The sequence below is a fragment of the Rhodococcus sp. F64268 genome (assembly GCF_023015605.1).
Taxonomy (GTDB): Bacteria; Actinomycetota; Actinomycetes; order Mycobacteriales; family Mycobacteriaceae; genus Rhodococcus.
Genome location: NZ_JALKAI010000008.1, coordinates 57,672 through 114,490, shown reverse-complemented (window position 1 = coordinate 114,490; position 56,819 = coordinate 57,672). Strand labels below are relative to the sequence as shown.

Genomic DNA, 56,819 nt, shown 5'->3' with positions numbered 1-56,819 from the left:
TGTACTCGCGCATCGGGACACCGCACGTAGGCGAATCGAATCGCTTCTCGTTCAACGACCCCGCGGGAATGTGCCCCACCTGCTCGGGCCTGGGGGAAGTCGTCGCCACTGCGGTCGAACGCTTCCTCGAGCTCGACAAGTCGCTCGCCGACGGCGCCATCGTGCTCCCGGGTTTCGGCGACGGCGGGTACTGGTACTCGTTGTACGCCGACATCGGAACATTCGACGCCCATACCCCGCTGCGGCAGTGGAGCGAGGCCGAACGCGACGCACTCTTGTACGGCGGTGAGGCCGCGGCGAAACTGGGCCGCAGGACGCCGAAAGAGTACGAAGGCGTCGTCCCGCGATTCGAACGCATCTACCTGCACACCTCCGACAATCTGTCCGAACGCAAGCAGGACACCATCCGCCGCTTCACGAGATCGCAGACCTGTCCCGAGTGCGACGGCGACCGGCTGAACAAGGCCGCCCGCACCGCGGTCGTGCTCGGCCGTACCCCCGGCGAGATGTCCCGTCTCGAGATTGCCGAACTCCTCGACCTCGTCCGCACCATCGATGAAGCCCATGTCGCGCCGGTCGTCGCCGCGCTGACGGAACGGCTCGACGCCATGGTGAAGATCGGACTCGGGTACCTGACACTCGCCCGCCCGACCACAAGCTTGTCCGGCGGCGAATCCCAGCGCATCAAGACGGTCCGACATCTCGGATCGAGCCTGACCGAGATGACCTACGTGGTCGACGAACCGACAGTGGGTCTGCACCCGAGCGATGTCGAGTCGATGGTCGAACTGCTCGAACACCTCTGCAGCAGTGGTAACAGCGTGCTGGTCGTCGAACACGATCCCGCGGTGATGGCCCGGGCGGACGAGGTGATCGAGATCGGACCGGGCGCCGGCGCGGCCGGCGGCCGACTCGTGTTCCAAGGGACATTCGACGACCTGCGCCGCGCCGATACTCCGACCGGGCGTGCCCTGCGTCGACGAGCACTGCCCGAGCGTGCGCCACGGCCCGCGGCCGGCTACCTCACCGTCGCCGACGCACGACGAAACAACCTGCAGCATCTCACCGTGCAGATCCCCAGAGGCGTGATGACCGTGCTCACCGGCGTTGCGGGATCCGGGAAGTCCAGTCTGGCTACGGAACTCGTCGACCAACACGAGGCAATCGTGATCGACCAGAAGCCCGTGAGCACAAACCGGCGCTCTACCCCGATCACCTACACCGGCATCGCACCCTCAATCCGGAGACTGTTCGCGCGCCGCAACGACGTGCCCTCGACTCTGTTCAGTGCCAATTCCGACGGCGGGTGCCCGGATTGCATGGGCACCGGCGTCATCTACACCGATCTCGCGTTCATGGAGGGACAGGAAGTCGTGTGCGAGACGTGCCACGGACGTCGATTCACGCCCGAGGTCCTCGCGCACACCGTTGACGGGCTGTCCATCGCGGACGTGGACGATCTGACCGTCGCGCAGGCCGTCGCCCGCTTGCCCGACAAGGGCATCGCTCGCGCGCTGGAACAGCTCGCGGCGGTCGGCCTGGGCTATCTGCGTCTGGGGCAGTCGTTGAGCACGCTCTCGGGAGGCGAATGCCAACGAGTCAAGATCGCCAAGGAACTGCGGCAGGTGGAACAGACCACCACCTATGTCCTCGACGAACCGACCACCGGGCTGCACATGAGCGACATCGACGCCTTGCTGCACGTCCTCGACACGCTCGTCGAGGCCGGGAACGATGTGGTGGTCGTCGAGCACAACCTCGACGTCATCCGCCGCGCCGACTGGCTGATCGACCTCGGCCCCGGGCCCGGCCGACACGGCGGGACCGTCCTGTTCGAGGGACACGTGGCCGACTACACCGGATACGACACGCCCACGTGTCGTGCACTGGCGGAGGCCCTCGAATGAGCCCCGGCGGGTGCGCGTCGGTGACGCCGGACCGGTGGCGGTCTCCGGTGGCTCGATCCCGCCGAGTCGCTTTCGAGGTTCGAGGAGGCAGGCACTACTGTAGGCCCGGTGAGCCTGGTCCTTTTGCCTGCAGTCGACGTAGCCAACGGTGAAGCAGTTCGCCTCGTCCAGGGAGAGGCGGGCAGCGAAACCGGCTACGGTTCTCCGCGCGACGCCGCCTTCGAATGGCAGAACGCCGGTGCCGAATGGGTGCACATGGTCGACCTCGACGCGGCGTTCGGCCGCGGCGACAACCGTGAACTGATCGCGCAGGTCGTCGGGGAACTCGATGTGAAGGTCGAACTCTCCGGTGGTATCCGCGACGACGCGACCCTCGCAGCGGCCCTTGCGACCGGCTGCGCGCGGGTGAACCTCGGCACCGCCGCCATCGAGAATCCCGAGTGGTGTGCACGGGTCATCGGTGAGCACGGCGACCGCATCGCCGTCGGCCTGGACGTCAAACTCATCGACGGCGAATGGCGTCTTCGCGGGCGCGGCTGGGTGTCCGACGGCGGCGACCTCTGGGAGACACTCGAGCGGCTCAACAGCGAGGGGTGTTCCCGATACGTCGTCACGGACGTGACCAAGGACGGCACCCTCAGCGGCCCCAACCTCGACCTGCTCGGCTCGGTGTGCAACGCCACCGACGCTCCCGTCGTGGCCTCCGGCGGCGTCTCGACCGTCGACGATCTGCGTGCGATCGCCACGCTCGTCGACGAAGGAATCGAAGGCGCGATCATCGGCAAAGCGCTCTACGCCGGCCGCTTCACTCTTCCCGAAGCGCTCGACGCGGTTTCGCGCTGACGTCGATGGCCGCGAACGCAGACCGCGAACGCCTCCTCGCTGTTGCGAGCGAGGTGCTCGACGGTGTGTCCGGGCGGTTCGTCACCGGTCATGGAGCACCGCGGTCGGTGGACAAGGGCCGCAACGACTTCGCGACCGACCTCGATCTCGAACTCGAACGCCGAATCAGCGGTGAGCTCGCCGAGCGTACGGGTATCGCTGTGCACGGCGAGGAGTTCGGGGGGCCATCGGCGAGCAGCGGGACAGTGTGGCTGCTCGATCCCATCGACGGCACCGTCAATTATTCGGCGGGACTCCCCACCGCGGGAATCCTGCTGTCGCTCGTCGAGGACGGCGAACCGGTGCTGGGCTTGACATGGATGCCGCTGATCGGCCACAGGTTCTCCGCGGTGGTCGACGGTCCGCTGCTGTTCAACGGTGAGCCCCGCAAGCCTCTCGAACCTCAGCGGCTCGAGGACCACATGATCGCTGTCGGCAGTTTCGACGTCGACAGTCGCGGTCGTGTTCCCGGACGCACCCGGCTGTCCGTCATCACCGAACTGAGTCGCCGGGTCGCGCGGCTGCGGATGCACGGCTCGACGGGTATCGATCTCGCCTACACGGCGTCGGGGGCGCTCGGCGGAGCGGTCGTCTTCGGTCACCACCCGTGGGACAACGCGGCCGGGGTGGCGCTGGTCCGTGCGGCAGGCGGGATCGCCACCGACTTCGAGGGCATGCCCTGGCGCATCGGGAGCGGATCGGTACTGGCCGCAGCTCCCGGAATCCACGACGAAATATCGGACATTCTGAGATCCGTGAGGACGGAGTCTCGTTCAGAAGGAGAATCCCAATGACGCTCGCCGTGCGAGTGATCCCCTGCCTCGATGTCGACGCCGGACGGGTCGTCAAGGGAGTCAACTTCGAGAATCTGCGCGATGCCGGCGACCCCGTCGAACTTGCCGCCCTCTACGACGCTCAGGGCGCCGACGAACTGACCTTCCTCGATGTCACCGCCTCGAGCGGTGATCGCGGCACGATGCTCGATGTCGTCACCCGTACCGCCGAGCAGGTATTCATTCCGCTCACGGTCGGCGGCGGAGTCCGCACGGTCGACGACGTCGACCGACTGTTGCGGGCGGGTGCCGACAAGGTCTCGGTGAATACTGCGGCGATCGCGCGGCCGGAAGTGCTGCGCGAGATGTCCGAGAGGTTCGGCTCCCAGTGCATCGTGCTGTCCGTCGACGCCCGCACTGTTCCGGACGGTCAGGAACCCACCCCGTCGGGCTGGGAGGTCACCACCCACGGTGGCCGCCGCGGCACCGGTATCGATGCGGTGGAGTGGGCTCGGCGCGGTGAAGAACTGGGGGTGGGGGAGATCCTGCTCAACTCGATGGACGCCGATGGAACCAAGACCGGCTTCGATCTGAAGATCATCGAGTCCGTGCGTGCGGCGGTGCGCGTCCCCGTCATCGCATCGGGCGGCGCCGGTGCGGTAGAGCACTTCGCGCCGGCCGTACAGGCGGGCGCTGACGCGGTGCTCGCGGCGAGCGTGTTCCACTTCCGTGAACTCACGATCGGGCAGGTCAAGGATGCGATGCGCGCGGAAGGAATTGTGGTCCGATGAGCACTATCCTGAACCCGGAGATTGCGGCCAGGCTCAAGCGTAACGAGGCCGGGTTGTTCGCGGCGGTCGTGCAGGAGAAATCCACCGGGGCGGTCCTGATGATGGCGTGGATGGACGACGAGGCGCTCGCGCGCACGCTCGCCACACGCAAGGCCACATATTTCTCGAGATCCCGCAATCAGTATTGGGTCAAGGGTGAGACCTCGGGACACACCCAATACGTGCACGAGGTCCGGCTCGATTGTGATGGTGACACCGTGTTGCTCGTCGTCGACCAGGTCGGTGCGGCATGCCATACCGGTACGCACACGTGTTTCGACACCGACGTCCTGCTCTAACCCGAGAAGCGTAGTTCATCGACGAATGTGCCCGACCGCCCGCGATGCGGGGTCGGGCACGTTCGTCATTGCGCCGTTCGCGGGTGAAACCTTGTCATCGCCCTGTGATGACGCGTCATCGACGAGTGCATTTGATCTGTGTGATGTAACACAAAGCGGTGTTGATCGGGGCCCCCGGATGTCCATGCGGGATCCGGATCCGATGTGGTGGTCCGGACCGGTGCGTGCCAGCATCGCTGTCGGTCGGCGAATGCCGCCCAGTCGTTGACACCCTTCGGTCTGTGGCTGAATTGCCTTGCGGTGCAATCGATGATTCGCGTCGGCCGCTAGGCATGCGTCCGGAGCGGGCGTACCTGGGTGCTGCGAGGTGCGGCATCCGGGCGGCGCATCGAATGTCGCTGATGTGAATGATGTGCTTCGAGTGTGGCATGGAGCATGTTCATGGCGGCGGAGTGGGCTCGGGCACGATCGCTTGAAGGTCTTACTACCTGCAGCGTTACCTGGTTGTGACCTCAAGGCCGCCGAATTGTGACCCTCCGGGATGGACGACTTCCTTCGGTGAACGTGCGCGGCCCCCCATTTCCGGAGGCCGAACCGAACTCGGTCGAATTTTGGAGCACGACCCATGTCCCTTACATGCTCGCGGCACGTCCGTGTCGCGATCGCAGCCGCGGCGTTGATCGGTACGGCAACCTCTGCCGTTCTCGGTTTCGGCGCGGCCGATGCCCAGGCCACTCCGGTGGCTCCGGCGCCCACCCGGTACGACGCGTCGAGCAACCTGCTCGAGGTGCTGGAACTCGCCACTCTTGCCGAGAGCGGGTGGGCTGTCGCCGACGACCCTTCGGCTCCGATTCCGGCCGAGGCCTCGGATGCCTCCGCCGACGCGTCGGAGGCTGCCCCGTCAGAGGCTCCTGCTCCCGCACCACCGGCTGTCACCACCGACGATCTGAGGATGATCGTGCCGCAGATTCCAGCCGAGAGGATCGACCAGTACATCGCTCCGTTGAACGAGGCGATGACACGCAACGGTATCGACACGCCGGTCCGCCAGGCGGCGTTCATCGCACAACTCGCGGTCGAGTCCGACTCCTTCCGGACGTTCGAGGAGTATGCGTCCGGTCGTGCCTATGAAGGCAGGGCCGATCTCGGCAACACCCAGCCCGGAGACGGTGAGCGATACAAGGGCAGGGGAGCGATCCAGGTCACCGGTCGTCACAACTACGAGGAACTGAGCCGGCACACGGGGGTGGACTTCGTCGCGAACCCCGAGTTGCTCGCCGCGCCGGAGAACGCTTTCGCCAGTGCAGCCTGGTATTGGACGTCGCGTGATCTCAACCAGGTTGCGGACACGGCGGGGATCGTCCGGGTATCCGAACTCGTCAACGGCGGTCACCATGCCCTCACTCGTCGGATCGCCGACTTCGAGCGGGGCCTCGACGTGCTGCTCGCGCCGTAGGGCGCGAGCGTAGGGTTCGAGCGACGGCGAACCCGATGCAGCGATCGCCGATGCGACGTCACAGCTTCGCCCTCCCTGTGATTACAGTGCGTCCATGCCTCTTATCCAGATCAGCCAGACGCCCGGACTCACGAGCGAGCAGAAGGCCGAGGTGATTGCCGCGGTCACCCGCGCCTACGCCGAGGCCGCAGGCAAGAGCGAGTCGTCGGTGTGGGTGACGCTTACCGAGGTGCCGCGCGAGAACTGGGGCGTCGGCGGGACGCCGCTGGGGTGACTGTGGGACGCCGCTGGGTGAGTGCAGCCAGTGGTCAGAATGATCGGACCATGGTGAGTTGGTGTACGCGGGCGCCCTCGTAGCGAAGTCCGGGAACCGGTGGGGTGCTGCCGTGTGCTGCGAATCCCATCCGTTCGAAGAACCTTGCTGCCCTGGTATTTTCGACCAGTGTCTGGAGGTGGCAACCCGGCACTTGTTCCGAGCGTAGGCGATCGAACCAGGCGTCCATCAGTCCGGAAGCTGCGCCCGTGCCGCGCGCCTCCGGCGCAACGTTGATGTGCAGGTGCGCAGGCCACCGTGGATCGTGGATCTCGCCTGCCGTCGGGGTCCGGCGGATTGCTGCTGCGGCCGCGTCGAGCATGCTGCGCCCGAAGAACATGACGGCCTGCCTGCTGCGAAACGGCCGGTGTCGACGGAGGGAGTCGGTGATGAGTGTGTCCTCGCTCGGGAATGCCGCGGTGTCGACGCACCCGGCGAGGTAGCCGACGAGTGCTCCGTCGTGCTCGGCGACGAACAGGGAAGCGGGTTCGAGGTCCATGTACGGATCGAGATAGACCGCTGCTTCGGAATCAGTGTGACCCCACAGTGATTCGGTGGGGGATCCTTGTCCCGCGCGTGCGAACAAGGTGCGTAGGTCGGGGCGATCGTTCTCGGTGAATGTCCGAATCCGCATTCGGACAAGCTACCGCAACGTTCAGGCCTTGCCGGTGCCTTCGGCGATGCCCTTGTCGAGTTGGGTCAGCAGGGCGGTTCCGATGGTCTCGAGGGTGCTCACCTGTTCGTCGTCGAGACCGTCGAAGACGAGTCGTTGGACCGTATCGACATGTGCGGGTGCGGTCTCGACGACCTTGGTGTAGCCGGTGTCGGTGAGGACGGCATACGACCCTCGGCTGTGTGGGATCGCTTCACGGCAGACCCAGCCGCGTTTGGCGAGCCGGGTGACGACGTGGGAGAGCCGGGACAGCGACGCGTTGGCCTCCTCGGCGAGCGCAGATAGTTGCAGGCGACGGTCCGGGGCCTCCGAGAGGACGGCGAGGACGAAGTACTCGAAGTGGGTGAGGTCGGCGTCGCGCTGCATCTGGGTGTCCAGTGCTGCGGGCAACCGGGTGATCACTGCCACGAGCGAACGCCAGGCTTTCTGTTGGCGGTTGTCGAGCCACCGGGGTTCGTCGCTGCTCATGGTCGAACAAGCCTCTTTTCGAGTCGTCGTGATCTGTCCAGACTGCCAAACCGGAATGCTGTGCCCTGCGGTGGGGAATGAAATCCGTTCAGGGGAGTGTTCTCCGATATGATGCTTGAAGCTTCAATATAAGGAGATGTTGTGAACGCGATGCCCGCCCTGTTCGTCAGTCATGGCGCCCCACCGCTCGTCGACAGCGAACTGTGGGTGTCCCAGCTGGAGAAATGGTCGTCGGACCTGCCGCGCCCCACCGCGATCCTGATCGTGTCCGCACACTGGGAATCGGCGCCGCTCACCATCGGCGCGACCACCACGGGCACTCCGTTGGTGTACGACTTCGGCGGTTTCCCGCGCCGCTTCTACGAAGTCACCTATGAGTCACCGGGCGCACCCGAACTGGCCCGCAAGGTGGCGGCGCTCATGCCCGACGACGAACCGGTGGTGCAGCAACCCCACCGCGGACTCGACCACGGCGCATACGTCCCCCTCACCGTGATGTATCCGGCCGCCGATATCCCCGTCCTGCAGATCTCGCTGCCCAGCCTCGATCCGAAACGGCTGCTGGCACTGGGGGAGCGGCTACGGCCCCTGCGCGACGAGGGGGTCTTGATCATCGGGTCGGGTTTTACCACCCACGGGCTGCCGTTCCTGAGGGATATGCGTCCGGAGGCGCCCGCGCCGGGCTGGTCCGCCGAATTCGACCACTGGACTGCCGAAAGTCTTGCCGCCGGAGACATCGATTCACTACTCGACTTCCAGCGCCGGGCACCGGGGATGCCGTATGCCCACCCGTCCACCGAGCATTTCGCGCCACTGTTCGTGACCCTCGGCGCGTCCAGTGACCCCGGTCAGCGGCCGGACCAGGTCATCGACGGTTTCTGGCTCGGTCTGGCGAAACGCTCGTTCCAGGTCGTATAGGCCTGTCGACGCGCCGCAGCCACCCGCGGCGCAGACCCTCTGCTCGGTGCCTGGGATGATGGGCGCATGTCCGGCGAGCCCACCACCATTCCCTCAGCCACCACGACCGCGTCCGCCGGGGGGCGGTCCGATACGACGACCTCCCGTGCGCAGTTCAGGGCCCTCGCAGCCGAGCATCGCGTGGTCCCGGTGACCCGCAAGGTGCTCGCCGACGCGGAGACTCCGCTGTCGGCCTATCGGAAGCTCGCGGCCGACCGGCCCGGCACCTTCCTGCTCGAGTCCGCGGAGAACGGCCGGTCCTGGTCTCGCTGGTCGTTCATCGGCGCGGGGAGTCCGGCTGCGCTGACCGTCGTCGACGGTCAGGCGGCATGGTTCGGTCACGTACCCAGTGGTGCGCCATCGGGTGGGAATCCGATCGAGGTGCTCCAGGAGACCCTCTCGTTGCTGCATACGGACCGCATGCACGGCCTGCCGCCGCTCACTGGCGGCATGGTCGGTTATCTCGGCTACGACATCGTCCGTCATCTCGAGAAGCTGCCCTCGCTCGCGGTCGACGATCTTCGAATCCCCGAGATGGTCATGCTGCTGGCGACCGATCTCGCGGCGGTCGACCACCACGAGGGCACGATCTGGCTGATTGCGAACGCGGTCAACTGGGACGGCTCCGATGAGCGTGTGGACGAAGCCTACGACGATGCGCTCGCGCGACTCGACCGCATGACCGCCGACCTGGCGGCACCCGCGCGCTCGACCGTCGCCACCTTCTCGAAGCCGGAACCCGACTATCGGCGTCAGCGCACCACCGAGTCGTTCTGTGCCGACGTGCGCAAGCTCATCGGAGATATCGAAGCGGGTGAGGCATTTCAAGTCGTGCTCTCGCAGAGATTCGAAATCGATTGTGAAGCAGAGCCGTTCGACGTGTACAGAATGTTACGTGCCTCGAACCCGAGTCCGTATATGTTCCTGATGCACATCCCCGACGCCGACGGCCGAAGGGCGTTCTCTATCGTCGGATCGAGCCCCGAGGCGCTCGTGACCGTTACCGACGGCGTTGCCACCACCCATCCCATCGCAGGCACTCGCTGGCGCGGCAAGGACGAAGAGGAGGACATCCTTCTCGAGAAGGACCTCATCGCCGACGAGAAGGAGAACGCCGAGCACCTCATGCTCGTCGATCTCGGCCGCAACGACCTGGGGCGCGTGTGTGAGCCCGGCACCGTGAAAGTGCACGACTACCGGCACATCGAGCGTTACAGCCATGTCATGCATCTCGTGTCGACCGTGACGGGACATCTTGCCGAGGGCAGAGACGCCCTGGACGCGGTGACCGCGTGTTTCCCCGCCGGAACGCTGTCGGGTGCACCCAAGGTCCGCGCCATGGAACTGATCGAGGAACTCGAACAGACCCGCCGCGGCATCTACGGCGGGATCGTCGGATACCTCGACTTCGCAGGTGATGCCGACACCGCCATCGCTATCCGCTCGGCCCTCGTCAAGAACGGGGTCGCCTATGTGCAAGCCGGCGCCGGTGTGGTTGCCGATTCCGTGCCGGAGGCGGAGGACACCGAAGCGCGGAACAAGGCGATGTCCGCGCTCGCTGCGGTGGCCGCAGCGGCCACAGTGACCCCGTTCGGAGGCGACGTCGAGTGATGGACCGGGAACCTACGGAGCCGGCACCCGGCGCAGGCGTCGACCGGCCGGTGAGGCGCCGTTCACCCACGTTGGCGGCGCTACTCCTCGTCGTAGCGGCCACGGCCTTGTGGGCGTCGAGTCGTATGACCTGGGTGCAGGTGGACTCGGCCGATGGTCTCGGAGCCGACCGGGTCACCGACCTGGACGGCGGCACCTGGGCGGCTGCGACCACGCCGCTGGCCTTGGCGTTGCTCGCCGCGGTGGCCGCGGCATTCGCGGTGCGCGGTCGCGCGGTTCGTATCGTGGCGGGCGCAGTGGCGCTGGTGGCCGTGGCGGCGGCGATTCCGGTGGTGCAGTTGTTCGGCTCGGGCGTGGATCCGGACGCTGCCGCGCGGGTTGCCGACCTCCCCGACCGGGCCACGGTGGTCGCCACCGAGATCTTCCCGCTGCCCGCAATCCTCGCGGGCCTCGGTGCGTGCGTGGCACTGGCAGCGGCTGTCGCACTGTGGCGCACCCCGAGCGCTCAGGCCGGCCTGTCCTCGAAATACGACGCTCCGGCCGCACGCCGTGAAGCCGCCGCGCGCGGCGCCGGGACGGACGAGCCGTTGACCGAGCGAACCCTGTGGGACAGCATCGATGCGGGGCACGATCCGACTGTCGGTGACGAGGACGACGATGCCGATAACGGCGCCGATGAGGATTCGGGCGAATCGGGGACCCGCCGCTGAGTCCTGTCTCGAGACGGACTAGGCTGGACCGTACTTCCGATGAAGTTGATCACATCGGGATTGACATGGGGCGAAAGGACTCGAGCCACGATGACAGTTCTCGACTCGATTCTCGAAGGAGTGCGCACAGACGTCGCAGCTCGGGAGGCGGCCGTCGATTTCGCTTCCGTCAAAGCCGCCGCGGCCGCCGCGCCCTCGCCGATCGACGCCAAGGCAGCGTTGCTCGAACCGGGCATCGCGGTAATTGCCGAGGTGAAACGTGCGAGCCCGTCGAAGGGTGCGCTCGCCGATATCGGCGATCCAGCAGAGCTGGCGATGGCGTACGAGGCCGGTGGTGCACGCGCGATCAGCGTGCTGACGGAGGAGCGTCGCTTCCGCGGTAGTCTCGCCGATCTCGACGCGGTGCGTCGCGCTGTGCGTATTCCGGTGCTGCGCAAGGATTTCGTGGTTGGTCCGTACCAGATTCACGAGGCCCGCGCCCACGGCGCCGACATCGTGTTGCTGATTGTCGCCGCACTCGAACAGACCGTGCTGCACTCGCTCATCGAGCGCGTCGAATCGCTCGGGATGACCGCCCTCGTCGAAGCGCACACCGAGGAGGAGGCCGACCGCGCGCTCGAAGCCGGTGCCAGCGTCATCGGAATCAACGCGCGGAACCTGAAGACCCTCGAGGTCGACAAGAACACCTTCGGTCGCATCGCGCCCGGGCTGCCCTCCGACGTCCTCAAGATCGCCGAGTCCGGCGTTCGGGGACCGGCGGACCTGCTCGCGTACGCGGGTGCGGGGGCGGACGCAGTGCTCGTAGGTGAAGGCCTCGTCACCAGCGGCGATCCTCGTCAGGCCGTTGCGGAGCTCGTCACCGTGGGTACGCACCCGTCGTGCCCGAAGCCTGCGCGCTGAGCGTCGCCTCCGCGCGCGGTCCACACCGGCGCCGGATCCGCGCAACCCGGCGGTGAACATACGCCGGCGGTGGGGCAGACTGGTCGGGTGACTGCAGACGATCCCGCACTGTCCGCCAAGGGGCGCGGACTTCCCCTCATGAGCGAAGCTGTCTCGACTTCGACCGCGCATGAACCCGATTCCGGAGGGCATTTCGGCGTATTCGGCGGGCGCTATGTTCCCGAGGCGCTCATGGCGGTCATCGAGGAGGTCACCGCGGCGTTCGAGAAGGAGCGCACCGATCCGGGTTTTCTTACCGAACTCGACCGGCTTCAGCGCGATTACACCGGGCGTCCGTCGCCCGTCTACGAAGCCGCTCGCCTGAGTGAGCATGCCGGGGGCGCCCGCATCCTGCTCAAGCGCGAAGACCTCAACCACACCGGCTCGCACAAGATCAACAACGTGCTGGGTCAGGCGTTGCTCGCCAAGCGTATGGGCAAGACCCGCGTCATCGCCGAGACCGGAGCGGGCCAGCACGGCGTCGCGACTGCCACCGCGTGCGCCCTGCTCGGGCTCGAATGCCGCGTGTACATGGGTGAGGTCGACACCGAACGCCAGGCACTCAACGTCGCCCGTATGCGCTTGCTCGGCGCCGAGGTGATTCCCGCGAAGACCGGCTCGCGCACCCTCAAGGATGCGATCAACGAGGCGATGCGCGACTGGGTCACCAACGCCGACAACACCTACTACTGCTTCGGCACCGCTGCCGGACCGCACCCGTTCCCCGCGATGGTCCGCGATTTCCAGCGCATCATCGGGCTCGAGGCGCGCGCGCAGGTCCGCGAGCTGACCGGCCGTCTGCCCGACGCTGTCGTCGCGTGCGTCGGCGGCGGATCCAACGCGATCGGAATCTTCCACCCCTTCATCGACGACGCGTCGGTCAAGCTCGTCGGCTTCGAAGCCGGCGGCGACGGCGTCGAGACCGGCCGTCACGCCGCGACCATCGGGGGCGGTACCCACGGTGCGCTGCACGGCGCGTACTCGTACCTGTTGCAGGACGAGGACGGCCAGACCATCGAATCGCACTCGATCTCGGCGGGGCTCGACTATCCCGGCGTCGGGCCCGAGCATTCGTGGCTCAACGACAGCGGTCGTGCGGAATACCGAGCGATCACCGACGCGGAAGCGATGAACGCTTTCGGGCTGCTGTGCCGCACCGAGGGGATCATTCCTGCGATCGAGTCCGCACACGCCGTCGCGGGCGCACTGAAGCTCGGACCCGAGCTCGGAGACGGCGCGATCATCCTCGTGAACCTGTCGGGACGCGGCGACAAGGACGTCGACACCGCGGCCAAATGGTTCGGGTACCTCCCGGCCGACAACGACACCAGCACCGAAGGAGCAGCGCAGTGAGCGCCCCGCACGAACGCCTCAGCGAGATCTTCGCGACCTGCCGCGCCGAGAAGCGTGCTGCACTCGTCGGATATCTCCCCGTCGGATACCCCACGGTCGGCAAGTCGATCGAGGCCATGGGCACCCTCGTCGAGGGCGGGTGCGACCTCATCGAGGTCGGCATCCCCTACAGCGATCCGGTGATGGACGGCACCACCATTCAGGACGCCGCGTTCGAGGCGATCGCGAACGGCGTGCGAGTGCGCGACGTGTTCACGGCCGTCGAGGCCATCACCGCGGCCGGCGGTGCGGCCGTCGTCATGACCTACTGGAATCTCGTGATGAAGTACGGCGTCGAGAACTTCGCCCGCGACCTCGCGGCCGCTGGCGGACTCGGCATCATCACCCCGGACCTGATCCCGGACGAGGCCGCCGACTGGATCGCCGCGTCCGACAAATACGGACTCGGGCGCACCTTCCTCGTGGCGCCGTCGTCGACGAACGAGCGCCTGGTGAACACCCTCGAGCAGTGCCGCGGATTCGTCTACGCCACATCCACGATGGGTGTGACCGGTGCGCGCGACGCCGTCGACAATCGTGCACCCGAACTCGTCGCCCGGGTTCGTGCGCACTCCGACATCCCGGTCGGTGTCGGACTCGGTGTCCGCAACGGTGCTCAGGCCGTCGAGATCGCCGCTTATGCAGACGGTGTCATCGTCGGATCGGCGCTTGTCAGCGCTGTTGCTCAGGGGCCCGACGCGCTGCTGGCCCTGACACAGGATCTCGCGAAGGGCGTGCGCTCCGCTACCGTGGCGTCGTGACTTCGACCGCAACCGTCCTGGCCTACCTGCCCAGCCCACCACAAGGCGTCTGGTACGTGGGGCCGTTGGCCCTCCGTGCCTACGCGCTCTGCATCATCGTCGGCATCATCGTCGCGATCTGGTGGGGCGATCGCCGTTGGGTCGCCCGCGGAGGCCGGGCCGGCACGGTCCTCGACATCGCGGTGTGGGCGGTGCCCTTCGGTCTTATCGGCGGTCGCCTCTACCACGTCGCGACCGACTGGCAGAAGTACTTCGGTGAGGGCGCCGATCCCATCGATGCCTTGAAGATCTGGGAGGGTGGCCTCGGCATCTGGGGGGCGGTGGCCTTCGGCGCGGTCGGCGCCTGGATCGGCTGCCGCCGGAGGGGGATCCCGTTGCCGGCGTTCGGTGACGCCCTCGCGCCCGCGATTCTGCTCGCGCAGGCCATCGGCCGGCTCGGAAACTGGTTCAACCAGGAACTCTACGGCCGCGAGACCACGGTGCCGTGGGGCCTCGAGATCTACGAGCGCACCGACGACGCCGGCCGGAGCGCACCGGGTCTGATCGACGGCGTCTCGACCGGTGAGGTCGCGTTCGTCGTCCACCCGACGTTTCTCTACGAACTGTTGTGGAACGTGGCGATCGTCGTTCTGCTGGTGCTCGTCGATCGTAAGTTCGCGATCGGTCACGGCCGTCTCTTCGCGCTCTACGTGGCAGGGTACTGCGCCGGCCGATTCTGGATCGAACTCATGCGCGCCGACACCGCGACCGAGATCGCCGGTATCCGCGTCAACACCTTCACCTCCGGCATCGTGTTCGTGCTCGCCGTCGCGTACGTGATCTTCGCGCGCAAGGGCAGGGAAGCACCCGAGACTCTCGACCCCTCTGCATCGAAGTCCGACGATGCCGCAGTGAGCAGCGCGGCCGCCGGGGAAGGGCCGGCCGGTAAGGACGGGGACGCCGGTAAGGACGACACCGATACCGAGAGGACCGATCGTGGTGAGCAGCACTCGAACACGAGGGGCGAGACACCGGATCCGGACAAGTCCGATTCCGCCGGTAAGGTCGGGAACGGCACGCCCGGCACCAGCAAGGGGGAGACTCAGTGACCACACCCGATTCCGGTAACTCGGACAAGCGTGGCGACGCGTCGGAGCGCGATTCTGTCGACGGGCCGGATCTGCGTAAGAAGAGCGACTCCGCATCACAGTCGCCTCCTGAGAACTCTGCCGAGGTCACCCACGAGTTCGGCAGGACCTTCGACTACGACGCGACTGCGCAGGCGTCACTGTCCGAGCAGCCGCCCACCGCGGAATCGCTCGGTGGATCCGTCGGTACGCCGGGGCCGGGGTGGGATACCTACTCGGGAATGGGCAACGGCCCGGGGTGGGGCACTACGCCGAGCTACCCGCCGCCGTCGGAGAACCCGCAGTCCGACTATCCTGCGCCCGGAAGCGCCGAGTTCGGTGCAGCTGCACCACACTCGTACCCGAACGGTCCGCAGCAGGGGTTCCCGCCGCAGTACGGCACGCCGGGTCCGGTCTACGGCACTCCCGATCCGCAGTACCCGATCGGCGGCGCCCCCGGGTATTTGCCGCCGAACCCGCCCGGTGTCCCGCATGATCCCTACGGAAACCCGCAACCGTACGGTGCGTACGGACCACCGCCCGCCTACCCCGGCGGACCGGCCGGATTCGTCGATCCATCTGCACCCTACGGCCGGGATCCCTACACAGGTGAGCCGTTCTCCGACAAATCCAAGGTCACAGCGGGTCTTCTCGAGATTCTGCTCGGCGCATTCGGTGCCGGCCGCTTCTACCTCGACCAGCCCGGGATGGCGATCGCCCAGATCGCTGTCACGTGGCTGACCTGCGGTATCGGCGGCATTTGGCCGCTGATCGACGGCATCATGATGCTCACCGGCAAGGTGCGCGACAACCATGGACGTCCGCTGCAACCTTAGTGAAGCGGCTACCAGCCGGTAACCGATGCGAAATGGTGGCGCAGGATAGAGGGGACTAGGCTCGTCTCGTGACCCGACGCACCAAGATTGTTTGCACCATGGGGCCCGCGACTGCCGATCCCGATGTTCTCCGAGAACTCGTAGATGCCGGCATGAACGTGGCCCGACTCAACTTCAGCCACGGAGAACATTCAGAACACGAGGGCCACTTCAACCGTGTCCGCGCGGCCGCCGAGGCCACCGGGAACGCAGTGGGTGTCCTCGCCGACCTGCAGGGCCCGAAGATCCGTCTCGGACGCTTCGCCGAGGGGCGCACCGTGTGGGAGAACGGCGAGATCGTGCGCATCACCGTCGACGATGTCGAGGGCACGCACGATCGGGTGTCGACCACCTACAAGCAACTCGCGGCGGACGCTGTCGCGGGCGACCGGCTCCTCGTCGACGACGGCAAGGTCGGTCTCGTCGTCGAGTCCGTCGAGGGCAACGACGTGATCTGCCGCGTCACCGAGGGCGGACCGGTCAGCAACAACAAGGGCGTGTCCCTTCCCGGCATGAACGTGTCCGTTCCGGCGTTGTCGGAGAAGGACATTGCCGATCTCGAGTTCGCGCTCCGGCTCGGAGTCGATTTCATTGCCCTCTCGTTCGTCCGCTCCCCGGCGGACATCGAACTCGTGCACGAGGTCATGGACCGGGTCGGGCTTCGCCTCCCGGTCATCGCCAAGCTCGAGAAGCCCGAAGCGATCGAGAACCTCGAGGCCGTGGTTCTTGCCTTCGACGCGGTGATGGTGGCGCGCGGCGACCTCGGTGTGGAGCTTCCCCTCGAGGAGGTGCCGCTGGTGCAGAAGCGCGCCATCCAGATCGCGCGCGAGAACGCCAAGCCGGTCATCGTCGCGACACAGATGCTCGAGTCGATGATCGAGAACTCTCGGCCGACCCGCGCCGAGGCCTCGGATGTCGCCAACGCGGTGCTCGACGGTGCCGACGCGGTGATGCTTTCCGGTGAGACATCTGTCGGCAAGTTCCCGATCGAGACGGTCAAGACCATGGCGCGGATCGTCTCCGCGGTCGAGTCGGACTCGACGGACGTGCCTGCGCTGACCCACGTGCCGCGCACCAAGCGCGGCGTGATCTCCTACGCGGCGCGCGACATCGGTGAGCGCCTCGACGCGAAGGCTCTGGTGGCGTTCACCCAGTCGGGCGACACCGTTCGCCGCCTCGCGCGCCTGCACACCCGGCTGCCTCTGCTTGCGTTCACGCCCGTACCGCACATCCGCAACCAGCTCGCGCTGACATGGGGCACCGAGACGTTCTCGGTCGAACCGGTGGACACCACCGATCAGATGGTCGAACAGGTCGACCTCGCGTTGCTGTCGCTGGGCCGGTACCAGCGCGGCGACCTCGTCGTCATCGTCGCTGGCGCGCCTCCGGGACGCTCCGGGTCGACGAACCTCATCCACGTGCACCGACTGGGGGAGAAGGACACTCGGTGACAGACCATGAGTCCGCGGGGGATACTTCCCGCGACCTCGACGTGCTCCTCGGTCTGCTCGATCTCGAGCAGACCGAGGAGCACGTCTTCGTGGGGCAGCACCCGAAGCAGACCGGGTCTCGTACGTTCGGGGGTCAACTCGTCGCACAAGGGCTCATCGCCGCCGGGCGCACAGTCGGTGATCGGCCGGTGCATGCGCTCAACGCCCATTTCATCCGGGGTGGCGACGTCAAAGCACCGATCGAATATCACGTCACCTCGCATCGTGACGGCCGCGATTTCGCCAACCGCATGGTCACCGCCGTGCAGGACGACCGTGAGCTGTGCGTGATGCTCGTGGCATTCCAGCGCTGGGGTAAAGGCCTCGAGCATTCGGTCGAGGTGCCCGAAGTGCCTATGCCGGAAGCTCTTCCGCCGATCGGTGACCGGCTTCGCGGCTTCGAAGAGCAGTTGCCGCACTTCGTCGGTGCACTCAAGCCCATCGACATGCGTTACGCGAACGACCCGGCGTGGGTGCTTCGGGGTACCGGCGAACGCCTGAACCACAACCGGGTGTGGATGCGCTCCGACGGAGACCTCCCTGACGATCCGATGCTCCATGTGGCAACGCTCGCCTACGGGTCCGACACCACGGTGCTCGATTCGATTCTGACGACGCACGGACTGTCGTGGGGCTTGGACCGCATCGTCGCCGCCACGGTCAATCACTCGATCTGGTTCCACCGCCCGCTGCGCTTCGATGATTGGCACCTGTACGCCACGGAATCTCCGGTGGCCGCGGGATCGCGGGGCATGGCGCTGGGTCGCTACTTCACCCTCGAAGGTGAATTGGTGGCGACGGTAGTGCAGGAAGGGCTCGTGCGGCACTTCCCACGTCGTTCCTGAGTGCGATCGCTGATGCGGATCAGCCCTCGGCGATCGAGTCGAGGGCCGTGGTGAGTCGGCGCATCGCGTCGAGTGCCGCGCCGAGTTCGTCCCTTCCCATCGCCTCGATGAGCCGTGCGGCAGCGGCCGCGTGGGTGGGGTCCAGCGCGGTCACGGCGTCGAGTCCGGTCTGGGTCGGTGCCACGAGTTTTGCGCGTCGGTGCGCGGGATTCGGCCGATACTCGGCCATGCCACGCTCGACGAGCAGATCGGCGATGCGTTGTACGCTCTGCCGGGTGATTCCCATCTCGCGGGCTATCGCGGCGACGGGCAACGGCTCACGCAGCACGGCTCCGAGCACCTGCCACCACGCGGCGGTCAGGCCGACTGGTCGCGCCAGAGTCTCGGCGAGCGCCAGGAACTGACCGTTGAGGCGGAAGGTGGTGAGCGCGACTCCGCTGAGCAGGTCTTGATCGGTGCGGGGCGGCGTGGTCACTGCTGCTGTTCCATCAGCGCGTAGAAGCCCGCGGGGTTGCGGTCTGCGTACAACGCGAACCATGCGTCGAGGACCTCCGGCTCGTAGATGTCGAGCCGCTCGAATATGGCGCGCGCGAAGTGGACGGGAGCAACACCGGAGGCGGTGATCAGGCCCCGATCGGCCACCGCGGGTTCGTCACGGTAGAGGGCGCTGCCTCCATAGCCGACTTCTTCGAGGAACTCGGCGGCGTTGCTGGTGTGGGTGCGATCGTCGAGGAGTCCGGCGGAGGCCAGGGCGCCGGTGGCGCCACAGATCGCAGCGACCGGGACATCTGCGTCGAGGAACTCGCGGGCCTTGCCGGTGAACGGGGCGTACGCGTCGGTATTCCAGATGTCGTTGCCCGGAAGGATCAGCATGGCGCTGTCGTGCGGCCGGAGTTCGTCGAGGGTCAGATCCGGAATGATCCGCAACCCTCCTCTCGTCGTGATCGGATCGCGAGTTGCGCCGACCGTGGTGACGGCGAGGCTTCCGGGGTTCTTCTGGAACTCGGGATCGTTGATTCCCGCGACGGCGTATCCGTATTCCCAGTCGGCGAGTGTGTCGTACAGGGCAAGGTGAACTGTTCGCATCATGACAGTATGTTGTCATTAAGGCAGTGTACTGTCAATAGTTGTTGATCATCTCGGGTGCGACGTGACTCGCGCCGCAAAACGAAGCGCCCCGCGTGACGTGCTCGGCGGGACGCTCCGTTCGGAAGGAAGAAGTGGTCAGCCGTAGTGGCAGACATAGCTGACGGTTTCGGTGACCTCGATGTCGAATGATGAGTTGCCGGGCACGGAGAACGTGTCGCCGGCGCGGTAGGACGTCCAGTCCTCACTGCCCGCCAACCGGATTCGGCAAGTGCCGCTGTGCAGTTCCATGGCTTCGGGAGCGTCGGTGCCGAAGTTCAGTGTGGCGGGGAGGATCACGCCGGCCGTCTTACGGGTGCCGTCGGCAAGGTGGAACGTGTGGCTTACACACGCGCCATCGAAGTAGACGTTGGCGCGCGGGTCGAGCGTGACGTTGGTGTAGGTCGGGGTCGGATCAGTCATGCGCTGGAGCGTAGCGAGGTGGGTGTGGGTCGTCGGTTGGAGGGGTCTGTCGTGGCCCCGCGCTGTCTAACCGACTGGTGGGTTCGAGATCCTCCGGTGTCGACGACTAATTCTGGAGTGTCCTCACGGTCGTTGGGCTCGGCCGATCGTGTCGAGTTCGGGCACCGTCTCTTCAGGTCTTGGTGGCAAGGAACTCCGGCGCGAGATGCGGTTCGCTGCGGATGTGAAGTATCAGATGCGGATGTGAAGCATCGAGACCGCTGTCACGGCGATACACCGCAAGTCGGTAGTGCGGGTCTGTGGCCGGTCGCACGGGCGCGGATTTGCCTGGCGGATTACCTTGCCGCCCCGCAGGATTCGGCGAACAGTCTCACGACTGATTGCCTGCACCACCTTGCGGACGGTCGGATGTTCCGGGTCGGGCTACTGGCCTCAATCTTTATCGAGTCCCGCCTCGCGGACTTGCATGTGTACCTCGTGCGGTGTGGCACATGGCTTGGATTCGGTGGCTACAACACGCACGCCCATTCTGCCGTGTCGCTCTCGAGGGATCGCATGATTGCGGACTATGGCACGAGGATGTCGAACCACGCGCAGCTGATCCAGCACTGGCTCACATAGTTGAGTCGGCTGGGGCGCCGGTTCGGGCGGGAGGACCCCGAGCCGAGAGAGGGTTCCCCGGCATGTACGGCGAGTACGATTGTAGAAACGTACTTCACGTGTCGGAGGTGTGAGATGGCCGAGAATCGAACACGGCGGAAGGTGATCAAGACGCCGACCTCGAAAAGCGGGGGTACGTCGCGCGTGGTCGCGGGACGGCGTTACCGGTTGAGTGGCGCGCGTGCGGGCGAGAGCCGTGGCGTGGAAGTGGCCGGCGGGTTCGTGGAGTACGTGACCCGGAATGCGCCGCGACAGGAGTGGGCGCTGATCGCGAAGCTGCTTCTCGATGAGGCGTTCGCTGACCCGGCGGGGGCCCGGGCCGGGTACCGGGCGGGGGCGGCGGCAGAGCGGCGGCAGTCGTTGCTCGACAAGGTGGCCACCCTCAAAGCAGGGGAGGTAGGCCGGGTGCTGGCACCGCGGGCGGGAGAATCGCGGACTTTGGTGAAGAAGTTGCGTGACGAGGGTGTGTTGCTCGGACTGCCGCTGGGGCGCCGCCCCGACTACCACTATCCGGCGTTCCAGTTCGACACGGTGCACCACCGGGTGTGGCCGATCGTGGCGTACGCCAACAGCAGGCTGGGGGCTGCCGAGGACCCGTGGGGGGTCACATCCTGGTGGCGCACCCCGTCCGACATCCTCGATGGCCGCACCCCGTTGCAGGAACTCGAGGACGGCGATCTGACCGAGATCGCCGTCGACAACATGATCAGCATGGCCGAGCGGGGAATGTAGGGGAGTGGGGGCCTACAACGGCAATCCGGCGAACATCGACACCATCGCGGAGGGAACACCGGTGTGGCGGGTGCGCTGGACGTCCTCGGCGTATCCTCCGAACGCTTTCAATCGCAGCAACATCGCGCCCTGGGTTGATGCACGCACCCTCGACGTCCGCGCGACGGTCCTCCCGACGCAGGGGCGTTTCGAGCCGGTTCACGACCCGGCGGTGTGCTCGGGTGGGGCCGCGCTGGGCGGTTATTTGTATCTCGGGTTGTCTGTGGGTGCGGTGGTCGCCGAAGGCGTTCTTCGTGGTCAGGACATCCCACCGGACTTGATCATCCGAAAGCGGCTCATGGCCGGCAAGTCCTTGACGCAACTCGTGCTGGACGACGACGTCGACATCGCAGTTGTGGACGGGCAGCGGAACCTGATCCGGCTCGGCCAGGATGCTTCCCTGGCGGCATGCACCTCCGCGGCCAGGCTCGAAGCCGGCTGCATCGTCGAAACCGGTCGCATCTCCGATCTCGTTGCAGATCCTCGCTCAGCGCTCGGCGCCGCGATCGTACCGGTGGGCGACGATCCGTCGGCCGGGGCGATCAGCGACACTGCGCTCGTCACCGCGATCGGCGACGACGCACACGGGCCGTGGCTGTCGGAGATGATCCGCGAACTCGACACCGGCGTCGCCGTGGTCGGCGGTCGCGTCGAGAAGGTCGGCGACAGTACCGTCGGCAGGCTGCGCCTGCGTTTCGACGTCGGCGTCGATCGCGCTCGGATCGCCCGATTCGTCGACGAACGTGAGCACCTGACGCTGTCGTGGGGGACCGACACCGACCTCGAGGGGTTGTCCGAATGAACAAGACCGCCTGGTACGAGGTATTTCCCGAAGTCTGGGTCGCGACACTCGAGACGCTCTACATGGTCGGGGTCTCGTTTGTGCTCACCGTGATCGGCGGAATACTCGTCGGGATCATCCTCCAGATCACCGGTCCGACGGGGCTGTGGCCACAGCCGCTGATCAACAGTGTGCTCGGGGTGGTCGTCAACCTGTTCCGCTCGCTGCCGTTCCTGATCCTGCTCATCGCCCTGATCGGCGTGACCCGGTTCATCGTCGGCACCGCGATCGGACCCACCGCCGCGATTGTGCCGCTGACGATCGGCGCAATCCCGTTCTTCGCGCGCATCGTCGAATCCGCGTTGCGCGAAGTGCCCCGCGGACGCGTTGAGGCGGCGGAGGTGATGGGTGCGACGAACACGCAGATCGTGCGCAAGGTGTTGCTTCCGGAGGCGACGACCGCGCTCGTGTCCGGCGCGACACTCACCCTGGTCCTACTCGTCGGATACTCGGCGATGGCCGGTGTGATCGGGGCAGGCGGTCTCGGCGACTTCGCGCTCGTCTACGGCTACCAGCGCTTCAACACCCCGGTGCTGCTCGTCGCCGTGGTCGTGCTGATCGTGATGGTGCAGATCATGCAGTCGATCGGCGACACGATCATCAGACGAATGGCACACCGACGTTGATGCTCGGATGAACACCACACATAGGCAGTTCGATTCGCGGATCCGATTCGACTGGGGTGCGACGGGCGCCGCTGCGATCGCGGACACAGCGGATGTCGCGGTCGTGGTGGATGTCCTGTCGTTCACCACGACGCTGTCCGTCGCGCTCGACGCAGGCATCGAGGTTCTGCCGTACCGCTGGAGGGACGAGACCGCGGCGGACTACGCGGCCGCACACGACGCCGCGCTCGCGGTGCGGCGCAGTGAAGGCACCGAAGGCACGGTGAGTCTGTCGCCCGGCACGATCCGCGCGGCCCGCGGAATCGAGCGGCTGGTGTTGCCGTCGCCGAACGGATCGTCGATCGCCTACACACTGCAGTCGGCGACGTCGATATGTCTCGGTGCGTCGCTGCGGAACTTCCATGCCGTGGCCGAGTGGATCACGCGGCAGCATCCGACCGCTGTGGTCGCTGTCGTCGCGGCGGGGGAGAAGTGGCCTGACGGCTCTTTGCGGCCGGCAGTGGAAGATCTGTGGGGCGCGGGCGCGGTGATCGCCGAATTGGTGGAGACATGCGGACCGCAGTCGTTGTCACCCGAAGCCGATCAAGCGCGCTGCGCATGGGCCGCAATCGCCGATCGAGTCACCGGTGCCCTCCGCGACTGTGCTTCGGGTCGAGAACTCGCCTCGATCGGATTCGCTGACGACGTTGCGATCGCCTCGGAGGTGCGAGGCAGCACGTGCGTTCCGACACTTCACGATCACCGGTTCGTCGATGCCTCGAGTACCGGGTGTGCACGATGAGGATCTCCGTCACCAGGCGATGATGGTCCGGTCGGCAAGCTCGGTTCGAGTGGGCGGAGTGATAGGGCAGGAGCCCACGCGTATGTCAGCGTCAGCTGAGTCCGCCGGAACCTGTGGTCGCGTCCGCGGCACCGCTGGAACCCGCGGTCGCGTCTGCGCCGCCGTCGATTGCTCCGGTGGTCGACCAGCGACGTAGTCGGTTCGCTCGGAGCTGGAAGTTGTTGGCGACCATGGGAGTTCTGGTCGTATTGGTCGCGACTGTTCTCGTGGCAACCCAGTTCTCGCCGTTCGATTCGAATGAGTCGTCCGCGTCGGCGACCTATTCCACAACGATGCTGGGTGCCGACGGAGTCGAGTACACGGTGTCGGGAAGCCTTCTGGAGAAATATTCCGCAGCGACCGCGCCTCAGAAGGCGGACCTCGGACAGCCGTTGGGTGCCGAGAAGACCAACCCTGACGGAAAATACCAGTGGTTCGTCGGTGGTGTGATCATTCAAAAGGACGGTAACCCGCCGTATATCGTCTGGGGCGAGATACGCAACAAGTGGAACGTGCTCGGTGGAAGTCAGGGGGCACTGGGCTACCCGACGAGCGATGAGATCGATATCGATGGAGTGAAGGTCAGTACCTTCGAGAACGGCACGATCACTTTCGACGACGGCATCGTCACCGTCCGCTGATCACCACACCAGGGTTTCACCGCCCACGCGAACTCGGCCGAAGAAGCGTTTACCGATATCCGCGCCGTCGCGGTTGTATCGGTTCATGAGGTCGGCGAGTTCGTCGACGAGCGCTCGTAGTGCTGGGCCGACGGTCGCGATGCCGTATTCCGGAACCCATCCCCATTCCTGCGGGACGTTGTCGAGAGCGATGACGATCTCGGAATCATGGGGAGCCGAGACCGTGTAGATGATCTCGGCGGGGGCATCGGCGATCGGGTCGGACATGGCGGGTTGTCCTGATTGCGTCGACGTTGTGAAGGCCACGCGCGTGAGTGCGATGTCCTCACGGATCATCTCGGCTATGCGCGACACGCTCGCGTGTCGGCCGGCACGGTGGTGCCTCGTGCCGTATGTCCGGTCGCCGGATCCCTGCGGGATGCGCGTGGTGGTCAGGATCCGGTCGAGCATGCGCTGCGCCGCGGCGCGTTCACCGTCGCCGGTACGAGGATGGTCGATCAGTGCTCGCAGACGCACTATTCGCATGCTCACGTTCCCGGCCATGCACGAAGACTATCGCGAGACCGTACCGAGGTCCGCGGACGCACCGCCCCCGCAGGGGACGAGAAGCGGGTTGCGACAATATCTGTCATGAGCAGTTCCCGCGGGGTGGAGGACGCCGACGACGTTCGGTCGTGGTTCGTCGAACGATTCGCCGACTACTGGCAGACGGGTGGAGCATCGAGAATCGAGGGGCGCATCGCGGGATACCTCCTCGTCGACGAATCCGGTGGGGTCAGTGCCGACGAACTCGCCCGCGCTCTGGGAGCCAGTCGAGGCTCGGTATCGACGTACACACGGCGTCTCGTCGCGCGCGGGTTCGTGCAGCGGGTCCGCCGCACGGGCGAGCGCGCTCACTTCTTCGTGATGGCCGACGACGTCTGGGGCGGCTTCCTCGACATCGAGGAAGAGTATCTGCGTAGCCAACGGGCCCTCGCCGAGGAAGCGCTCGCGCGGGTGAACCCGGAATCGGCAGCGCATGTCCGGGTCGAGAACATGCGCGACTACATGGGCTGGCTGCTGGACAACCGCAAACTCGGTGCCGAGTGGAAGCGGTTCAAGGCGGCACGCGACGACAAAAGAGGGTGAGGCGGAGCAAAGTCCGCCTCACCCTCTCGGTGTGCCGGCCGGCTACCGGTCGAGCTTCGCAATAGCCTCGTCGATCAGCGGAACGTAACGGTCGAGGGCCCACGGCACCGTGAGCGGGTTGATGATCGACGACCCGGTGACGAACGGCTGCTCTTCGGGAGCCACGATCGAACCCCGCGAGATTGCCGGGATCTGCTGGTAGACCGGCTGTGCCTCGATCTCGGCGCGATTGCCGGGATCGCTGTAGAAGGTGAAGATCAGGTCGGAGTCGGCGAGCAGATGCGCGTTCTCGAGTCCGATGACCGACGAGTCGGTGCCCTCGGTCTCCTCGAGGGTGTCCACGACCGGGTCGACGGTGAGCCCGAGTCCACGGACCATTGCGACACGCTGCTCGTCTGCGAGGAACACGCCGAGCGTCGCGGGGCCGGTGTTGTAGATGTAGGAGAAGCTCACGTCCTGGTATTCGGGATGCTCGGCGGCTGCATCTGCGAACGTGTCGTCGATCTCGGTGATGAGGTCGAGGGCCTCGTCGTGCTTACCCATCGCGGTGCCGATCGTCTCGATCTGCTCCTGCCAGGTGATGGTCCAGGGCAGTTCCGGGTAGGCGACGGTCGGTGCGATGCCCTCGAGCATGTCGTACTGATCCTGGGTGACTCCGGACCACGGAGCGAGGATCAGATCGGGTTCCAGCGCTGCGATCGCTTCGATATCGACTTCCGTTCCGCCGGTGAACTGGGCGGGTAGTTCTTCGCCGCGCTCGGTCAGTTCTTCGTGGATCCACGGCAGATAACCGGTCTCGTCGCTGCCCCACGGGTACTCTTCGATACCCACCGGGACCGTGCCGAGTGCGATCACTGTCTCCGCGGATCCCATTCCGAGCGTGACGATGCGTTCGGGGGCCTCGGTGATCTCGGCAGTGCCGAGAGCGTGTTCGATGGTCACCGGTTCGAAGTCGCCGGACGCGGCAGTGTCGGATCCGCTGTCACCGCTCGAGCATGCCCCGAGCACGAGTGCACCGGCTGCGACCATCGCGATGAGCTGGGGCCGGCGCAGGGCACGGCCGAGTCTGTTGTGCATGGATACCTTTCGACGGGGCGGGGCGAGGGGACGTCCCACCGAACTGTCGGGTCAGCCTAGCCTTACCTAGCTATGACTTTCAAAAATTCTGAAACTTCAGGCGGCGGACGAGTCCTCGGCACCTTCCTCACCTAGGGTGAACCCGGCACAGACAGGAGATTCGGTGGACAAGCTGCACCAGGCGGTGCGCGGAAACGCGCTGATGTGGCAGATCCTGCGTCGACACCGCGCACGCATGACCGTTGCCGTGGTGCTGTGCGGACTGCACCAGTTGTTCGAGGCGCTCGTCCCGGTCGCCATCGGCGCGATCGTCGCGAACGCAATCGCCCCAGGCGACCGGACCGCGATGGTGGGCTGGTTGATCGCACTCGCATTGCTGTTCACTGCCCTCACCTACTCCTGGCGTCTCGGCGCGCGCCTCGTCGTTGCAGCGATGGAAGGCGAAGGCCACCGGCTCCGCGTCGAGGTCACCGACACCCTCCTGCGCCCGCGCGGTGTCCGCACCGAGATGCGCGCGGGAGAACTGCTCTCCGTTGCCACCTCGGATGCCGATCGCACAACATGGATCCTCGACCTCGTCGCCCGGGCTGTTGCGAGCGCGGTCGCGGTGATCGCGACGGCAGTGATCCTGTTCGTGATCGATGTGCCGCTCGGGCTCGGCGTTCTCGTCGGCACCGCCGCGCTCCTGGCGGCACTGCACTTCGCCGCACCTGTCATCGCACACCGCACGGCCGAGCAGCAGGCCCGCATCGGAACCGCGTCGGCCGTCGCGACAGACCTCGTCACCGGACTGCGTCCGCTGCGCGGCATCGGCGGTGAGACCGAAGCAGGGCAGCGATTCCGTGCTGTCAGCGCCGACGCGCTGACCGCCACGCTCAGCGCGGCGAAGGTCCGCTCGCTGTTCGCGGGTGTCTCCACCGCCTCGAGCGCATTGCTTGCCGTAGCGGTCGCAGGCTGGGCGGGGTGGCTGGCACTCAGCGGCCGGATCAGCCTCGCCGAGGTGATCACGGTCGTGGGCCTTGCTCAATTCCTGATAGAGCCGCTCACTACGTTGGCTCGGGTCCCAGCGATCGTCGCAGCGTCACGCGGGTCGGCCGACCGCGTGGCGCGCGTGCTCGACAGCGCGCCGCTGCTGCACCCCGGCAACAACGACGTGACCCACAGTGAGCGGGGGCCGGTACTCGAACTCGCCGATCTCCGGTACCGGACGCTCGAGGGTCTCGACCTCACCGTCGAACGCGGTGAGTTCGTCGGAATCGTGGCGTACCGGCCGGAGGACGCCGACGCACTGTTCGCGCTGCTGTCCTCGCAGGTCCCTGCTGACGACTACAGCGGCACGTTCACTGTCGGATCGGTGCTCGCCCGCGATCTTCCGATCGAGCTGGCCCGCACCCTGATCCTTGCCGAACCGCACGATACGTTCCTGTTCGCGGGCACCCTGGGATCCAACATCACCGCGGGGCGCGGTCCTTCCGCGTCTATCGACCTCGAACGCGCGCTCGACGCATCCGCTGCCCGCGACGTCGTGGACCTGCATGCCGCCGGACTCGATCACCCGGTCGGCGACGACGGCACGACGCTGTCCGGCGGTCAGCGGCAGCGCATCGCACTGGCACGGGCGCTCGTCGCCGACCCGCCGGTGCTTGTCCTGCACGACCCCACCACCGCGGTGGACTCGGTCACCGAATCGAACATCGCGGCGGGCCTCCTCGAACTCCGGCACGGAACCGACCCACGTACCACGATCGTCCTCACCTCGAGCCCCGCGCTTCTCGCCGCCGCCGACCGTGTCGTCGTGATCGACGACGGTCGCGCCGTCGTCACCGAGACTCATCACCGACTCGCCGAGACCGACGCGGTGTACCAGGCGGCGGTGATTCGATGACCGAGATGATCCCCGACGCCGACCGCCGCCTACTTCCGGTCGCTACCGCGCGCGAATCGTGGGCCTGGCTGGGCCGGGCGGTTCGCCGGAAATCATCGGTCGCTGCAGCAGCAGTCGTCACGGCCGCGCTGGGCGCCGCAGCCACCGTGCTACCCGTCTACATGTTCGGGGTGCTCGTCGACCGTGTTCGAGAGTCGGCGCCGATGTCCGCACTCGGCGGGATCGTCGCGATCATCGCGATTGCGGCGATCGCAGCGGGCGTGTTCACCGGCCTTGCCGGGTATTTTGTTGCGGTGCTGGGGTCCACTGTGCTTGCGCGCCTGCGCGAAGCGGTGGTGATACGCGCACTGGGACTACCGATGCGCACAGTCGAGCAGGCAGGCAAGGGTGACGTACTCGCCCGTGTCGGCGACGACGTCGCCGTCATCGACAAGGCGGTCTCCGAGGCCGTTCCGCCGGTGATCTCCGCGCTGTTCCTCGTCGCGGTGAGCCTGACGACGATGGTCGGAATCGACTGGCGCCTGGGACTGGCCGGCGCGATCGCCGTCCCGATGTACACGTTGGCGCTGCGGTGGTACCTGCCCCGGTCCGCTCCTCGATACGCCGCGCAGCGTGTGGCGATGGGAGCGCGATCCCAGGCTCTGATCAGCAGCATCCAGGGGCAGCGCACCGTTCGGGCCTACGGCGCCGAAGCTGTACATCGAGACCTCGTGGACCAGGCATCCGACCGCGCGCGGCTGCTCGGCATCGATGTGTTCTCGATCTTCGCGCGCTTCGCGAGCCGCGGAAATCGCGCCGAGTACGTGAGCCTGGCATGCATCCTGGCTGCGGGCTTCGTACTCGTCGACGACGGGTCGGTCTCGGTCGGCCAGGTCACCGCCGCGGCGCTGCTGTTCCACCAGTTGTTCAATCCGCTCGGTGCGATCCTGTTCACCTTCGACGAAGTGCAGTCGGCCGGTGCAAGTCTGGCGCGGCTGGTCGGCGTCGTCTCCATCCAGGACACGCCACCGGTGGCCGACCCTCGCGTACCTTCCGATTCGGGCCTACGGCTGAGCGGCATCCGTCACGGTTACGACGGGCACGAGGTACTCCACGGCATCGACCTGACGATTGCCCCTGGCGAGCGGATCGCACTGGTCGGCCCGACCGGGTCGGGCAAGAGCACACTCGCGGCGATTGCAGCAGGCAGCATCACCCCGGACTCGGGTGAGGTGTTGCTGGGCGGAGTGCTGCTCGCCGAGTTCGCAGCAACACTCCGCGATCGTCTCGTGATCGTGACCCAGGAGGTACACACCTTCGCAGGTACACTGCGCGACGACCTGCGACTTGCCGTGCCGCACGCTGACGACCGGATGGTCGATGCTGCGCTCGCCGAGGTGGGTGCGTCCGGCTGGGTTCGTGCGCTGCCCGGCGGCATCGACACGGTGGTGGGCGAGGGCGGTCATCGGCTCACTGCCGCACAAGCGCAGCAACTCGCGCTCGCCCGCGTCCTTCTTGCCGACCCCGCGATCGTGATCCTCGACGAGGCGACTGCCGAAGCCGGAAGTGCTGGGGCCAGGGATCTCGAGAGTTCGGCGGCCGTCACGGTGCTCGGCCGGACCTCGCTGGTGGTAGCGCACCGGCTCACCCAGGCGGTCACCGCGGACCGGATCGTCGTGCTCGAGCACGGACTCGTCTGCGAATCGGGAACCCACGAAGAATTGATTGCTGCAGGAGGGCAGTATGCGCGGCTGTGGGCCACCTGGTCGGGCAACGACGCGCCGGAGGGCAGGACGCCCGAGGGCGCGACGAATGACGAATGACGAATAAGGCCGGTCTTCCCCTCGTTACAACAGCTTGGTGACGCACCACAGGGTAGTTGCGAGATTTTCATCACATTTGGTAGTGTTTTGTTATCCGCTACGATGCCGGCCCGGCCGTGGCGGATGAAGAGCGGAACTTTCGGTCCATTCGGATACCGCGGTCGCGTCGGTCAGGCTCGGCTCTGTCGACGAGATGCGATCGAGTCCGCTCCGGGGTGGGAAACGGGAGGGAATCATGGGCGAACATCACGCCGAGTCGGGGGACCGGTCGTCACAGGGCAGAGCGTTGGCCATCCTCGTTCTGTCCGCAGCACTCATCGTCGGAACGACGGTGGTCATGGTCACCGGATCCGTTGTGGCAGGTGTTCTCTACGGTGCGCTCACGGGTGTGGGCGTCGTCGTGGCGTACCTGATGATCACGCCGGGGCCGGCAGCAGGTCGGCTGCACACCGCTGGTGAACGAGTCCGGAACCTGCGCCGAACGCATCCGCGGGGAGCAGTCGCAGTACGGGGGCGTGGTAAACACTCCGTCGCCTAGACGCAGCGCAGCTGTAGGTTCGTGCCGAGCGTGTCAGTAGGGCGGCGAACTGACTCGCGGTTCAGCCGCACAGCGCACCGATTTCGGCGATCACGTGATCAGAACTGCGCACCACCCACACAGCGTGTCCGTCGCGGCACGTCGGCATCAACATTCGTTGTTCGTTGATTGGCCACTGTACGAACGGCATCCCGCTGGCCAGCTGATCTTGCACCTCACCGGCGATGAGGACGGTCAGCTCCTGCACCGATTGCTCGACGTGTAGACCGCCAAATCCGAAACCCTTCAGCGCCACGGTACCCGTCGTTTTGCGCCGTGGCCGCGGCCCGGCTTCGAGCATGAGGTGACAGTAGTCGGTGTCGAGAAGCGACACCGTCCACAGGCAGTTCTGCACGTAGGTGTCGGGGCCGTGCCAGCGGCACTGCAGATCTCGCCCCACGGCGTGGCACGCACCGACGATATTCATCGGAGCGTCGTCCGGTGCATCCGGTCCGGTGATCGGAAACGTCCAAACATTCAGGTAGTTCGTCTCAGGTGAGAACACACTCTCAGCTTCGCATGGCGACGGCCGAAGAAGGTGGTGCCGGATCCGATGAGGACGCCATCCGGTGGTCCTCTCGGGCAGTACCGAGTGGACTACCTGGAATAGAACCTACCCGTGCGGGCCCGCGGCGTCGGCCGTTGCGGCAAGGCGCCGGAGTCCTGCACGTACCCGACCTCAACCTCGCTGGTCCAGGCAGTCTTTTCAGGGTCCCGCTACTGACACGAAATCGAGAAAGCGACACGCCACTTACAGGCAACTGACACGAGATCGAGAAACTGACATCGAGAACGGGAACCTACAGCAGCGGCCCGGGGAAGTCTCCGTCACGCAGCAACGCTCGATCGGTGTTCCGCGCGCCGGAGGCGCCACGGGGTCTGTATGGTCGCGTGCCGTCGCCTACTCTCGTGAGCCATGAGCATCGGAGAATGGTCGCTGGCGGTCGATTTCGGTACGTCCAACACAGCTGCCGCCGTGACCGATGCACGAACGGGCATCCATACGCTCTCGTTGACACATCAAAGCAATCTCATGGCGTCGTCCGTCTTCGTCCGGTCGGTGCCGGTGCGGTCGCTCGGCGACATCCTCGTCGGCGATGCCGCGGTCAATGCTGCTGATTCTGACCCGGGCGCGTTCGTTCCGTCACCGAAGCGACTCGTGAGTCTGCCTGCCGTCTCGGTCCGCGGCACGCCCGTTCCCCGCACAGCCCTGTTCGCAGCAGTGATCGGCACCGTCTACCACCGCGCACTGCGTCACAACAACAGCATCCCCCCCTCCCGCGTCGCACTCACGCACCCCGAAGGATGGTCGGCGGACGTGGTTGCTGTGCTCACCGATGCAGCCGCCCAGGGAGGCATCGATCCATCGACTGTGGTGACGGTGTCCGAACCGCGCGCCGCCGCGCATTTCTACTCCCGCAGCACTCCCGTCCCGGCAGGATCCGCGATCGCCGTGTTCGACTTCGGCGGCGGCACTGTCGACGTAGCGATCCTGCGTAGTACCCCGGATGCCGAATTCGAGGTCGTCACCGCCGTCGGCGACAACGGACTCGGCGGTAAGAACTTCGACGCTCTCGTCCGCAACTGGGCCGAGTCCCAGCTCGCTGACCTCAACCCTGAACTCGCCGAGTACCTGCGCGGATCCGGTCCCGACCAGTTGCAGGCGCGACGGGCCCTGGAGGAGTCCGCGCGTCGCGCCAAGGAAGTGCTCTCGGATGCGCCGTCCGCGACGGTATCCGCCGCAGGCGGCCCGTGGCGCGAGAATCTGCTCCTGACTCGTGGGGAGTTCGAAGACCTGATCGCCCCCCAGGTCGAGCAGGCTGCCGCCCTCGTCCGCACCGCGCTGACCCAGGGGCGAGTCCCGCATGATCGCTTGCAGGCCATCTATCTTACCGGTGGTTCCTCACGGATCCCCTTGGTGCACAGCATGCTTGGGCAGGTCGGCCCTGTCGCGACCCTCGACGACCCGAAAACCGTCGTCGCGCGGGGCGCGCTCGTCGCCACTGGCCGCTCCGGCAGGCCCGCGGCTGCCCCCACCGTGCCGGTGCGTGCGCCTCGGCCGGAGCCGGACCGTATCCGCACGTCCGCCCGAACTCTCACGGTGCTCGGTGCGGTAGTGGCGGTGATCGCTGCCGCCATCGGTGTGGCGGTCTACTGGCCTGATTCGGGCGCCGGTGACGGCGGTACGGCCAGCGGAGGGCCTGCGCCGTCGCTTGCGGAGAACGACGTGTTCACCGTCTCCGCAGGAGGATGGTTCACCTGCGCAGATTCTCGGGGTGATGTCAGCTGCTGGGGCCTCAACGCCTCCGGTCAACTCGGCGACGGAACCACCGATTCCCGATACTCACCTGTCTCGGTCGAACTCCCCGGACCCGTTTCCGCACTCGGCACGGGTCGCGAACACACCTGCGCGTCACTCGACAATGGCGAAACCTACTGCTGGGGATACAACACGTTCGGTCAGCTCGGCACGGGCACCACCGACCCGAGTTCAGAACCGGTGCGGATCGACATGCCTGCCGCAGTCTCCGCACTGAGCGCAGGGGAAGACCACACTTGTGCCCTCACCGACGGCGGCGAAGGCTACTGCTGGGGCCGCAACACCAACGGCCAGATCGGCGAGGAGGGGACGGACCTGATCGAATCGCCCCACCGCATCGACCTGCCCACCATGACGTCGCTGGCAGCAGGTGGCAACCACACGTGCGCGTCCACCGTCGTCGGCGACGTCTTCTGCTGGGGCGCGAATACGTCCGGCCAACTCGGCCGCGGATACACCAACGACTCCGACGTCGCGATCGCCGACCCGCTGCAAGTGGAACTCCCCGGGCCCGCCGCGTTCGTCGCGGCGGGGCGGGGACACACCTGCGCCGCACTCGAAGACACCCGGACATACTGCTGGGGTGAGAACGGCTGGGGCCAGCTCGGGGACGGCACCACCGACTCGCGATCCGAACCCGTGCAGGCTTCGCTGTCCGGGGCCGCTGCGCTCGCGGCGTCCCTGCGGCACACCTGCGCGCTGACCGAAGACAGCGCCGTCTCTTGTTGGGGCACGACGGACTGGGGTCAGCACACCAGCGCGCCCGGCACCCACTCGACCGAAGCGACTCGCGTGACACTGCCTGCAGCAGCCACGGCCATCACGACCGGTGCCGTGCACACCTGCGCGACCACGGTTGACGAGCAGGTGTTCTGCTGGGGCGAGAACGGAAACGGGGAACTGGGCAACGAATCGACGACGGCGAGTGCGGTACCGGTGCGAGTTCCCGTCTGACCACGTGAAGTACCGGGTCACTGCACCGACGCTTCGAGGCCTTCCCCCGATCGCGCGGGTCACCGTTGCCTCGCGACCCACGGCAACCCGGGCACGGGCCAGAAGTTTCGTGCGGAGCGTAGTACTAGTCTCCTGAATCATGAGTGATGAACGATGGTGGCTCGCGATCGATTTCGGGACGTCGAACACAGCGGCCGCACACACCCGTACAGGCGACGGCTCGATCCATCCGGTATCGCTCACCCATCGCTCGAACCTATTGCCCTCGGCGGTGTTCGTACGCGCGGACAGCGAGATTCTCACCGGCGCCGCCGCCCAGAATGCGGCAGCCGGCCACCCGGAGGGTTTCGTGCCCGCGCCCAAACGCCTGATCTCGCAGCCGTTCATCCGGACCGGCCATGTGGACCTGACACCGCCACAGATGATCGCGGCAGTGTTGCGCAGCGTGATGCGTCGAGCGGCGGTACTGCACAACGGCGTGCCGCCCGAGCGCGTCGTACTCACCCACCCCGAAGCGTGGTCGCATGCCACTGTCGCGGTGCTGGTGGACGCGGCCTCGCGAGCGGGAATCGAACCGTCCACGATCACCACCGTGTCGGAACCCCGCGCGGCCGCCTACTACTACACCCGCACCGCTCGGCTGCCGCCCGGTACGGCGATCGCCGTGTTCGACTTCGGCGGGGGAACCGCTGACGTCGCGGTACTGCGGATCGCAGACTCCGGGGCGTTCGACGTCGTGGCCGCACGGGGCGACAATGCTCTAGGAGGCAAGAACTTCGACGCACTCATCCGACGCTGGGCCCTCGACCATGTGGCCGACCGCGACGCCACAGCACGCGCCGAATTCGCCGACGGGGCGCCCGGAAGCATCGAGGCGATCCGCGCCCTCGATGAGGCTGCCCGCGGCGCCAAGGAAGTGCTCTCCGAGACACCCTCGGCAACGATCACGGTCGTCGGATCCAGATCCCGGACGACCCTGTCGCTGACCCGGCCGGAGTTCGATTCGCTGATCCGCCCGCAGGTGGAGTCGGCGGTGGACCTCGTCCGAGACACGCTCGCTGATGCCGGTATCACGCCCGGTTCCCTGCACGCCCTCTACCTGACCGGCGGATCGTCGCGGATTCCGCTTGTGCACCAGGAATTGTCGCGGATCGCTCGGGTCGCGACACTCGACGATCCCAAGACCGTGGTGGCGCAGGGTGCGCTGATCGCTGCACGGCACATGTTCGCGTCGGACCGCGACCCTGTAACGGATCAGAACCCGGGTGCAGCCCCGAGCCGTGTCGCCGCCCGACCGTCCACGACCCCTGTGGCGGGTCCGAACCTTCCCGAGCCGTCGTCCAGTACTTCCACGCGCAACAGTCGTCGGGGACTGATCGGGGGCGCGGTCGCCGCGCTCGTCGCCGTCGGTGTCGTGATCGCGTGGGCCGCTACGCGCAGCGATTCGGTGGATCCGCAGACGGTTGCCGGTCCATCGACGGGCGTCAGCACAGTGACGGTCGCCCAGGAACCCACGACAACGCGCGCCCCGACGACGGCACCTGTGTCGACCACCCACGCCCCGCTCACGACCGCATACGTCACCACGGCACGGACCACCAGCGCGAACTCGCCGCGGGGAGTTGTCACGGTGGCCGACGCGGACGCACAGGGTTTCGTCGACGAGGTGGGTCCGCGGTGCAACGCGGACAACGAGGCCCTCGGTATCGCACGCACCACGGCCTCGCTCATCGTCGTATGCAGGACCGGCGCCGACCGCCTGTACTACAAGGGGATCAGGGTCGAGGACGGATCCGGCATAGAGATAGACGACCCGATCGTGGTCGCGGACGGATTCGAAGTCACCAACGCCGGAGTGACCTACCGGTTCGACGACAGGGCCCTGCTCATCACCGAAGGGGGAACGGAACTGGCGCGAGAACCCATGCTCGAATTCTGGTCGGTCTACGACTGAGCAGGCCGGCCGGTTCGGCGCGACACGCCGTACGGGTCCGACCGAACGGTCCGGTGGCGTCGGTGACGATCTAGCATCGGGCCCGTGAGTGATGCCGAGAGCCGTCCCGCAACTCTGAAGATCCTCGTGTACAGCGACGACGCCACTGTGCGCAGCCGCGTACAGGCTGCCTTGGGCACGACCCTGCACCCCGACCTTCCACCCCTCGAGTACACCGAGGTCGCAACCGCCCCCGTCGTCCTCTCGCACCTCGACGCGGGCGGGATCGATCTGGTGATCCTGGACGGTGAGACTGCGCCCGCCGGTGGCCTGGGGATTGCGAAGCAACTCAAGGACGAGATCGACCCGTGCCCGCCGGTCGTTGTGATCATCGGGCGTCCCGACGACACCTGGCTCGCATCGTGGTCGCGGGCCGAGTCCGTCGTAGCGCACCCGATCGACGCGATGAAGCTCGGTCGCGAGGTCGTCCGCCTCCTGCTGCCCGGCGCCGATCCGGCACCCGCACGCTGATCCGATCCGCCTCTGCCGGGGCGCAGAGACTACTCCTCCTGAGGAGCCCGAACGGGCGGACACGCCGCGCCGAAGAATGCGTGTCGAATCCTGGACAAGTCCCGCGTCATCGGCACTAGTGTGTGTGCCGTGGCTCACAGGATGTCCGAATGTCCGACGGCCACACGACCGGGGTTCGACGTTCGGAACCGGAGGTGCCGATGAACGTCTACGTGCCGATTCTGGTGCTCGGCGCAATTGCGCTCGCGTTCGCGCTCTTCTCCGTCGTGGTGGCGAGCATCGCCGGTCCGAGTCGCTACAACCGGGCGAAGCTCGATGCCTACGAATGCGGCATCGATCCGACACCGCAGCCCACCGGAGGCGGCCGATTTCCGGTCAAGTACTACCTGACGGCCATGCTGTTCATCATCTTCGACATCGAAATCGTCTTCCTGTACCCCTGGGCGATCCATTTCGATGCGCTCGGGATGTTCGGTCTGCTCGCCATGGCCCTGTTCATGTTCAACGTGTTCGTTGCATATGCCTACGAGTGGAGACGCGGTGGCCTGACATGGGATTGACGGAAGTCCTCCGAAGAATCACTCCGTAAATCGATTGCACCCGAATAAGATCCACAATCTTGTCGAAGGTGGTAAGAGTCGGATATGGGTCTCGAAGAGAAGGTCCCGAGCGGATTTCTGCTCAGCACGGTCGAAGTCCTCGCCGGCTTCGCCCGTAAAGGGTCGTTGTGGCCCGCCTCGTTCGGTCTGGCCTGCTGCGCAATCGAGATGATGTCGACCGCGGGGGGACGTTTCGACATCGCCCGATTCGGTATGGAGGCCTTCCGAGCATCACCGCGACAGGCCGACGTAATGATCGTCGCCGGACGTGTAAGCCAGAAGATGGCACCTGCACTCCGTCAGGTCTACGACCAGATGGTCGAACCGAAATGGGTTCTGTCGATGGGCGTGTGCGCATCATCAGGGGGCATGTTCAACAACTACGCGATCGTGCAGGGGGTCGACCATGTGGTGCCGGTCGACATCTACCTGCCGGGATGTCCACCGCGCCCGGAGATGCTGATCAACGCGATTCTGGCGTTGCACGACAAGATCCAGCACATGCCGCTCGGAGCCAACCGTGAAGAAGCGGTGCGCGCGGCAGAACAGGCCGCGCTCGCTCAGCGTCCGCTCATCGAGCTGAAGGTGCCGCGCCGATGACCGACCCCAACTCACCGGATTCGGCTGCGCCGGAAGTCATCGCGCAGCGCCGCGGGATGTTCGGTATCCACGGGAGCGGGGACACCAGTGGATACGGCCGGCTCGTGCGCCGTGTCGCTCTGCCGGACAGCAGCCCGAGACCGTTCGGTGGTTACCTCGACGATCTCGCCGACACCGTCGAAGATGCCCTCAACGACGCGGGCGTCGAAGATGCCCCCAACGACGCGGGCGTCGAAGATGCCCTCTACGACGCGGGGCCCGCCGGATTCGAGGCCGCCGTGGAGAAGATCGTCGTGTTCCGGGGAGAGATGTCGGTGCACGTGCGCCGCGAACATCTCGTATCGGTCGCCCGCGCTTTGCGCGACCATCCCGCCCTACGCTTCGAACTGTGCCTCGGCGTCAGCGGCGTGCACTACCCCGAGGACACCGGCCGCGAACTGCACGCGGTATATCCGCTGATGTCGATCACCCACAACCGTCGCATCCTCGTCGAGGTCGCCGCGCCCGACGCAGATCCGCACATTCCGTCGCTACACGCCGTCTACCCGACAACGGACTGGCACGAACGTGAGGCATACGACTTCTTCGGTCTGGTCTTCGACGGTCATCCGTCGCTCACCCGGATCCAGATGCCCGACGACTGGAACGGACACCCGCAACGCAAGGACTATCCGCTCGGTGGAATCCCCGTCGAGTACAAGGGTGCACAGATCCCGCCACCGGACGAGCGGAGGGCCTACAGTTGACGAACGACGCTGCGATGGAGTCGGACACGGGAACAACCGTCTACGACGCGGTGGGCCAGGACTGGGACGAGATCAGTGCTGCAGCACGCGCCGCAGGAGAAGACCACATCGTGGTCAACATGGGCCCGCAGCACCCGTCCACCCACGGCGTACTGCGTCTGATACTCGAGATCGACGGCGAGATGGTGACCGACGCCAGATGCGGAATCGGTTATCTCCACACCGGAATCGAGAAGAATCTCGAGTTCCGCAACTGGACGCAAGGCGTCACGTTCGTGACCCGCATGGATTACCTGTCGCCGTTCTTCAACGAGGGCGCCTACTGCCTCGGTGTCGAGAAGCTCCTCGGCATCACCGATCTGATCCCCGAACGCGCGTCGATCATCCGTGTGATGCTCATGGAACTCAACCGCATCTCGTCTCACCTCGTGGCCCTCGCCACCGGTGGCATGGAACTCGGCGCCACCACACCGATGTTGTTCGGGTTCCGTGAACGCGAACTCGTCCTCGAAGTGTTCGAAATCGTCACCGGTCTGCGCATGAACCATGCCTACATCAGGCCCGGTGGTCTCGTGCAGGACCTCCCCTCCGAGGCCGTGCCCAAAATCCGCGACCTGCTGAAACTCATGCCGAGCCGATTGCGCGACATGGAGTTACTGCTCAACGACAATCCGATCTGGAAGGCGCGGACCGAGGGGATCGGATACCTCGACCTCACCGGGTGCATGGCGCTCGGCGTCACCGGCCCCGTACTGCGCGCCACGGGACTCCCGCACGATCTTCGCCGGGCACAACCGTACTGCGGATACGAGAATTACGAATTCGACGTCGTCACCCACACCGGAAACGATTGCTACGGCCGCTACCTGATCCGGGTAGAGGAGATGTGGGAGTCCCTCAAGATCGTCGAACAGTGTCTCGATCGGCTGCGGCCGGGGCCGGTGATGGTGCAGGACAGGAAGATCGCGTGGCCGGCGCAACTGGCGCTCGGCGCCGATGGACTCGGCAACTCGCTCGAACACATCCGCACGATCATGGGCACCTCGATGGAAGATCTCATCCATCATTTCAAACTCGTCACCGAAGGTATCCGGGTGCCCGCCGGTCAGGTGTACGTCGCGGTCGAGTCGCCCCGTGGAGAACTCGGAGTGCACATGGTCAGCGACGGCGGTACCCGCCCCTATCGAGTGCACTACCGCGACCCGTCGTTCACGAATCTGCAGGCAGTCGCCGCGATGTGCGAGGGCGGCATGATCTCCGACGTGATCGCCGCGGTCGCCAGCATCGACCCGGTGATGGGGGGAGTGGACAGATGAGCAGTACCGAGCACATCGTGCCGGCCGAACCGGTGTTGATTCCGTTCGGCCCGCGCCCGGAGGAAGACGTCCTGCTCGTACGGCCGGGCGATCGTCGTAGCTATCCCGACGATGTCCGCGTCCGCCTCGACGTCGACGCCCTGGAGATCATCGCCCGGTATCCGCAGAGCAGGTCGGCGCTGTTGCCGCTGCTGCACCTCGTGCAGTCCGAAGACGGTTACGTCTCCCCGGCGGGTATCGAGTTCTGTGCCGGGCATCTCGGGTTGACCGGGGCCGAGGTAGCCGCCGTCGCCACGTTCTACACGATGTACCGCAGATCTCCGACCGGCACCTACCACGTCGGTGTGTGCACCAACGCGTTGTGCGCGACCATGGGCGGCGACGACATCTTCGCCACGCTCTGCGACCGCCTCGGTGTGGACAACGGCGAGACCACGACCGACGGCGCGATCACGCTCGAACACATCGAATGCAATGCCGCATGCGACTACGCGCCGGTGATGACCGTCAACTGGGAACTGTTCGACAATCGCACCGTCGACTCGGCAACGGCGCTCGTCGACGATCTGCTGGCCGGGACGCCCCCCGAACCCACACGCGGCGCGCCGTTGCGGACTTTCCGCGACACCGCGCGTCTCCTTGCGGGGTTTCCGGATACTCGTCCAGGGGCACTCGAAGCCGGAGGCAGCGCTGGTGAGCCGTCGGTCGTCGGTCTGCGCGTCGCTCGAGACAAGAAGATGAAGGCGCCTCCCGTCACCGACGACCCCGTCGTGCACGATGAGCCACTCGACTCCACCCTGACTCCCGTGCTCACCGAATACTGGGACGAGGACCGGTCCTGGACTCTCGAGACATACCGGCGCCACCGCGGGTACGAGGCACTGCAGGTCGCGCTGCACAAGGATCCCGACGAGGTCATCGACGACGTCAAACAATCCGGTCTGCGTGGACGCGGTGGGGCCGGATTCTCGACCGGCACCAAGTGGTCGTTCATTCCTCAGGGCGACGGAAAGCCGCACTACCTCGTCGTCAACGCCGACGAATCGGAACCGGGCACCTGCAAAGACATCCCCCTGATGCTCGCGACCCCGCACGCGCTCATCGAAGGTGTCATCATCTCGGCGTACGCGATCCGCGCAGCGCGCGCCTTCATCTATCTACGCGGTGAAGCGGTACCGGTACTGCGACGGCTGCAGGCCGCCGTCGCCGAAGCCTACGACGCCGGATATGTCGGCCGCGACATTCTCGGCTCCGGCTTCGACCTCGAACTGGTTGTGCATGCGGGCGCCGGTGCATACATCTGCGGGGAGGAAACCGCCCTGCTCGACTCCCTCGAGGGCCGTCGCGGACAGCCACGTCTGCGACCGCCGTTCCCCGCGGTCGCGGGTCTGTACGCATGCCCGACCGTGGTCAACAATGTCGAATCCATCGCGAACGTGCCACCGATCATCCGCAACGGTGTCGAGTGGTACCGCTCGATGGGTACCGAGAAATCCCCTGGCTTCGCCATGTTCTCGCTGTCGGGCCACGTCAACAACCCAGGTCAGTACGAGGCCCCGCTCGGTATCACCCTGCGCGAACTACTCGACCTCGCCGGTGGCGTGCGTCGCGGGCACCGTCTCAAGTTCTGGACACCGGGGGGCTCGTCCACTCCGATCTTCACCGACGAACACCTCGACGTTCCACTCGATTACGAGAGTGTGGGGGCAGCCGGGTCGATGCTCGGCACCCGCGCACTGCAGATCTTCGACGACACCACGTGTGTCGTCCGCACCGTGCTGCGGTGGACGGAGTTCTACGCGCACGAGTCGTGTGGGAAGTGCACCCCGTGCCGCGAGGGGACGTACTGGCTCGAACAGATCCTGCACCGGCTCGAACACGGACGCGGCACCGAAGCCGACCTCGAGAAACTACTCGACATCGCCGACAACATCCTCGGCCGCGCCTTCTGTGCGCTCGGTGACGGCGCCACCAGCCCGATCACGTCCTCACTCGCCTACTTCCGCGATGAATACATCGCACATTTCGAGCACGGAGGATGCCCGTTCGAGCACCGCCTGGCAACGCTGCCCGGTGTGCACGCGATCGGAGGAGAAAGCCGATGACCGCCGCAGCCGAGACGGGAGCCGACGGCACGACCCCCGTCGACCTCGTCACCGCCACAATCGACGGAAGCGAGATCACAGTCCCCAAGGGGACTCTGGTGATCAGGGCCGCCGAACTCATCGGTATTCAGATCCCCCGGTTCTGCGACCATCCGCTCCTCGACCCGGTCGGAGCGTGCCGACAATGCCTCGTCGAGGTCGAAGGACAGCGCAAGCCGCTTGCCTCCTGCACCACCGTCGTCACCGACGGGATGATCGTGCGTACGCAGGCCACATCGCCCGTGGCCGACAAAGCGCAGCAGGGCGTGATGGAACTGCTGCTCATCAATCACCCTCTCGACTGCCCGGTGTGCGACAAGGGCGGTGAATGCCCGCTGCAGAACCAGGCGATGTCCAACGGCCGACCGCAGACCCGCTTCGAGGACGTCAAACGTACCTATCCCAAACCGATCGCCATCTCGTCGCAGGTTCTTCTCGACAGGGAACGATGTGTGCTCTGCGCCCGGTGCACCCGGTTCTCCGATCAGATCGCCGGCGACCGGTTCATCGACATGCTCGAACGAGGTGCCCTGCAACAGGTCGGTATCTACACCGAGGAACCATTCGAATCGTATTTCTCCGGCAACACCGTGCAGGTCTGCCCGGTCGGTGCGCTCACCGGCAGTTCCTACCGATTCCGGGCCCGGCCGTTCGACCTGGTCTCGACCCCGAGTGTGTGCGAGCACTGCGCCGGAGGCTGCGCGCAACGCACCGACCACCGTCGCGGATCCGTGATGCGCCGTCTCGCCGGCGACGATCCCGAGGTGAACGAGGAATGGAACTGCGACAAGGGACGATGGGCGTTCACCTATGCCGGTGAACCCGACCGGCTCACCGGACCGATGATCCGAGACTCTGCAGGAGTCCTGGTCCCGGCGTCGTGGCCTGCCGCGCTCACCGTTGCGGCCAGGGGGCTCACTGCCGCCCGCGGCAACGCGGGTGTGCTGACCGGCGGACGCCTCACCTGGGAAGAGTCCTACGCATACGCCAAATTCGCACGCATTGCGCTCGGGACCAACGACATCGACTTCCGGGCACGCGTACACACCGGAGAGGAGACCGGATTCCTCGGGAGCCGGATCGCAGGTACACGGATGTCCGTGACATACGGCGACCTCGAGAAGGCCCCTGCCGTGCTCCTGGCCGGTCTCGAACCGGAAGAGGAGTCACCCCTGATCTTCCTGCGGTTGCGCAAGGCCGTCCGAAAGCGGGGGACGGCGGTGTGGTCGGTGGCGTCGCATGCGAGCCGAGGGTTGGAGAAGATGTCCGGGGCCCTTCTCGAATGCGTCCCCGGTGATGAGGCCCGAGTGTTCGACGACCTGTGCTCCGGGGGGTGTCCGGAACTCGCTGGGCAGCTGCGGGGGGACGGCGCGATCATTCTGGTAGGGGAGCGGCTCGCTGCAGCGCCCGGCGCACTGAGCGCGATCGTGCGCGTCGCCGACGTGACCGGTGCACGGCTCGCGTGGGTGCCTCGCCGCGCGGGCGACCGAGGTGCGCTCGAAGCAGGCGCTTTCCCGACCCTCCTTCCAGGTGGACGGGCAGTCACCGATGCCGAGGCGCGACGCGAAGTCGAATCGGTTTGGGGCACAGGCCCCGACATACAACCGATACCCGAGGGTCCCGGTCGCGACACTGCGGGCATCCTCGCTGCCGCGGCAGCCGGCGACCTCGCCGCGTTGGTGGTCGCGGGCGTCGACGTCGCCGACCTACCCGATCCGCACGCTGTCCGCGCCGCACTCGACTCCGCGGCGTTCCTCGTCGGCCTCGACATCCGCCGCAGCGACATCACCGACCGGGCCGACGTCGTTTTCCCGGTCGCCCCCGTCGTCGAAAAGGCCGGAACCTTCCTGGACTGGGAAGGACGTGAGCGGCCGTTCCCGGTCGCACTACGCGACACCGGGGCATTGTCCGACCTCCGCATCCTCGACGCACTTGCCGAGACGATGGGCATCCCGTTCGGCATCCGCGATGCGGCAGCCGCCCGAGCCGAACTCGTCGAATTGGGGCAACGGCGCAGTTCCCACGTCGAGTTTTCTCCAGCAAGGCCGGTAGCGACACCGAAACCTGTTCTGGGTGAGGCGGTTCTGTCGACGTGGCGAATGCTCCTCGACGCCGGACGCATGCAGGACGGCGAACCACACCTTGCCGGGACCGCGCGGGCACCCGTCGCGCGCATGTCCGCCGCGACCGCTGACGAGGTGGGTGTGCGTGAGGGCGACCCACTGACGGTATCGACGGAGCGTGGCGAGATCACCCTCCCCGCGGTGATCGATACCCTCCCTGATCGCGTCGTGTGGATTCCCATGAACACTGCCGGGTCGGAAGTGCACGAACGACTCGCCGTCGACGCAGGAGCGATCGTGCGGATCCGCGCCGCAGCAGCCGCCGGTGAGGAGGCACGACAATGACCGTCGGAGCATCCCCGAGCGTCAGCGCGCACGAAGTCGACCTGTCGATGTTCGGCATCGATCCGTGGTGGCTGGTGATAGCCAAGGCAATCGTGATCTTCGCGTTCCTCGTTCTCACCACGCTCGTGCTGATCCTGGCCGAACGTAAAGTCATGGCCTGGATGCAGATGAGGGTGGGGCCCGACCGGGTGGGCCCGAAAGGCCTGCTCCAAACCGTCGCGGACGGTATCAAACTCGGCCTCAAGGAAGGCATCACACCCACTGGCGTCGACAAACCGATCTACTTGCTGGCACCGGTCATCGCGACCGCACCCGCGTTCATGGCCTTCGCAGTGATCCCGTTCGGTCCTTCGGTGTCGGTGTTCGGACACATCACACCGTTGCAGTTGACCGATCTTCCGGTCGCCGTCCTCTACATCCTAGCTGTCACCTCGGTGGGGGTCTACGGCATCGTCCTTGCAGGCTGGGCGTCCGGGTCCACCTACCCACTCCTCGGCGGGCTGCGTTCGACGGCACAGGTGATCTCGTACGAGATCGCCATGGGCCTGACCTTCGCGGCGGTGTTCCTGCTGTCCGGCACGATGTCGACGTCGGGGGTCGTCGCCGCGCAGGACGGTCTGTGGTACATCGTGCTGCTGATTCCGTCGTTCCTGATCTATTCGGTGTCGATGGTCGGCGAAACCAACCGTGCACCGTTCGATCTCCCCGAGGCCGAAGGCGAACTCGTCGGAGGTTTCCACACCGAATACTCGTCGCTGCGCTTTGCCATGTTCATGCTGGCCGAATACGTGAACATGACCACCGTCTCGGCGCTGTCGACCACGATGTTCCTCGGCGGCTGGCACGCACCCTGGCCCTTCAACATGGGTAGCTGGGCGAACTCCGGATGGTGGCCGGTGCTGTGGTTCATCCTCAAGGTGTGGGCTGTGCTGTTCGTCTTCGTATGGCTGCGCAGCACGCTTCCGCGACTCCGATACGACCAGTTCATGGCATTGGGATGGAAACTGCTCATCCCGATCGCCGTGATCTGGGTGATGGTCGTCGCTGTCGTACGACAGCTCGCAGACGACGACATCCTCCCTCGCTCGGCGACCCTGATCGTCGCCGGCGCACTCCTCACCGCAGTGGTGTTCGCCTACCTGACGTTCCGTTCCCGCCGAGGCGATCGACAACGGCGCGCGCCGAGCCCGCCGAGTAGGTCCGACTTCGACCCGATGGCCGGAGGATTCCCGGTTCCGCCGATCCCGGCTCCGTCCGCGCAAGCCACATCCAAGGAGGCGAGCGATGCCCGAAAAATCGATGTCTGAACTGTTGGGTCCGCTGGCGGGTTTCGGTGTGACCCTCTCGACGATGTTCAAGAAGCCGAACACCGAGTTCTACCCCGAGGTGAAAACGCCGACCGCGCCGCGCTATCACGGCAGGCATCAACTCAACCGTTATCCGGACGGGCTGGAGAAATGCATCGGCTGCGAGTTGTGTGCATGGGCGTGCCCGGCCGACGCGATCTTCGTCGAGGGTGCCGACAACACCGAGACCGAGCGTTACTCGCCGGGCGAACGGTACGGCCGGGACTACCAGATCAACTACCTGCGCTGCATCGGCTGCGGCCTGTGCATCGAAGCGTGCCCCACGCGTGCGCTGACCATGACCAACGATTACGAGATGGTCGATGACAACCGCACCGACCTCATCTACACGAAGGACCGGTTGCTCGCTCCCCTCGAACCCGGAATGGCTGCCCCGCCGCATCCGATGGCGCCGGGAGCAACCGACGACGACTACTACCGCGGTACCGTGGCCGCGCCCGACGCCTCCTCGAACAGAGCTGACGGTGACGCGGAGCAGGCATCGTGACCGCCGCTGCGCTCGCGGCCGACGCGACGTCGACCGGGGAGGCGGTGCAGTTCTGGATCCTCGGCACGGTCGCTGTGGTCGGGGCGCTCGGTGTGGTCGGCGCAGCGAAAGCGGTCTACTCCGCGCTCTTCCTCGCCATGACCATGATCGTGCTCGCGATCTTCTACATCGCGCAGGGCGCATTGTTCCTCGGTGTAGTCCAGGTGGTCGTCTACACCGGGGCCGTCATGATGCTGTTCCTGTTCGTACTCATGCTGGTCGGTATCGACTCGTCCGACTCGCTCGTGGAAACCCTTCGAGCGCAACGACTTCTCGCCATCGTGGTCGGACTCGGATTCGGGATCCTGCTTGTCGGCGGCCTCGGGAACGCAGCGACCACGGCGTTCGTCGGTCTCGACGACGCGAACGAGGCGGGCAACGTCGAAGCGCTCGCCGAACTGCTCTTCCTCGACTACGTATGGGCCTTCGAACTCACCGGAGCGCTCCTGATCACCGCAACTGTCGGCGCGATGGTGCTCGCACACCGCGAACGCGTCCGGCCGCGGGAAACGCAACGGGAGTTGGCCGAACGCCGGTTCAGAGAGGGTGGTCGGGTCACCCCACTGCCCCCGCCCGGTGTGTATGCACGGCACAACGCAGCCGACGTCCCGGCACTGCTGCCCGACGGCTCGTTCTCCGACGAGTCCGTCGGGCCACTCCTCCGTCGGATCGGCCGCGGCTGGGAACCAACCGACCTGGGAGTGCCCGGTCCGGCGACCCTTCGGGAGAGGGGACGCCCCCCGGAGGAAGACCCGGTCCGGCAGACCACCAAGAAGGGGGATCAGGTGTGAATCCGGAGAACTACCTTTATCTGTCCGCGCTGCTGTTCACGATCGGCGCATCCGGAGTGCTGCTGCGACGCAACGCGATCGTCGTGTTCATGAGCATCGAACTGATGCTCAACGCTGCCAATCTGGCGTTCGTCACGTTCGCCCGGATGCATGGCAATCTGCACGGCCAGGTGTTCGCGTTCTTCACGATGGTCGTGGCGGCCGCGGAAGTGGTGGTGGGACTCGCGATCATCGTCACGATCTTCCGGAGCCGCCGTTCGGCGTCGGTCGACAACGCCAATCTCCTCAAGTACTGACCGTCAGGACGGTGAGTGTGACCGCACAGGAAGCGACGAGAGGACGTGTGTCATGAGCTCGTCGATCGCCACGATCATCTGGCTGATTCCGGTTCTGCCGCTCGTGGGCGCCGCCGTACTGCTGCTGGCCGGGCGCCGCAGTGACCCGTGGGGGCATCTGCTCGGATGCGCCACCGCGCTCGCCTCGTTCGTGCTCGGACTCGTCGCCTTCGCCGACATGCTCGGCGCCGCGACCGCGGAACGCACAGCACAGAAGACCCTGTTCGTGTGGGTTCCCGTCGAGAGCCTGCAGGTCGACTTCGGTCTGCAGCTCGATCAGCTGTCGATGTGCTTCGTCCTCCTCATCACCGGGGTGGGTTCGCTGATCCACCTGTACTCGATCGGCTACATGGCACACGACCCCGCCCGACGCCGTTTCTTCGCGTACCTGAACCTGTTCCTCGCCACGATGTTGCTGCTCGTGCTCGCCGACAACTTTCTCGGCCTCTATCTCGGCTGGGAGGGCGTCGGATTGGCGTCGTACCTTCTCATCGGGTTCTGGCAGCACAAACCCACCGCGGCTACCGCGGCGAAGAAGGCATTCGTGGTCAACCGTGTCGGCGACATCGGTCTGCTCATTGCCCTCATGGTCATGTTCGCGACTTTCGGCACGCTGTCGTACGACGAGGTCTTCGCTGCAGTTCCCTTCGCGGACCAGGGCACGATCACCGCACTCGGCTTGGCGTTACTACTCGCCGCATGCGCGAAATCCGCGCAGCTGCCGCTCCAGTCGTGGCTCGGCGACGCGATGGAAGGTCCCACACCCGTGTCGGCGCTGATCCACGCCGCGACCATGGTCACCGCAGGTGTCTATCTCATCACCCGTGCCCACGCGATCTTCGATGCAGCACCCGCGGCGCAACTCGCGGTTGTCGTCGTGGGCACCGCGACACTCCTGTTCGGTGCGATCATCGGTTGCGCGAAGGACGACATCAAGAAGGCGCTCGCTGCGTCGACGATGAGCCAGATCGGGTACATGGTGCTTGCGGCGGGGCTCGGCCCTGCGGGCTATGCCTTTGCGATCCTGCATCTGCTCACTCACGGATTCTTCAAGGCCGGCCTGTTTCTCGGCGCCGGATCGGTGATGCACGGGATGAACGACGAGACCGACATGCGACGCTACGGAGGTCTGCGCACGCTCATGCCACTGACGTTCGTCACATTCGGACTCGGGTATCTCGCGATCATCGGCGTCCCTCCCTTCGCAGGCTTCTTCTCCAAGGACAAGATCATCGAAGTGGCGTTCGCCGAGCCCGGCGCGAAGGGCGTGATTCTGGGTGCCGCTGCTCTGCTCGGCGCAGGCCTGACCGCCTTCTACATGAGCCGCGTGATGATCATGACGTTCTTCGGGGAACGTCGTTGGAATGACGATGCCGATCCTCACGAATCCCCGGGCATCATGGTGTGGCCGATGATTCTGCTCGCCGTGGGCTCGGTCGCAGCCGGTGGCTTGCTCGTTCTCGGTGGGTCACTGCAACATTGGCTCGAACCGGTCGTCGGGTCCGCGCATCACGAGGGTGGTCTGCCGGTGTGGCTGGTCACGCTCATGACACTCGCGGTGGTCCTCGTCGGTGTCGGAGTCGCGTACCGGGAGTATGCGACCCGCCGGATCCCCGACACGGCCCCCGACGATGTGTCGGCGCTGACCGTGGCAGCGCGCAACGACCTCTACGGCGATGCGTTCGACGAAGCGGTGTTCATGCGACCAGGCCAGGGCATGGTGCGCACGCTGGTCGCAGTCGAGAACACCGGTGTGAACGGCGTCGTCTCCGGAATTTCGGGTGTTGTCGGCGCCCTGTCCAGTTCGTTGCGACGCCTGCAGACCGGCTTCGTCCGGTCCTATGCCCTGTACATGTTCGCCGGTGCGGCCGTTGTGGCCGCAGCGATGATGTTGGTGCGGTTGTGAGGGGGTGAGCCGAGCATGAACGAAGTTCCGTGGTTGACGATTCTGTGGGTGCTCCCGGTTGCCGGTGCCGTCGTCGTTCTCGCGTTGCCCGCTCGGATGCGGACCTTCGCCAAGAGCGTCGCCGTTGTTGCCGGTCTGCTGACCCTCGCGGTCGCGGTGGTGCTCGCGGCGTTGTTCGAACCCGGCGGCGAGCAGTTCCAGTTCGTCGAATCGCACACGTGGATCCCCGCGTTCGGCGCCGGCTACACGCTCGGCGTCGACGGCATCGCGCTGGTACTCGTGCTGTTGACCGCGGTGCTGGTACCGCTGCTCCTCGTCGCCGGATGGGACGACGATCGCCATGCCAGCGTGGAGGCCGCCCCCGCTTCCCGCCCCCGGGCCGCGCACACCTACACAGCGTTGATCCTGCTCGTCGAGGCGATGGTGCTCGTCTCCTTCGTCTCCCTGGACATCCTGCTGTTCTACATCTTCTTCGAAGCGATGCTCATCCCGATGTATTTCCTCATCGGCGGCTTCGGCGGTCGCGGCAGTGAACGGGCCCAACGCTCCAGAGCGGCGGTGAAGTTCCTGATCTACAACCTGTTCGGCGGTCTGATCATGCTGGCCGCGGTCATCGGGCTGTATGTGGTCACCGCGCAGGCCGGGCTGGGGGAGTCGGGCACCGTCGGTACGTTCGACTTCCGACGCATCGTCGACGCAGCATCGTCGGGTGAGCTCGGCGCGACTCCCGCCGTCCTCAATGCGCTGTTCCTCGGATTCATGTTCGCGTTCGCTGTCAAGGCGCCGCTGTGGCCGCTGCACAGCTGGCTACCCGACGCCGCGGTGCAGACCACCCCGGTGTCCGCGGTGCTGATGATGGCGGTGGTCGACAAGGTCGGCACATTCGGGATGCTCCGGTACTGCCTGCAACTGTTCCCCGACGCCTCGGTCTACTTCGCACCGCTGGTCGTGACCCTGTCGGTGATCGGCATCGTCTACGGCGCGATGCTCGCAATCGGGCAGACCGACGTGATGCGACTGATCGCGTACACCTCCATCTCGCACTTCGGGTTCATCATTCTCGGGATCTTCGCGATGACCAGTCAGGGCCAGGCCGGGTCGACGCTGTACATGGTCAACCACGGCATCTCCACCGCTGCGCTGTTCCTGATTGCAGGGTTCCTCGTCTCGCGGCGCGGATCTCGTGCGATCGCGGCGTACGGAGGAGTCCAGAAGATCGCCCCGATTCTCGCAGGAACGTTCCTCGTCGCGGGTCTCGCGACGTTGTCATTGCCGGGTCTCGCACCGTTCGTCAGCGAATTCCTCGTCTTCGTCGGCACCTATCCGCGGTATCAGGTCGCGGCGATCATCGCGACCATCGCGCTGGTCTTGTCTGCGATGTACGTCCTCTGGCTCTACCAGCGCATGATGGGCGGACCGGTGCGCCTCTATCCCGGATCAGCACCGGAGGCGCCGCAGGACCAGGATGCGGTCGAGACGCACGGAACCTCGATCACCGATCTCGTCCCCCGCGAGATCCTCGTCGTGGCCCCTTTGATCGCCCTGCTGATCGTCCTCGGGATCTACCCGAGACCGGTGCTGGACGTGATCACTCCCGCGGTGGACCACACGCTCGTGACGGTCGGCGAGCAGGATCCCGCACCGATTGTTCCACCCGAGACACCAGTGGCCGAAGGTGAGACCGTCGTCGGCTCCGGAGGAGGTACGCACAAGTGAGATCCTTCGACAGTCTCGACCGTACTGCCGTTCTCGCGCAGGCACTTCCCGCGCCCGATATCGACTACGGCGTGCTCAGCCCGATGCTCATCGTGTTCGGGGTCGCGGTGATGGGTGTCGTGGTCGAGGCGTTCGTACCCGTTCGCGGACGTTACGCGAGCCATCTCGCGCTCACGTTCGGGGGACTCGTTGCAGCGCTCGTCGCGGTTGTCCTGCTTGCGGGGACCGAGAGCACGACGGCGGCCGGTGCGGTCGCGATCGACGGCCCGGCTCTGTACCTGCAGGGCGTGATTCTGGTGGTGTCTGTCCTCGCGGCCCTGCTCATTGCCGAACGGGGTATCGAGGGTGCCCGGACCGCGGTGGATGCCGTGGTCGCTTCGGATGCCATGGTCGCCTCGGACGCCGCAGGCGCATCGGTCGGTGCCGGATCGGACCGGGCCCCGACCGACGCGTTCGCTCCGCAGGCCGCGGCGGTACCCGGTAGCGCCGCCGAACGCGAAGCCATCGAGGCGGGCATCACACGTACCGAGGTGTTCCCGCTGGCGTTGTTCGCAGTCGGTGGCATGATGCTCTTCCCCGCCGCGGATGACCTGTTGACGATGTTCATCGCACTCGAGGTGCTTTCCCTGCCGCTGTATCTGCTGTGTGGGCTGTCGCGGCGACGTCGACTGCTGTCGCAGGAGGCGGCACTCAAGTATTTCCTCCTCGGCGCGTTCTCGTCGGCGTTCTTCCTCTACGGTGTCGCGTTGCTCTACGGCTACGCGGGAACGATCTCGCTGACGGGAATTGCCGACACCGTGGAGTCCGGTGGTGGCAGTGACAACATCGCCCTGATCGGTGTGGGTCTGCTGTCGGTGGGCCTGCTGTTCAAAATCGGTGCGGTGCCGTTCCATTCGTGGACACCCGACGTCTACCAAGGCGCGCCCACCGCAGTGACCGCATTCATGGCCGCAGCGACGAAGATCGCGGCGTTCGGGGCGCTGCTCCGCGTGCTCTATGTCGCGGTGCCGGGGCTGAGCGAGGAGTGGCGCCCGGTCCTGTGGGCCGTGGCCATCGCCACGATGCTTGTCGGGGCTGTTCTGGCAGTGACGCAGACCGATGTCAAACGGATGCTGGCGTATTCGGCGATCAGCCATACCGGCTTCGTGCTCACCGGTGTCGTCGCCGCCAATGAGCAGGGCATCTCGTCGACGCTGTTCTATCTGGCCGTCTACGGGATCGGCACCATCGGTGTGTTCGCGGTGGTCACCCTGATCCGCGACCCCGACGGCGAAGCCTGGGACCTGTCGCGCTGGGAGGGAATGGGACGTCGTTCACCGGTGCTCGGCGGCGCGTTCGCACTGTTCTTGTTGTCGATGGCAGGGATCCCGCTCACCGGCGGCTTCATCGCAAAGCTGAGCGTGTTCAGCGCTGCGATCTCGGGTGGCGCGGTGCCGCTGGTGATCGTCGGCGTGGTCGCGAGCGCGATTGCCGCCTACTTCTATGTGCGGGTGATAGTGCTCATGTTCTTCCGCGATCCACCGTCGGATGCCCCCGCGATCGTGATGCCGAGCGTGCTCACGACGGTCACCATCGCAGTGACCGCCGTGATCACGCTGCTGCTCGGTATCGTGCCGCAGCCGCTGCTCGATCTTGCCGGGCAGGCAACCGTCTTCCTGGCGTGAGCGGTCCGGCCACGTGATCGGTTCGAGGAGTCCTCGCGGTGCTGCGTCAGCCGCTCGACACCCGGGAGATCGGGGCTCGTCGGGCAGCACGGAGTAAGACCAGTTGTGGCGCCGTCGATCACGCTGCGGACCTCATTCTTCGTGGCCGAGTGGATTCCGATACACGGTGGAGCAACCACTCTCGCGGACGAGAACATCGTCGAATGCGGCGATCAGGCCGTCTGGGAACCACCGCGCGCCGTGATCGCTGCTGGTCGCGACGACCGTCAGGTTGCGGGTTCGTGCCGTGGTCACCAGGCCGGTCAGACGCTGACGGTCGGGGGGATCCAACTTCGCGATCGTTGTGGAGAGTCCTGCGAGGAGCAGTAGTCGTCGTGGCCCGGCGCCTGCTGAGTCCAGTTCGGCGAGCATGCGACCGATCTCGTCCGGGTCCGCTGCCCAGGACGAGACTCGCTCTCCTGCGTCGCGATACCCGGCGAGCCAGTGATGGCGATGATGTGGATCGGCGACGAACAATTCATGGGTGCCTTTGGACAGGACGCCCGTCGCCATGAGGGTGAGTGGCAGGTTGGGGAAGTTCTCCGTGTCGCGTTGGTGCACGAGGAGGTTGCGTCCGGCAGTCACTGTCCACGCCACGGTGTTGCCCTCGCCGTCGCGCCCGAAGGGAATGGCGAGACTGTCCGCCCGATCCTGTGAGCGACACACCGTATTGATCCGGGCGTTGTCGGCGCGAGGCCGGCCGGAATGCGACCGAACCGCGTTTGAACAGCTTCGATGCGTGGGCGGGATGACGGGATGCGCCATGTCGTGGTCCGTTCCATGTCGGCGATGTCCGAATCTGTGTTCGATACCGCAGTCAGGTTAACGGCACCCACCGACACTCGGCTGTGGGGCGGGTCCACCTCGACTGTTGCGGTTCCGCTGGCGCTGTCGGAGCGGTACCACCGGTGTCGTGATCGCGTGGCCGACCGGCATCTCGACAACTTTGTAGTCGCGGTGACTTGTCGGTGTCCGCCAGCGCATACACTGCCGAAGGCAACGCGCTGTGCAGTCCATCTCCGTTGGAGGTGAGCCCGGTCTGGCACGCTGACTGCGGTGATGACATTCGAGACGTGGAAGCAGGGAAATTCGGTCGAGCGTGTGGTTTCCCACACGATTGACGTGGGGCGGATTCTGTGGGGTGCGACCACTGCGATCGCGTCGCGGCGGGGCTGCAACGCATTGGGGCGGTCCGCGCTGCGGATCATGCTGTGAACGGGCGTGGTCGGGTCGACCTGCTGCGTCTGGTGCGCAAACCGGCACCATGGATCGTCCCACCGAAGTGTCGAGGGTGTCAGTTCTATGCTGTATCTGCTTGCAGGGAGTCGATGGCGGCCTGCAACGCCGTGGTTGCGTTGTCGGCGACCTCCGCGAGTCCCGGTCGATCGGCGACCTGAACCATCATCTGCGGGTTCATCGCGTCGACCACCACCGTTCCGCGGGCCTCGGGATCGGTGCGGACCACGACGTTGCAGGGCAGCAGGAGTCCGATCTGCCGGTCCACGGTCACCGCGCGATGTGCCAGTGGCGGATTACAGGCGCCGAGGATGACGTAGTCCGCCATGTCCTCGCCGAGCTTCGCCCTCAGAGTGGCCTTCATGTCGATCCCGGTGAGAACGCCCATGTCGATCCCGGTGAGAACGCCGAATCCCTGTTCCGACAGTGCTTTGCGGGTGCGCTCGATTGCGTCGGCGAACGAAGTGCGCAGGGTGGTCGAGAGTGCGAGTGTCGTGAGTATCCTGCTTTCTCTGCGGAGGGGGTGGGGGTCAAGCGAGAGCGAGGAAGAGCTTCTCGAGCTCGCTCTCGGCCATTTGTTCCTTGCCATCCTGGGCTGTTCCGGTGAGGCGTTCCCGTAGACCGCTCGCTATAATCTTGAATCCGGCGCGGTCCAGGGCACGCGAGACTGCGGCGAGTTGGGTCACGACATCTTTGCAATCGCGGCCTTGTTCGATCATCGTGATCACTCCGCCGAGTTGCCCCTGTGCGCGGCGCAGCCGGTTGAGTACCGAAGCGATACTGTCTTCGTCGCCGACCATGGCACATCCTTTGCTGGTTCTGTCGCCCGTGGACCCCCTGGGGGTATCGCTCCTGGGTGTGAATTGTGCGACCGGACCTGCCTCGGCCGACGATGTGCATGGCACCCACGCGAGCGGGCGCAAAGCCTGTCGGCCGGCAGACTTCGGCTCCGCCGATGAGGTCGAGTTCGCGGGCGCAGTCGATTTCGTTGTTGACGGGAGCGACGATGCGTTCGGCCGCCGTTCTCAGGGAGTGGGCCCACGGCGGACCTCCCGACCCGCGGAGATCCATGCCCGGGTTCCGCCTGCCACGGACACTGCAGGGCGTCCGGCGGCTTCGAGGATCTCGGCCCCGCGCTTGCTGCGATTGCCGGACGCGCAGATTACATAGACGGTGTCTCCCGGCTGGACCTCGCCCACGCGGGCACTCAGTTCAGAAAGCGGGATGGACCGGGCGCCCGAGACATGGCCCTCGGTGTACTCGTAGTTCTCGCGGACGTCCAGCACCGGAGCTCCGGACTCCCAGGCCCGGATAAGCGCGGCGATGTCGACTTCGTGCACGGTGGCCTCCTCGATTCAGGTCTGTCTCATAGGAACAGAAGGTAGGTGGGGGTTGTCGTTCTTCGGCTCAGCCTGCCGCGACGGAGGCGCGAGAGCCTCCCCAGAGCTGCTGGAGAGGGCAGTGCTCTCTGCGGCTGCAGACATAGGTGACGCCTGCGGCAACCATGATGAGTGCTGCCGCAGCGATCCCGACAGCGGGGTGGATCTCCTGCGCGAGGATGACCGAGGACATGACCAACACGAACCACCCGAAGCTCTTGCGCAGGGTGTCCGGATCGACCAGCGAGGTCAGGCGGCCACCTATCAGACTGCCCACCACGGCGGCGCCGGTGACCATCGCTGCCAGACGCCAATCGATCTGCACGGTGGACAGGTATCCGCCGAGCCCGGCGAAGGACTTCATGGCGATCACGATCAGCGACGTGCCGACGGCGACCGGCATCGGCAGCCCGCCCAGCAGCGCCAGGGCGGGCACGACGAGGAAGCCGCCGCCGGCGCCGACCAGGCCGGTGACCAGGCCGACGATCACGCCGTCGAGCAGGATCTTTCCCACGGGCATGACCGTGTTGCCGTCTCCGGCCACAGCCTTGGTCTTACGGCCGCGCAGCATCGCGATCGCGGTGGCGATCATCATCACGGCGAAGGCGAGCAACAGGACGGTGCCCGGGATGAAGCGCGAGAGCAGACCGCCACCGTACGCGCCGGCCATGCCGGCCAGCCCGAACAGGATTCCGGTACGCCACTGGACGCGGCCGGCGCGCGCGTGGGAGATCGCACCGACCGCGCTGGTGACACCCACGACCAGCAGGGACGTGGCGATCGCTTCCTTGGCATCCATCCCAGCGACGTATGCCAGAAGGGGGACGGTGAGAATCGAGCCTCCGCCGCCGAGCAACCCGAGAGTGACACCGACCAGGACCGCGAGAGATACGGTCAGCGTGACCATGTCATTTTCCTTTCGGCCGGGCAGGACGGGCCCCCTGTCAACTGGGCGACGACGTTCTGGAGATCGTGCGTTGCCCCGCGGTTGTAGGGCAGCTTGGACAGCAGCATGCCCATCGCGCAGGTATCCGACAGTGCCGCGAAGGTCAATCCGCCGCCGATTCCGGCAGCGAGCCACTTGAGCTTCGGTACGGCGACGCTGCCGAGCACCGAACCCAGTACGAGCGAGCCGGCAACAAGCCGGACCTGGCGTTCGAGATCCCAGCGATCGGCACCGCGGTTGACGGGAAGCCCGGCCGATTCCCAGCCGAGCATGCCGCCCTCGAGTATGTGAAGGTTGAACAAGCCTGCTTCGCGCAGAGTCTCTTCAGCTTGGCCGGCACGCTGGCCGGAGCGGCACACCAGCACGACGTTCTCGTCGAGATGGGCGCAGAACTCGTCGCGATGCTCGCGCAGCAGGTCGAGGGGGACGTTGTAGGCGCCAGGGATGTGCACCGACTCGAACTCGCCCGGAGTCCGGACGTCGACGATCCGTACGTTCTTGCCGGAGTCGAGCATCTCGCGCAACGAGTGCGAATCGACAGTGCTGGCAGCGGGCTCGATCATGGGTGCCTTTCGGTCGGGGAAATTGGAAGCGATGTTTGTCAACGATGCCCCCGGGGGTATTACCCGACTATCGTAATCATACCCCTGGAGGTATGTGAAACCGGCGCGGTACGCCGAGTTTCGACGCGAATGTTGAT

The 56,819-nt window shown here is 66.0% G+C and carries 57 protein-coding genes (1 of these 57 only partly in view); 42 read left to right on the top strand and 15 right to left on the bottom strand.

The window, feature by feature from the left end:
- The 7 genes from MWU77_RS18745 to MWU77_RS18715 form a co-directional block, all read left to right on the top strand.
- On the top strand, positions 1-1,907 hold the 3' portion of the coding sequence (locus tag MWU77_RS18745; RefSeq protein WP_247274464.1) for an ATP-binding cassette domain-containing protein. 340 nt of this gene lie to the left of the window's left edge; only the last 1,907 of its 2,247 coding nucleotides appear in the window; its start codon lies off the left edge, out of view; it ends in the stop codon at positions 1,905-1,907.
- Between the two features lie 108 nt (positions 1,908-2,015).
- Complete coding sequence (gene priA, locus MWU77_RS18740) at positions 2,016-2,750, top strand: bifunctional 1-(5-phosphoribosyl)-5-((5-phosphoribosylamino)methylideneamino)imidazole-4-carboxamide isomerase/phosphoribosylanthranilate isomerase PriA (protein ID WP_169686582.1); 735 nt, start codon at positions 2,016-2,018, stop codon at positions 2,748-2,750.
- A 5-nt stretch (positions 2,751-2,755) separates the two neighbouring features.
- Positions 2,756-3,583 (top strand): inositol monophosphatase, encoded by an 828-nt coding sequence (locus MWU77_RS18735; RefSeq protein ID WP_247274463.1) that lies wholly within the window; start codon positions 2,756-2,758, stop codon positions 3,581-3,583.
- Positions 3,580-4,353 (top strand): imidazole glycerol phosphate synthase subunit HisF, encoded by a 774-nt coding sequence (gene hisF, locus MWU77_RS18730; RefSeq protein WP_169686586.1) that lies wholly within the window; start codon positions 3,580-3,582, stop codon positions 4,351-4,353. Before MWU77_RS18735 ends, hisF begins: the two co-directional genes overlap by 4 nt.
- Complete coding sequence (gene hisI, locus MWU77_RS18725; protein ID WP_169686588.1) at positions 4,350-4,691, top strand: phosphoribosyl-AMP cyclohydrolase; 342 nt, start codon at positions 4,350-4,352, stop codon at positions 4,689-4,691. The genes hisF and hisI overlap by 4 nt, the downstream gene beginning before the upstream one ends.
- Before the next feature lie 625 nt (positions 4,692-5,316).
- Entirely contained in the window at positions 5,317-6,147 is an 831-nt protein-coding gene (locus MWU77_RS18720; RefSeq protein ID WP_247274462.1) for a glycoside hydrolase family 19 protein, read from the top strand.
- Positions 6,148-6,190: 43 nt separating this feature from the next.
- Positions 6,191-6,421, top strand: a complete 231-nt coding sequence (locus tag MWU77_RS18715; RefSeq protein ID WP_308198828.1) for a 4-oxalocrotonate tautomerase family protein — start codon at positions 6,191-6,193, stop codon at positions 6,419-6,421.
- A gap of 34 nt (positions 6,422-6,455) precedes the next feature.
- Here MWU77_RS18715 and MWU77_RS18710 read toward each other — a convergent pair whose 3' ends face one another.
- Positions 6,456-7,094, bottom strand: a complete 639-nt coding sequence (locus tag MWU77_RS18710; RefSeq protein WP_169686592.1) for a GNAT family N-acetyltransferase — start codon at positions 7,092-7,094, stop codon at positions 6,456-6,458.
- Positions 7,095-7,115: 21 nt separating this feature from the next.
- On the bottom strand, positions 7,116-7,601 hold the full coding sequence (locus MWU77_RS18705; RefSeq protein WP_169686594.1) for a MarR family winged helix-turn-helix transcriptional regulator: 486 nt from the start codon (positions 7,599-7,601) through the stop codon (positions 7,116-7,118).
- Positions 7,602-7,751: 150 nt separating this feature from the next.
- Between MWU77_RS18705 and MWU77_RS18700 the strand changes: the two genes are divergently transcribed.
- The 10 genes from MWU77_RS18700 to MWU77_RS18655 all read left to right on the top strand — a co-directional run bounded on the left by MWU77_RS18700 (position 7,752) and on the right by MWU77_RS18655 (position 18,287).
- Positions 7,752-8,519, top strand: coding sequence for a dioxygenase (locus MWU77_RS18700; protein WP_169686863.1), 768 nt, complete (start codon positions 7,752-7,754; stop codon positions 8,517-8,519).
- A 66-nt stretch (positions 8,520-8,585) separates the two neighbouring features.
- Complete coding sequence (locus tag MWU77_RS18695; RefSeq protein ID WP_247274461.1) at positions 8,586-10,169, top strand: anthranilate synthase component I; 1,584 nt, start codon at positions 8,586-8,588, stop codon at positions 10,167-10,169.
- Complete coding sequence (locus tag MWU77_RS18690; RefSeq protein WP_247274460.1) at positions 10,169-10,879, top strand: TIGR02234 family membrane protein; 711 nt, start codon at positions 10,169-10,171, stop codon at positions 10,877-10,879. The genes MWU77_RS18695 and MWU77_RS18690 overlap by 1 nt, the downstream gene beginning before the upstream one ends.
- A 90-nt stretch (positions 10,880-10,969) precedes the next feature.
- Entirely contained in the window at positions 10,970-11,779 is an 810-nt protein-coding gene (gene trpC, locus MWU77_RS18685; RefSeq protein ID WP_247274459.1) for an indole-3-glycerol phosphate synthase TrpC, read from the top strand.
- A 138-nt stretch (positions 11,780-11,917) separates the two neighbouring features.
- On the top strand, positions 11,918-13,171 hold the full coding sequence (gene trpB, locus MWU77_RS18680) for a tryptophan synthase subunit beta (RefSeq protein ID WP_247274528.1): 1,254 nt from the start codon (positions 11,918-11,920) through the stop codon (positions 13,169-13,171).
- On the top strand, positions 13,168-13,971 hold the full coding sequence (gene trpA / locus MWU77_RS18675; RefSeq protein ID WP_247274458.1) for a tryptophan synthase subunit alpha: 804 nt from the start codon (positions 13,168-13,170) through the stop codon (positions 13,969-13,971). Before trpB ends, trpA begins: the two co-directional genes overlap by 4 nt.
- Positions 13,968-15,059 (top strand): prolipoprotein diacylglyceryl transferase, encoded by a 1,092-nt coding sequence (lgt, locus tag MWU77_RS18670; RefSeq protein ID WP_247274457.1) that lies wholly within the window; start codon positions 13,968-13,970, stop codon positions 15,057-15,059. The genes trpA and lgt overlap by 4 nt, the downstream gene beginning before the upstream one ends.
- Positions 15,056-15,913, top strand: a complete 858-nt coding sequence (locus MWU77_RS18665) for an NINE protein (protein ID WP_374229917.1) — start codon at positions 15,056-15,058, stop codon at positions 15,911-15,913. Before lgt ends, MWU77_RS18665 begins: the two co-directional genes overlap by 4 nt.
- A 68-nt stretch (positions 15,914-15,981) precedes the next feature.
- A complete protein-coding gene (pyk, locus tag MWU77_RS18660) occupies positions 15,982-17,403 on the top strand; it encodes a pyruvate kinase (RefSeq protein WP_169686610.1) in 1,422 nt (473 codons plus the stop codon).
- Entirely contained in the window at positions 17,400-18,287 is an 888-nt protein-coding gene (locus MWU77_RS18655) for an acyl-CoA thioesterase II (RefSeq protein ID WP_247274456.1), read from the top strand. Before pyk ends, MWU77_RS18655 begins: the two co-directional genes overlap by 4 nt.
- A 19-nt stretch (positions 18,288-18,306) precedes the next feature.
- Here the strand turns inward: MWU77_RS18655 and MWU77_RS18650 are convergent, their stop codons facing one another.
- The 3 genes from MWU77_RS18650 to MWU77_RS18640 form a co-directional block, all read right to left on the bottom strand.
- Complete coding sequence (locus tag MWU77_RS18650) at positions 18,307-18,762, bottom strand: MarR family winged helix-turn-helix transcriptional regulator (RefSeq protein ID WP_247274455.1); 456 nt, start codon at positions 18,760-18,762, stop codon at positions 18,307-18,309.
- Positions 18,759-19,376 carry a DJ-1/PfpI family protein gene (locus MWU77_RS18645; protein ID WP_247274454.1) on the bottom strand — a complete coding sequence of 206 codons (618 nt, stop codon included), beginning with the start codon at positions 19,374-19,376 and terminating at the stop codon, positions 18,759-18,761. Before MWU77_RS18645 ends, MWU77_RS18650 begins: the two co-directional genes overlap by 4 nt.
- Positions 19,377-19,511: 135 nt before the next feature.
- Positions 19,512-19,835 (bottom strand): pyrimidine/purine nucleoside phosphorylase, encoded by a 324-nt coding sequence (locus MWU77_RS18640; protein ID WP_247274453.1) that lies wholly within the window; start codon positions 19,833-19,835, stop codon positions 19,512-19,514.
- A 735-nt stretch (positions 19,836-20,570) separates the two neighbouring features.
- On the opposite strand from MWU77_RS18640, the gene MWU77_RS18635 reads away from it, so the two are divergent.
- Genes MWU77_RS18635 through MWU77_RS18620 form a run of 4 tightly spaced genes read left to right on the top strand, consistent with a single transcriptional unit; the run spans position 20,571 to position 23,514 of the window.
- On the top strand, positions 20,571-21,227 hold the full coding sequence (locus MWU77_RS18635) for a hypothetical protein (RefSeq protein WP_247274452.1): 657 nt from the start codon (positions 20,571-20,573) through the stop codon (positions 21,225-21,227).
- A gap of 4 nt (positions 21,228-21,231) precedes the next feature.
- On the top strand, positions 21,232-22,068 hold the full coding sequence (locus MWU77_RS25020) for an NIL domain-containing protein (RefSeq protein ID WP_247274451.1): 837 nt from the start codon (positions 21,232-21,234) through the stop codon (positions 22,066-22,068).
- Positions 22,065-22,733, top strand: coding sequence for a methionine ABC transporter permease (locus MWU77_RS18625; RefSeq protein ID WP_247274450.1), 669 nt, complete (start codon positions 22,065-22,067; stop codon positions 22,731-22,733). Before MWU77_RS25020 ends, MWU77_RS18625 begins: the two co-directional genes overlap by 4 nt.
- Positions 22,734-22,740: 7 nt before the next feature.
- Complete coding sequence (locus MWU77_RS18620) at positions 22,741-23,514, top strand: 2-phosphosulfolactate phosphatase (protein WP_169686633.1); 774 nt, start codon at positions 22,741-22,743, stop codon at positions 23,512-23,514.
- A 91-nt stretch (positions 23,515-23,605) separates the two neighbouring features.
- Here MWU77_RS18620 and MWU77_RS18615 read toward each other — a convergent pair whose 3' ends face one another.
- Positions 23,606-23,746 (bottom strand): hypothetical protein, encoded by a 141-nt coding sequence (locus tag MWU77_RS18615; protein WP_169686635.1) that lies wholly within the window; start codon positions 23,744-23,746, stop codon positions 23,606-23,608.
- Between MWU77_RS18615 and MWU77_RS18610 the strand changes: the two genes are divergently transcribed.
- Positions 23,745-24,194, top strand: coding sequence for an LGFP repeat-containing protein (locus MWU77_RS18610; protein WP_247274449.1), 450 nt, complete (start codon positions 23,745-23,747; stop codon positions 24,192-24,194). The genes MWU77_RS18615 and MWU77_RS18610 overlap by 2 nt on opposite strands.
- Here the strand turns inward: MWU77_RS18610 and MWU77_RS18605 are convergent, their stop codons facing one another.
- The gene (locus MWU77_RS18605; protein WP_169686637.1) at positions 24,195-24,737 is read right to left on the bottom strand and encodes a hypothetical protein; all 543 of its coding nucleotides are present in this window, start codon (positions 24,735-24,737) and stop codon (positions 24,195-24,197) included.
- Positions 24,738-24,824: 87 nt separating this feature from the next.
- Here MWU77_RS18605 and MWU77_RS18600 point away from each other — a divergent pair, with 87 nt between their 5' ends.
- Positions 24,825-25,322, top strand: a complete 498-nt coding sequence (locus tag MWU77_RS18600) for a GbsR/MarR family transcriptional regulator (RefSeq protein WP_247274448.1) — start codon at positions 24,825-24,827, stop codon at positions 25,320-25,322.
- A gap of 42 nt (positions 25,323-25,364) precedes the next feature.
- On the opposite strand, the gene MWU77_RS18595 is transcribed toward MWU77_RS18600, so the two are convergent.
- Entirely contained in the window at positions 25,365-26,399 is a 1,035-nt protein-coding gene (locus MWU77_RS18595) for an iron-siderophore ABC transporter substrate-binding protein (RefSeq protein ID WP_247274447.1), read from the bottom strand.
- A gap of 202 nt (positions 26,400-26,601) precedes the next feature.
- Here MWU77_RS18595 and MWU77_RS18590 point away from each other — a divergent pair, with 202 nt between their 5' ends.
- The 3 genes from MWU77_RS18590 (at position 26,602) to MWU77_RS18580 (ending at position 30,624) form a co-directional block, all read left to right on the top strand.
- Positions 26,602-28,284: an ABC transporter ATP-binding protein gene (locus MWU77_RS18590; RefSeq protein WP_247274526.1), complete on the top strand. Its 1,683-nt coding sequence runs from the start codon at positions 26,602-26,604 to the stop codon at positions 28,282-28,284.
- A complete protein-coding gene (locus MWU77_RS18585; RefSeq protein WP_374229914.1) occupies positions 28,281-30,086 on the top strand; it encodes an ABC transporter ATP-binding protein in 1,806 nt (601 codons plus the stop codon). Before MWU77_RS18590 ends, MWU77_RS18585 begins: the two co-directional genes overlap by 4 nt.
- A gap of 235 nt (positions 30,087-30,321) precedes the next feature.
- Positions 30,322-30,624, top strand: a complete 303-nt coding sequence (locus tag MWU77_RS18580) for a hypothetical protein (protein ID WP_169686644.1) — start codon at positions 30,322-30,324, stop codon at positions 30,622-30,624.
- A 61-nt stretch (positions 30,625-30,685) separates the two neighbouring features.
- Here the strand turns inward: MWU77_RS18580 and MWU77_RS18575 are convergent, their stop codons facing one another.
- On the bottom strand, positions 30,686-31,090 hold the full coding sequence (locus MWU77_RS18575; RefSeq protein ID WP_247274446.1) for a hypothetical protein: 405 nt from the start codon (positions 31,088-31,090) through the stop codon (positions 30,686-30,688).
- Between the two features lie 489 nt (positions 31,091-31,579).
- Between MWU77_RS18575 and MWU77_RS18570 the strand changes: the two genes are divergently transcribed.
- The 16 genes from MWU77_RS18570 to nuoN all read left to right on the top strand — a co-directional run bounded on the left by MWU77_RS18570 (position 31,580) and on the right by nuoN (position 52,519).
- A complete protein-coding gene (locus MWU77_RS18570; RefSeq protein WP_169686648.1) occupies positions 31,580-33,937 on the top strand; it encodes an Hsp70 family protein in 2,358 nt (785 codons plus the stop codon).
- A gap of 139 nt (positions 33,938-34,076) precedes the next feature.
- The gene (locus tag MWU77_RS18565; protein WP_169686650.1) at positions 34,077-35,891 is read left to right on the top strand and encodes an Hsp70 family protein; all 1,815 of its coding nucleotides are present in this window, start codon (positions 34,077-34,079) and stop codon (positions 35,889-35,891) included.
- A gap of 84 nt (positions 35,892-35,975) precedes the next feature.
- Positions 35,976-36,401 carry a response regulator transcription factor gene (locus MWU77_RS18560; RefSeq protein WP_169686652.1) on the top strand — a complete coding sequence of 142 codons (426 nt, stop codon included), beginning with the start codon at positions 35,976-35,978 and terminating at the stop codon, positions 36,399-36,401.
- A 200-nt stretch (positions 36,402-36,601) separates the two neighbouring features.
- Positions 36,602-36,961 (top strand): NADH-quinone oxidoreductase subunit A, encoded by a 360-nt coding sequence (locus MWU77_RS18555; protein ID WP_169686870.1) that lies wholly within the window; start codon positions 36,602-36,604, stop codon positions 36,959-36,961.
- A gap of 84 nt (positions 36,962-37,045) precedes the next feature.
- Positions 37,046-37,600 carry an NADH-quinone oxidoreductase subunit B family protein gene (locus tag MWU77_RS18550; protein WP_169686654.1) on the top strand — a complete coding sequence of 185 codons (555 nt, stop codon included), beginning with the start codon at positions 37,046-37,048 and terminating at the stop codon, positions 37,598-37,600.
- Positions 37,597-38,346 (top strand): NADH-quinone oxidoreductase subunit C, encoded by a 750-nt coding sequence (locus MWU77_RS18545; protein WP_247274445.1) that lies wholly within the window; start codon positions 37,597-37,599, stop codon positions 38,344-38,346. Before MWU77_RS18550 ends, MWU77_RS18545 begins: the two co-directional genes overlap by 4 nt.
- Before the next feature lie 14 nt (positions 38,347-38,360).
- Positions 38,361-39,662 (top strand): NADH dehydrogenase (quinone) subunit D, encoded by a 1,302-nt coding sequence (nuoD, locus tag MWU77_RS18540; protein ID WP_247274524.1) that lies wholly within the window; start codon positions 38,361-38,363, stop codon positions 39,660-39,662.
- On the top strand, positions 39,659-41,767 hold the full coding sequence (gene nuoF / locus MWU77_RS18535) for an NADH-quinone oxidoreductase subunit NuoF (protein ID WP_169686658.1): 2,109 nt from the start codon (positions 39,659-39,661) through the stop codon (positions 41,765-41,767). Before nuoD ends, nuoF begins: the two co-directional genes overlap by 4 nt.
- Positions 41,764-44,214: an NADH-quinone oxidoreductase subunit G gene (locus tag MWU77_RS18530; RefSeq protein WP_247274444.1), complete on the top strand. Its 2,451-nt coding sequence runs from the start codon at positions 41,764-41,766 to the stop codon at positions 44,212-44,214. The genes nuoF and MWU77_RS18530 overlap by 4 nt, the downstream gene beginning before the upstream one ends.
- Entirely contained in the window at positions 44,211-45,521 is a 1,311-nt protein-coding gene (gene nuoH, locus MWU77_RS18525) for an NADH-quinone oxidoreductase subunit NuoH (protein WP_247274443.1), read from the top strand. The genes MWU77_RS18530 and nuoH overlap by 4 nt, the downstream gene beginning before the upstream one ends.
- Positions 45,514-46,068: an NADH-quinone oxidoreductase subunit NuoI gene (gene nuoI, locus MWU77_RS18520; protein WP_247274523.1), complete on the top strand. Its 555-nt coding sequence runs from the start codon at positions 45,514-45,516 to the stop codon at positions 46,066-46,068. Before nuoH ends, nuoI begins: the two co-directional genes overlap by 8 nt.
- Positions 46,065-46,898 carry an NADH-quinone oxidoreductase subunit J gene (locus MWU77_RS18515; protein ID WP_247274442.1) on the top strand — a complete coding sequence of 278 codons (834 nt, stop codon included), beginning with the start codon at positions 46,065-46,067 and terminating at the stop codon, positions 46,896-46,898. The genes nuoI and MWU77_RS18515 overlap by 4 nt, the downstream gene beginning before the upstream one ends.
- Positions 46,895-47,194 carry an NADH-quinone oxidoreductase subunit NuoK gene (gene nuoK, locus MWU77_RS18510; RefSeq protein WP_054719375.1) on the top strand — a complete coding sequence of 100 codons (300 nt, stop codon included), beginning with the start codon at positions 46,895-46,897 and terminating at the stop codon, positions 47,192-47,194. The genes MWU77_RS18515 and nuoK overlap by 4 nt, the downstream gene beginning before the upstream one ends.
- A gap of 52 nt (positions 47,195-47,246) precedes the next feature.
- Complete coding sequence (gene nuoL, locus MWU77_RS18505) at positions 47,247-49,139, top strand: NADH-quinone oxidoreductase subunit L (RefSeq protein WP_247274441.1); 1,893 nt, start codon at positions 47,247-47,249, stop codon at positions 49,137-49,139.
- 15 nt (positions 49,140-49,154) lie between these two features.
- Positions 49,155-50,855: an NADH-quinone oxidoreductase subunit M gene (locus MWU77_RS18500; protein WP_247274440.1), complete on the top strand. Its 1,701-nt coding sequence runs from the start codon at positions 49,155-49,157 to the stop codon at positions 50,853-50,855.
- Complete coding sequence (gene nuoN, locus MWU77_RS18495) at positions 50,852-52,519, top strand: NADH-quinone oxidoreductase subunit NuoN (protein WP_308198821.1); 1,668 nt, start codon at positions 50,852-50,854, stop codon at positions 52,517-52,519. The genes MWU77_RS18500 and nuoN overlap by 4 nt, the downstream gene beginning before the upstream one ends.
- A 132-nt stretch (positions 52,520-52,651) precedes the next feature.
- Here nuoN and MWU77_RS18490 read toward each other — a convergent pair whose 3' ends face one another.
- The 6 genes from MWU77_RS18490 to MWU77_RS18465 form a co-directional block, all read right to left on the bottom strand.
- Positions 52,652-53,224, bottom strand: a complete 573-nt coding sequence (locus MWU77_RS18490; protein WP_247274439.1) for a hypothetical protein — start codon at positions 53,222-53,224, stop codon at positions 52,652-52,654.
- Positions 53,225-53,858: 634 nt separating this feature from the next.
- Positions 53,859-54,296: a DUF302 domain-containing protein gene (locus MWU77_RS18485; RefSeq protein WP_247274521.1), complete on the bottom strand. Its 438-nt coding sequence runs from the start codon at positions 54,294-54,296 to the stop codon at positions 53,859-53,861.
- A 28-nt stretch (positions 54,297-54,324) separates the two neighbouring features.
- On the bottom strand, positions 54,325-54,594 hold the full coding sequence (locus tag MWU77_RS18480) for a metal-sensitive transcriptional regulator (protein WP_247274438.1): 270 nt from the start codon (positions 54,592-54,594) through the stop codon (positions 54,325-54,327).
- A gap of 225 nt (positions 54,595-54,819) precedes the next feature.
- Positions 54,820-55,134, bottom strand: coding sequence for a rhodanese-like domain-containing protein (locus MWU77_RS18475; protein ID WP_247274437.1), 315 nt, complete (start codon positions 55,132-55,134; stop codon positions 54,820-54,822).
- Positions 55,135-55,201: 67 nt separating this feature from the next.
- On the bottom strand, positions 55,202-56,080 hold the full coding sequence (locus MWU77_RS18470) for a sulfite exporter TauE/SafE family protein (RefSeq protein WP_247274436.1): 879 nt from the start codon (positions 56,078-56,080) through the stop codon (positions 55,202-55,204).
- A complete protein-coding gene (locus MWU77_RS18465; protein WP_247274435.1) occupies positions 56,068-56,682 on the bottom strand; it encodes a rhodanese-like domain-containing protein in 615 nt (204 codons plus the stop codon). Before MWU77_RS18465 ends, MWU77_RS18470 begins: the two co-directional genes overlap by 13 nt.
- Positions 56,683-56,819 lie beyond the last annotated feature (137 nt).

Bases quoted from the DNA above. Each gene is read 5' to 3' on its own strand.
- MWU77_RS18590 (WP_247274526.1), top strand. From the start codon at position 26,602: ATGTGGCAGATCCTGCGTCGACACCGCGCACGCATGACCGTTGCCGTG.
- nuoF (WP_169686658.1), top strand. From the start codon at position 39,659: ATGAGCAGTACCGAGCACATCGTGCCGGCCGAACCGGTGTTGATTCCG.
- MWU77_RS18470 (WP_247274436.1), bottom strand. From the start codon at position 56,080: ATGGTCACGCTGACCGTATCTCTCGCGGTCCTGGTCGGTGTCACTCTC.
- MWU77_RS18710 (WP_169686592.1), bottom strand. From the start codon at position 7,094: ATGCGGATTCGGACATTCACCGAGAACGATCGCCCCGACCTACGCACC.
- MWU77_RS18600 (WP_247274448.1), top strand. From the start codon at position 24,825: ATGAGCAGTTCCCGCGGGGTGGAGGACGCCGACGACGTTCGGTCGTGG.
- MWU77_RS18645 (WP_247274454.1), bottom strand. From the start codon at position 19,376: ATGATGCGAACAGTTCACCTTGCCCTGTACGACACACTCGCCGACTGG.
- hisF (WP_169686586.1), top strand. From the start codon at position 3,580: ATGACGCTCGCCGTGCGAGTGATCCCCTGCCTCGATGTCGACGCCGGA.
- MWU77_RS18585 (WP_374229914.1), top strand. From the start codon at position 28,281: ATGACCGAGATGATCCCCGACGCCGACCGCCGCCTACTTCCGGTCGCT.
- MWU77_RS18500 (WP_247274440.1), top strand. From the start codon at position 49,155: ATGAACGAAGTTCCGTGGTTGACGATTCTGTGGGTGCTCCCGGTTGCC.
- MWU77_RS18625 (WP_247274450.1), top strand. From the start codon at position 22,065: ATGAACAAGACCGCCTGGTACGAGGTATTTCCCGAAGTCTGGGTCGCG.
- MWU77_RS18605 (WP_169686637.1), bottom strand. From the start codon at position 24,737: ATGGCCGGGAACGTGAGCATGCGAATAGTGCGTCTGCGAGCACTGATC.
- MWU77_RS18735 (WP_247274463.1), top strand. From the start codon at position 2,756: ATGGCCGCGAACGCAGACCGCGAACGCCTCCTCGCTGTTGCGAGCGAG.
- MWU77_RS18690 (WP_247274460.1), top strand. From the start codon at position 10,169: ATGGACCGGGAACCTACGGAGCCGGCACCCGGCGCAGGCGTCGACCGG.
- MWU77_RS18545 (WP_247274445.1), top strand. From the start codon at position 37,597: ATGACCGACCCCAACTCACCGGATTCGGCTGCGCCGGAAGTCATCGCG.
- MWU77_RS18610 (WP_247274449.1), top strand. From the start codon at position 23,745: ATGGGAGTTCTGGTCGTATTGGTCGCGACTGTTCTCGTGGCAACCCAG.
- MWU77_RS18575 (WP_247274446.1), bottom strand. From the start codon at position 31,090: ATGAATATCGTCGGTGCGTGCCACGCCGTGGGGCGAGATCTGCAGTGC.
- MWU77_RS18695 (WP_247274461.1), top strand. From the start codon at position 8,586: ATGTCCGGCGAGCCCACCACCATTCCCTCAGCCACCACGACCGCGTCC.
- MWU77_RS18550 (WP_169686654.1), top strand. From the start codon at position 37,046: ATGGGTCTCGAAGAGAAGGTCCCGAGCGGATTTCTGCTCAGCACGGTC.
- nuoD (WP_247274524.1), top strand. From the start codon at position 38,361: ATGGAGTCGGACACGGGAACAACCGTCTACGACGCGGTGGGCCAGGAC.
- MWU77_RS18530 (WP_247274444.1), top strand. From the start codon at position 41,764: ATGACCGCCGCAGCCGAGACGGGAGCCGACGGCACGACCCCCGTCGAC.
- MWU77_RS18580 (WP_169686644.1), top strand. From the start codon at position 30,322: ATGGGCGAACATCACGCCGAGTCGGGGGACCGGTCGTCACAGGGCAGA.
- MWU77_RS18700 (WP_169686863.1), top strand. From the start codon at position 7,752: ATGCCCGCCCTGTTCGTCAGTCATGGCGCCCCACCGCTCGTCGACAGC.
- trpB (WP_247274528.1), top strand. From the start codon at position 11,918: ATGAGCGAAGCTGTCTCGACTTCGACCGCGCATGAACCCGATTCCGGA.
- MWU77_RS18565 (WP_169686650.1), top strand. From the start codon at position 34,077: ATGAGTGATGAACGATGGTGGCTCGCGATCGATTTCGGGACGTCGAAC.
- MWU77_RS18635 (WP_247274452.1), top strand. From the start codon at position 20,571: ATGGCCGAGAATCGAACACGGCGGAAGGTGATCAAGACGCCGACCTCG.
- MWU77_RS18555 (WP_169686870.1), top strand. From the start codon at position 36,602: ATGAACGTCTACGTGCCGATTCTGGTGCTCGGCGCAATTGCGCTCGCG.
- nuoI (WP_247274523.1), top strand. From the start codon at position 45,514: ATGTCTGAACTGTTGGGTCCGCTGGCGGGTTTCGGTGTGACCCTCTCG.
- MWU77_RS18705 (WP_169686594.1), bottom strand. From the start codon at position 7,601: ATGAGCAGCGACGAACCCCGGTGGCTCGACAACCGCCAACAGAAAGCC.
- trpC (WP_247274459.1), top strand. From the start codon at position 10,970: ATGACAGTTCTCGACTCGATTCTCGAAGGAGTGCGCACAGACGTCGCA.
- nuoH (WP_247274443.1), top strand. From the start codon at position 44,211: ATGACCGTCGGAGCATCCCCGAGCGTCAGCGCGCACGAAGTCGACCTG.
- MWU77_RS18465 (WP_247274435.1), bottom strand. From the start codon at position 56,682: ATGATCGAGCCCGCTGCCAGCACTGTCGATTCGCACTCGTTGCGCGAG.
- MWU77_RS18595 (WP_247274447.1), bottom strand. From the start codon at position 26,399: ATGCACAACAGACTCGGCCGTGCCCTGCGCCGGCCCCAGCTCATCGCG.
- MWU77_RS18480 (WP_247274438.1), bottom strand. From the start codon at position 54,594: ATGGTCGGCGACGAAGACAGTATCGCTTCGGTACTCAACCGGCTGCGC.
- MWU77_RS18620 (WP_169686633.1), top strand. From the start codon at position 22,741: ATGAACACCACACATAGGCAGTTCGATTCGCGGATCCGATTCGACTGG.
- MWU77_RS18570 (WP_169686648.1), top strand. From the start codon at position 31,580: ATGAGCATCGGAGAATGGTCGCTGGCGGTCGATTTCGGTACGTCCAAC.
- hisI (WP_169686588.1), top strand. From the start codon at position 4,350: ATGAGCACTATCCTGAACCCGGAGATTGCGGCCAGGCTCAAGCGTAAC.
- nuoL (WP_247274441.1), top strand. From the start codon at position 47,247: ATGAGCTCGTCGATCGCCACGATCATCTGGCTGATTCCGGTTCTGCCG.
- MWU77_RS18640 (WP_247274453.1), bottom strand. From the start codon at position 19,835: ATGACTGATCCGACCCCGACCTACACCAACGTCACGCTCGACCCGCGC.
- MWU77_RS18615 (WP_169686635.1), bottom strand. From the start codon at position 23,746: ATGGTCGCCAACAACTTCCAGCTCCGAGCGAACCGACTACGTCGCTGG.
- MWU77_RS18720 (WP_247274462.1), top strand. From the start codon at position 5,317: ATGTCCCTTACATGCTCGCGGCACGTCCGTGTCGCGATCGCAGCCGCG.